The sequence below is a fragment of the Stenotrophomonas terrae genome (assembly GCF_001431465.1).
Taxonomy (GTDB): domain Bacteria; phylum Pseudomonadota; class Gammaproteobacteria; order Xanthomonadales; family Xanthomonadaceae; genus Stenotrophomonas; species Stenotrophomonas terrae.
The window spans coordinates 1-54634 of record NZ_LDJJ01000005.1 but is presented as its reverse complement, the minus strand read 5'-3'; the positions used below and the strand labels follow the sequence as shown (position 1 = coordinate 54634).

Here is a 54634-nt window from a genome sequence, read left to right as displayed (position 1 = left end):
CATGAAAGGCGCAAGGAGGCCGCTTCATGAGCTACAGCAGCAAACCGCCGTTACCCACCGTTACTCTGGGCCGCGCCCGCAGGCTTCGTCGTAATCTGACCGACGCCGAGCGCAAGCTCTGGAACCGGTTGAGGAACGGCCAGCTGTGTGGGTTGAAGTTTCGCAGACAGCATCCGGTTCCGCCGTATATCGTGGATTTTTACTGTGAGGCCAGGCGGTTGGTGGTGGAGCTCGATGGCTCACAGCACAATGAAGACGTCGATCGCGTACGCACTCGCTTTCTCGAGCAGCAAGGTTTGACCGTATTGCGCTTCTGGGACAACGATGTGCTGCTGCAGGTGGATGCGGTGCTGGAAGCCATTTTGATGATGGCTGAAAGCCTAACCCTCACCCCAACCCCTCTCCCGGGGGGAGAGGGGCTTTAAGCGGCAATGCTTCAGCTCTTACCCTCCCCCCAACCCCTTTCCCGGGGGGAGAGGGGCTTTAAGCGGCAATGTTCCAGCTCTTACCCTCACCCCAACCCCTCTCCCGCAGGGAGAGGGGCTTCAACGTAACAACACAGGCAGGTTCGTGATGGTCAGCAACGCTTATCAATCCGGCTTCGGCAATGAATTCGCCACCGAGGCTGTGCCCGGCACCTTGCCGGTGGGTCGCAATTCGCCGCAGCAGGTGGCGCACGGGCTGTATGCCGAACAGCTGACCGGCACTGCGTTCACCGCGCCGCGTGGCAGCAACCGCCGCAGCTGGCTGTACCGCATCCGCCCGGCGGCGATGCACGGTGAGTTCACCCCGTTCGAGCAGCCGCATCTGCACAGCGATTTCAGCCACGCTGCGGCCTCGCCCAACCAGCTGCGCTGGGATCCGCTGCCGCTGCCGGCCACGCCCACCGATTTCATCGATGGCCTGTACACGATGGGCGGCAACGGCTCGGCCGAAGCCCATGCCGGTGCCGGCATCCACCTGTATGCCGCCAATGCCGACATGCGCGGGCGCTATTTCTACAACGCCGACGGCGAGCTGCTGATCGTGCCGCAGCTGGGCCGGTTGCGTCTGCGTACCGAGATGGGCCTGATCGAGATCGAGCCGCAGCAGATCGCGGTGATTCCGCGCGGCGTGCGCTTCGCGGTTGAACTACCCGACGGGCAGGCGCGCGGCTATGTGTGCGAGAACTTCGGCGCGCTGTTGAAGCTGCCCGACCTCGGCCCGATCGGCAGCAACGGCCTGGCCAATCCGCGTGACTTTGAAACGCCGGTTGCTGCCTACGAAAACCTCGATGGTCAGTTCGAGCTGGTCGCCAAGTTCCAGGGCCGGCTGTGGCGCGCGGACATCGGCCACTCGCCGCTGGACGTGGTGGGCTGGCACGGCAACTACGCGCCGTACCGCTACGACCTGCGCAACTTCAACACCATCGGCTCGATCAGCTACGACCACCCGGATCCGTCGATCTTCCTGGTGCTGCATTCGGCCAGCGACACGCCGGGCACCAGCAACCTGGATTTCGTGATCTTCCCGCCGCGTTGGCTGGTGGCGCAGAACACCTTCCGGCCGCCGTGGTTCCACCGCAACATCGCCAGCGAGTTCATGGGCCTGATCCACGGCGCCTACGACGCCAAGGCCGAGGGCTTCGTGCCGGGTGGCGCGTCGATACACAACTGCATGACCGGCCATGGCCCGGATGCGGCTACCTTCGACAAGGCCTCGCAGGCCGACCTGTCCAAGCCCGACGTGATCAAGGACACCATGGCCTTCATGTTCGAAACCCGTGGCGTGATCCGCCCGACCGAACAGGCGATGCAGGCCGCGCACCGCCAGCGTGGCTACCAGGCCTGCTGGAGCGGGCTGCGTAACAACTTCACTCCGCCCAAGGGCTGAGTCAGGCCGGCAGCGGTGCTGCTTCCAGCACCGCTGTCAGATGCGCCTCGGGCAGCACTTCCTGCAGTCGCCCGCGCACGCGCTCGGTGTAGCCCGCCGAGGTCATCGCCGGCAGGTGGCTGAGCGCCAGCTTCAGTGCATTGACCGTATCGCCTTCCTCGCGCGCCGCCTGCAACAGCTTGTGCAGCTGGGCGGCAGTGGGGTTGCGCTGCAATGCCAGGATATCCAGCACATAGATGCGCGCGGCGACCATCGAGCGCCGCCGTTCCACACTGGCCGGTGGCGTTGCCGGAGTGGAAGCGGGTGCAGCGGTCACCGCAGCCGGCGCGGGGGGCACGGCCAGCGGGGCAGGGGCTGCATCGGCCTGCAGGTAGCCCTCGCGGCGCAGCTGCGCGATCAGCTCGGGGACATCATTGCCGAGCATGCCGCTCAGTTCGGCCAGGCTGCGTTTGCCATCGCACAGGATCAGCGCCCGCCGTTGCCGCAGGTCCAGCGCGGCACGGTGCGTCTGCAGCACGGTGTGGCCAAGTTCGGTCTTGTGCGGATGCATGGGCGGTGGGCACGGGCGACGTAGGCGCCCAGCCTGTCGCCATCAGGTGAAACCACGATGACAACGGTCTTCGCGCGCGGTGGCCATGCTTGCCGCTAGACTCGGCCCCGGACCTGCCTGGAGCCACAGCATGAAGCGCACAAGCCTGCCGATCTCACTGTTCGCCGCTGTGTTGCTGGTGGCCTGCCAGCGCACGCCGCCCGCCGAGCCGCCAGCTGCCGAACCTGCGGCCACGCCCGCAGCAGCGCCGGCACCATCACCGGCCAGCACCGCGCCGGTGGCAGGCAGCGATGCCGATTGGCAGGGTTATGGCGCCGCCCAGCTCGGCATCGATGCCGAACAGCTACGTGCGGTCTGGGGCAGCGAGTTGCAGGGTGAGGCGGGTGCCGACGGCGCCTGTTACTACCTGTCGCCGGCTGCGCACAGCGAGGGCGGTCCGTTCTTCATGCTGGAAGGCGGTCGCTTCGTCCGTTATGACGTGCGCGGTGGTGATACCGCGGCGCCGGGTGGCGGCAGGATCGGCATGGATCTGGCGCAACTGCAGGCGCTTTACCCGCAGGCCGAGCCGGTGCAGCCGCACAAGTACGTCGCCGACGGCAAGGTCCTGCGAGTACCGGCCACCGACGGCAGCCAGGGTGCACTGGTGTTCGAGTTGGGCGCCGACGGCAAGGCCACGGTATGGCGGGTAGGCCTGCCGCCGCAGGTGGATTACGTGGAAGGCTGCGGCTGATACCCTGCTGCGGCAACGGGCGGTAGCGCGGGCATCGCCCCACCACTGCCGTCATCAACGCCGGGAGTCAGCTGCAATGTTCGAAGCTTTCATATGGTTTGTGCTGGGGCTGGTGCTGCTGGCCTTGGGCGGCGACTCCATCGTCAAGGCCGCCTCCGGCCTGGCCCAGCGTTTCGGCGCCTCGCCGTTCGTTGCCGGCTTGTTGCTGGTGGCCTTCGGCACCTCGCTGCCGGAGCTGGTGGTCAATATCCGCGCCTTCGCGGTGGGCGCGCAGGAACTGGCGCTGGGCAATGCGGTTGGCAGCAACATCGTCAATGTTGGCCTGACCCTGGGCCTGGCGGCACTGGCCTACCCGCTGGTCGTGCGCACCCGCCTGCTCTCGCCCCTGCTGGTGCTGCTGGCGGTGGCAACGCTGGCGCTGATCGTGTTTGGCCTGGACGGTGCGATCAACCGCATCGAAGGCAGCGTGCTGCTGCTGGGTTTTGTCGGCGTGCTGGCCTTCCTGCTCAAGCGCGCACGGCACGAGCCAGTGGCGTTGCAGGAAAGCATCATCAATTACGCCACCACCCGCACCGGCCTGGGCTTGAACCTGATCCGCCTGGCCATCGCCGCGGTGGTGTTGTACTACGGCGCCCGCTTCGTGGTGCAGGCTGCACCGGTGATCGGTGCTGGCTGGGGCATGTCGCCGCTGCTGGCCGGCCTGCTGCCGGTGGCCATTGGCACGGCCCTGCCGGAAGTGGCCGCCGCCATTGCCGCCGCACGACGCGGTCAGGGCGACATGGTGGTGGGCCACGTGATCGGTTCCAGCCTGTTCAATGTGCTGGTGGTGATTGGTGGCATGGCGGCACTGCGGCCGATGCCGTTGCCGGCCTCGTTCGTGCGCCTGGAGTTGCCAGCGGCGATCGTATTCGTGCTGATGCTGTACCCGATGCTGCGAGGCGACCTGAAGGTCAGCCGTGGCGAGGGCGCGGTGTTGTTCGTCGCCTTCCTTGCGTGGGTGGGGCTGGAGCTGGCGCTGTTCGCCGTGTAGGAGCGGCGTCAGCCGCGAAGCCACTGCAACAGCGGCGGCAGCGTGTCATGCAATTGCATCCCGGTCGGCGCTTTGGTTTGCGCTGACTTCGCGGCTTACGCCGCTCCTACGGGCTTTTCTGCTCGTCTTTCGGCGGCTCGGGGCGGCTTTCCATCATCAGCGACAGTGCCGCCTTGGCCATCAGGTGGGCGCTGATCGGGGCGGTGATGAACAGGAATACGGTGATCAGCAGCTCGCGCGGCTGCGGGTCCTGGCCGAGGAAGATGTGATACGCCACCGAACACACCAGCACGCAGCCCACGCCCAGCGTGCTGGCCTTGGTGGGGGCGTGCAGGCGCTTGAAGAAATCGGAGAAACGCACCAGCCCGAGAGCGCCGACCAGGATGAAGAAGCAGCCAAAGACCAGCAGCGCCGACAATGCAATCTGCAGAAACGTGATCATTCGACGATATCCCTGCGCAGCACGAACTTGCTCAGCACCACCGTGCTGCAGAAACCCAGCATGGCGATGATCAGGGCCGCCTCGAAATAGATGGCCGAGTCCAGGTACATGCCGAACAACATCAGCTCGGCGATGGCGGTGACCGACAAGGTGTCCAGCGCCAGGATGCGGTCCGGCACGGTCGGGCCGCGCAGCAGCCGCCACAGCGACAGCAGCATGGCGATGCCGACCAGGTGCATGCAGACCACCAGGGTGGTTTCGAATATCTGGTAACCGTTCACGGGAAGATCTCCATCAGCGGCGCTTCGTAGCGGCTTTTGATCTCGTTGATCAGGGCATTGGCATCTTCCAGGTGCAGCACATGCACCAGCAGATGGCGGCGGTCCTCGGACAGCGCCGCCGATACCGTGCCCGGGGTCAGGGTGATGAAACTGGTCAGTGCGGCGATACCGTGGATGTTGGCGATATCCAGCGGCACCCAGATGAAGCCCGGCTTGAGCTTGCGCTCGGGCCCCAGCACCTGGGCGGCCACGCGCAGGTTGGACACCAGGATGTCCCACAGCACCACCGCGATCAGCTTGGGCACTGGCCGCAGCGTGCCGAGGCGGGCGAACTCGCGGTCCAGGCGGGCGGCGAACAAGGGAATGACCACACCCAGCAACAGGCCCAGCACCAGCTGGCCGAGGTCGAAGCTGGACGACATCACCATCCAGAACGCGACCACGGTGATCGACAGGGCTGGCGAGGGGAATACCCGGCGCAGCAAGGGGCGACGTTCGCTCATGGCTGCCTCACCTGCGGCGCGGTGCCGCGTACATCGTGCAGGTATTGATCCGGTGCCAGCAGCTGCGCGGCGATGGCGTCGGTCTGGCGCATCAGCGGCGCGGCGAACACGCTCATCAGCACCACATAGCCCAGCAGCAGGCAGGTGGCGGTGGTTTCAAAGGGGCGCGCTGGTGCATCCACGGGTTCGGGGTCCGGGATGGCGGCGTCATCATCGCCGGGCACGCGCCAGAACAGGCGGATGCCGGTACGGGCCAGGCCCATGATCACCAGCAGGCTGCTGCCCAGCACCACCGTCCAGACCACGCCGGTATGCGCGGCGGGTACCGCCGACAGCAGCGCTGCCTTGGCCAGGAACCCAGCCAGTGGCGGCAACCCGGCCACGGCCACCGCGCTGACCAGGAACAGCAGGCCCGGCACGGTCCTGCTCGGCAGTACGGCGGCCAGCTCATGCTCGCGGCGGCGGTCGGCCTGCACGCGCCGGCGGCGCATCAGGTCGGCGATCAGGAACAGTGCCGCGGCGGCAAAGGTGCTGTGCGGCAGGTAGTACAGGCCTGCGGAGATGGTGCCGGCATTGCCCAGCGCAAAGGCGATGAACAGCGTCGCCGCCGAGACCACCACCAGGTAGGCCACCAGCACGCTCATGCGGGTGGCTGCCAGCGCACCCAGTGCGCCAACCACCAGGGTGGCGATGCCGGCCCACAACAGCCAGTCGCTGCCATAGCCGCTCATCGCGCCGGCGTCGGCGTCGAACCACAGCGAGGTCACCCGCAGCACCGAGTACAGCCCGACCTTGGTCATGATCACGAACAGCGCGGCCACCGCCGCCGGTGCACGTGCATAGGATTCGGGCAGCCACAGGTACATCGGCAGCAGCGCCGCCTTGGAGCAGAACACCAGCAGCAACAAACCCAATGCGGCCTTGGCCAGCTTCAGGTGCGAGGGCGGCAGCTCGATGATGCGCTGACTGATCTCGGCCATGTTCAACGAGCCCAGGGTGGCGTAGAGCATGCCCAGCGCGATCAGGAACAGGGTCGAGGCGGTGACGTTGAACACCACGTAATGCAGGCCGATGCGCATGCGCAGGCCGCGCCCGCCAGACAGCAGCAGGCCGTAGGAAGCGATCAGCATCACCTCGAAGAACACAAACAGGTTGAAGATGTCGCCGGTCAGGAAGGCACCATTGAGGCCGACCAGCTGGAACTGGAACAGCGCATGGAAGTGCGGTGCGCGCCGGTCCCAACCGGTGCAGGCGTACAGCAGGCAGGGGATGGCCAGCAGCAGGGTGGTGGCCAGCATCCAGCCGGCCAGGCCGTCGGCCACCAGGGCGATGCCCAGCCGCGCCGGCCAGTCACCCAGCAGGTAGGCCGAGATCTGGCCCTGGCTGGTCTGCGCGACCAGCAATGCCACTGCTACCGCCAGCGCCGCCATGCTGGCCCAGGCCACGCTGCGCTGCACCTTGGGGCCGTAGCGGCGGTGCTCGATGAAAAGGGACAACGCGGCGCCGAGCAGTGGGATCAGGATCGGCAGGATCACCAGATGGTTCATGCGCCGGCTCCCGGCTTGGCCGCATCGTCAGCCGGCAATTCGGGCTCGTGGGCGTCGACATGATCGCTGTTGTTGTCGCTGCGGCTGCGCATGGCCAGCACGATGCTCACCGCGGTCATCGCAAAGGCGATCACGATAGCGGTCAGCACCAGTGCCTGCGGCAGTGGGTCGGTGTAATGGGCCAGGCTGGTGGCCACGCCATCCTTGAGCACCGGCGCCTTGCCGATCACCGGCCGGCCTGCGCTGAAGATCAGCAGGTTGGTGGCGTAGGACAGGAAGGTCATGCCCAGGATCACGTCGAAGCTGCGCGCGCGCAGCAACAGGTAGATGCCGATGCCAGCCAGTACGCCGATGGCGCTTGCCAGTGCCAGTTCCATCAGTGCATCTCCCCGGTGCGTGCCGAACGGCGGTGGATATCGATTTCGCCATTGCGGGCATTGCGGGTGCGCGAGGGCTTGATGGTGCCCATCATCGACAGGATCAGCATCACCCCGCCGAACACCACCAGGTACACGCCGGTATCAAAACCAATGGCGCTGGCCAGCGGCACGGTACCGATCAAGGGCAGCTCCAGGTCCAGGTGGCCACTGGTCAGGAACGGTACGCCGAACAGCATCGAGGCCACGCCACTGAGCAGGGCGATCAACAGGCCCAGGCCGATGCAGCGGATGTAATCGAAGCCGAAGCGCGACTCCACCGACACCGTGCCCTGGATCACGTACTGGATCAGCAGCGGCACCGCCAGCACCAGGCCGGCGATGAAACCGCCACCCGGCGCGTTGTGGCCGCGCAGGAACAGGAAGATCGACACCGTCAGGGTCAGCGGGAACATGATCTGGGCCAGATCGGCCGGCACCGGCAGCTTGATCGGCGGGCCCGGCATGATCTGTTCCGGCGCCATCCGCGTGCGTCGCAGCATGGCGTGCACCACCAGCGCGGCGATGCCGAACACGGTGATTTCGCCGAAGGTATCGAAGCCGCGGAAGTCGACCAGGATCACGTTGACCACGTTGTGGCCATAGGCCTCGGGCAGGGAGCGCAGCAGCATCTCACCGGACATGGTGTTGGGCGGCAGGGTCATCAACGAGTAGGCCAACGCGGCGATGCCAACGCCGGCAACGATGGCGAGCAGCGCATCGCGGCGCTTGCGCCAGCGCGAGTGCTCCGGCGGTGACTGCGTCGGCAGGTAGTTCATGCCCAGCAGCATCAGTGCCAGCGTCACCATCTCCACCATCAACTGGGTCAGGGCCAGATCCGGGGCCGACAGGAACACGAAGGTCAGCGCCACCATCAGGCCGGTTCCGCCCATCACAATCACCGCCAGCAGGCGCTGCTGGTACAGGAACAGGCCGGCAAACGCGCAGGCCAGCATCACCAGCCACAGCGTCCAGCCCAGCAGCGGCAACGATTGCGGCGCCGGCCACACCGGCATGACCGGGTTGGCGATGTACGGCGCGGCGGCGACGATCACCGCCACCAGCACCAGGGCGAACAACATGCGCTGCAGGCTGCCATTGGCCAGTGCGGTGGTGACGCTGTGGGCGAAGCCGAACAGCAGGTCGAGGGCGCGGTGGAACAGGTGCTTGCCGGTGGGGCGGTTGCGCGCGGCGTACAGGTCGGTGAAACGACGCAGGCCGAAGTACAGCGCAACGCCGCCGACCACGCCCACCGCGCTCATCGCCAACGGCAGGTTGAAGCCATGCCACACCGACAGGCTATACGCCGGCATCGAGGCACCCAGGATGGAAGCGGCCGCGGTCTGCAGCACCGGCGCGATGGTCAGCGCCGGGGCAATGCCCACCGCCAGGCAGATCACCACCAGCACTTCCACCGGCACCTTCATCCAGCGCGGCGGTTCATGCGGCACCACGTCGATGTCGACCGGCCCCTTGCCGAAGAAGGTGTCGTGGACGAAACGCAGGCTGTAGGCCACGCCGAGTACGCCGGCCAGCAGGGCGGCAGCGCTGATTGCCGAGCGCATCCAGTCCGGGCCTTGTGTGGCCAGCGCTTCGGCGAACAGCATTTCCTTGGACAGGAAGCCGTTGAGCAGCGGGATGCCGGCCATGGCCAGCGAGGCGACGATGGCCAGCGCGCTGGTGATTGGCATCAGCTTGCGCAGGCCGCCGAGCTTGCGCATGTCGCGGGTGCCGGTCTCGTGGTCGATGATGCCGGCGGCCATGAACAGCGAGGCCTTGAAGGTGGCGTGGTTGAGGATGTGGAACACGCCGGCGACCACCGCCATCGGCGTGGACAGGCCGAACAGCAGGGTGATCAGGCCCAGGTGCGAGATCGTCGAATAGGCCAGCAGGCCTTTGAGATCGTGCTGGAAGATGGCATTCCAGGCGCCGACCAGCAGGGTGATCGCACCGATGCCGCTGACCACGTAGAAGAACAGTTCGGTGCCGGCCAGGGCCGGGTGCAGGCGCGCCAGCAGGAACACGCCGGCCTTCACCATGGTCGCCGAGTGCAGGTAGGCCGACACCGGGGTAGGCGCGGCCATTGCCTGCGGCAGCCAGAAATGGAATGGGAACTGCGCGCTCTTGGTGAAGATACCGGCCAGTACCAGCAGCAATGCCCAGGGGTACAAGGCGCTGGCGCGGATCAGGTCACCGGAGGCCAGCACCACGTCCAGGTCGAAACTGCCGACAATGCGGCCGATCAGCAGCACGCCGGCCAGCAGCGCCAGGCCGCCGCCACCGGTGACAATCAAGGCCATGCGCGCGCCCTCGCGGGCGTCCTTGCGGTGCGACCAGAAGCCGATCAGCAGGAACGAGCTGATGCTGGTCAGTTCCCAGAACACCATCAGCAGCAGCAGGTTGCCGGCCAGCACCATGCCCAGCATCGCGCCCATGAACAGCAGCAGATAGCTATAGAAGCGACGCGCGCTGTCCTTAGCCGACAGGTAGTAGTGCGCGTACAGCACCACCAGCGCACCGATGCCCAGCACCAGACCGGTGAACATCCACGCCAAACCATCCAGGCGCAGGCTGAAGTCCAGGCCGATCTGCGACAGCCATTGCCAGCTGTTGCGGATCACCTCGCCATCGACCACCGCCGGCGTCACGCTGCCGAGCAGGGCCAGGCCCAGCACCGGTGCGGCTGCCGCCATGCATGCGACTGCCCCGCGGGACAGGCGGCCTATCAGGGCGATGGCCGCTGCCAACAGAAAGGGCAGCGCAAGCAGCAGCAACAGGACTGGCGTCATGTAGGGCGCGGTTCAGAAAGGGGTTTTGCAGTCTAACAGGCGATTTTTTCGATCAGCGACTTTTTATGAATGATCCGTTCGGGTTAGATCGCCCAAGCCAGTACTGCCAGTGGCTGTGGCCGGGTAACGCAAAAGTGCCGCGTCATGGCGAGCTGCCAAAGCCCACTCCGATCCGCCGGAGCGGGCTGACAGCGTGTAGGAGCGGCGTAAGCCGCGAAGCAGGCGATGCCGGAACCCCCGCTCTGTTTGTGGGAGCGGCGTAAACCGCGAAGCAGGCAATACCGGAACCACCGAGGTAGAGCCGAGCCACGTTCGGCTGAAGCTTTACCGGTAACGCCTCTTGTCGAGCATGGCTCGGCACTACAGGGCCGCGCCGCTCCCGCAGAATGACGGCTCAGCCCCGCTGGCGGCGGAATCAGGTGGGCTTGGCCATCTTCCCCTCAATGGAGAACGACATTCCCGTGGCAGGTACAACAGAAGTATCTTCCGCGCTCAGTAGCGCCATCCAAACTGCCGGAACAGCTTGGCCAGTACCCAGATCGGGCCGATCAGCAGATAGGTCAGGTCGGTGAGGAAGCTGGGGCGGCGGCCTTCGATCTTGTGGCCGATGAATTGCGCTATCCATGCCACCACGAATACGCCGATGGCGATGTACAGCAGCATCTGGATCCCAAGCCGGTCTTCCAGCAGCCGGCAGATGCAGCCGAACACGAAGAAGATGATCAGCATGCCGATGCCCAGCGGGCGCGACAGCCGGTTGTAATAGGCCCAGGTGCCGAACATGGCGAATGCGGCCCAGATGCCATGCTGGAACCACGGCACCAGTGGTGGAATGCACCACAGCAGGGCAATCACCGACCACAGGATCGCGGGTACCGCGAACACGTGGATGGCCTGGTTGGTGTGGTTGACGTGATCGCCGGAGTAGCTGGCGAAGTAACGATCCACCGGTCGCGCAATACTCATTCCACGTCCCTCCCGGGTTGAGCGGCAGAGCATAGCGCGGCTTCCCTACGGATGCGCACGGTGGCCGTGCGCATCCGTGACCGGCGCTGCAGGAATCAGTCGACGCTGATGCCTGCCAGCTTGTCCAGTGCCTCGGCGTACTTGGCGCGGGTACGCTCGATCACCTCGGCCGGCAGCGCCGGGCCCGGGGCGGTCTTGTCCCAGTCCAGCGTCTCCAGGTAGTCGCGCACGAACTGCTTGTCGTAGCTGGGCGGGCTGATGCCTACCTGGTATTCGTCGGCCGGCCAGTAACGCGAGGAGTCCGGGGTCAGCATCTCGTCCATGATGTACAGACGGCCGTCGGCGTCGGTGCCGAACTCGAACTTGGTGTCGGCCAGCAGGATGCCGCGCTCGGCCGCGTATTCGGCGGCGAACTTGTAGATGCGCAGGGTTGCATCGCGCACCTTTTCGGCCATGTCCGCGCCTACCGCCTTGACCATCGCATCGAAATCGATGTTCTCGTCGTGGTCGCCCACCGCCGCCTTGGTGGACGGGGTGAAGATGGCTTCGGGCAGCTTTTCAGCCTGCTGCAGGCCGTCGGGCAGGGCGATGCCGCTGATCTTGCCGGTGCGCTGGTAGTCCTTCCAGCCGCTGCCGATGACATAGCCGCGGGCAATGGCTTCCACCGGTACCGGCTTGAGCTTCTTGGTCACCACCGCGCGCTTGGCATACAGCGCCGGGTCCACGCCTTCGGGCAGCACGCTGGCCACGTCGATGCCGGTCAGGTGGTTGGGCATCAGGTGCGCGGTCTTGGCGAACCAGAAGTTGGACACCTGGCACAGCATCTCGCCCTTGCCCGGGATCGGGTCGGGCAGTACCACGTCGAACGCCGACAGGCGATCGGTGGCGACCATCAACAGGTATTCGCCCGGGGGAGTACCGGCTGGCAGACGTTCGCGCGGGATATCAAACACATCACGCACCTTGCCGCGATGGCGCAAGGGCAGGCCGGGAAGATCGGATTGCAACAGCGTGGTCGGCACGGGCACTCCTGGGACTTGGCAATGAATGCCGCCGGCTTGGAGGACCCGGGTCTGGAGGACCCGCAGGGCCCGCGGCTGGTCGGCGGGCGGCCTAGTGTACGGCCGGATCGGGCCGCTGTGGCATAAAATGCACGTCTTGATTGTCCTCAGGCCATTCACCCACCCATGCGCTGGTACGGAAAACTGTTCGGTTTCATCGCCGGGGCCCTGCTTTTCAGGCCCAACCCCTTGTTTGGCGGGATTATTGGTCTGCTGCTCGGGCACGCCTTCGACAGCGACTGGTTCCAGCTGGGCAAGGACCTGCCGTACCGTGAACTGGGGGTCACCCGTGAGGCCACCGACGCCGAGATCGATCTGGCCTACCGCCGCCTGATGTCCCAGTACCACCCCGACAAAGTGGCCGGTGCCGCGCCTGAACTGCGCGCCCAGGCCGAGAAGAAGGCCCGGCAGATCAACGCCGCCTACGACCGCATCAAATCCCTGCGCAAGCGCTGAAAGGCTCCGTCATGTCCAACTGCATCATTGCCCCGTCCATTCTTTCGGCCAATTTCGCCAAGCTCGGCGAGGAGGTCGACAACGTCCTGGCGGCCGGTGCCGACTGGGTCCACTTCGACGTGATGGACAACCACTACGTGCCCAACCTGACCATCGGTCCGATGGTCTGCCAGGCCCTGCGCAAGCACGGCGTGACCGCACCGATCGACGTGCACCTGATGGTCGAGCCGGTGGACCGCATCGTGCCGGACTTCGCCGAGGCCGGTGCCAGCATCATCAGCTTCCATCCGGAAGCCAGCCGCCACGTTCACCGCACCATCCAGCTGATCAAGTCGCACGGCTGCAAGGCCGGCCTGGTGCTGAACCCGGCAACCCCGGTCGAGGTGCTGGACTGGGTGCTGGAAGACCTGGACCTGGTACTGCTGATGTCGGTGAACCCGGGCTTCGGTGGCCAGGCCTTCATCCCGTCGACGCTGGACAAGCTGCGCGCAGTACGGGCGATGATCGACAAGCTCGGTAAGCCGGTGATGCTGGAAGTCGATGGCGGCGTCAAGGCCGACAACATCGGCGAGATCGCTGCCGCCGGTGCCGACGCCTTCGTGGCCGGTTCGGCCATCTTCAACGCGCCTGACTACGCTGCGATGATTGCCAAAATGCGCGGCAATGTTGCTGCGGCGCGGGGCTGAGTGATGGCCGCGGCTGAAGTGCAGATTCGTCCGGCAGTTGCCGATGACGCAGGCCTGATCCTGTACTTCATCCGCGAACTGGCCATCTACGAGAAGGCCGAATCCTCGGTGCAGACCGATGAGGCCGGTATCCGCGCCAGCCTGTTCGGCGCCGATGCCAAGGCGCAGGCGCTGATCTGCGAACGCGATGGCCAGGCCATCGGCTATGCGGTGTTTTTCTACAACTATTCGACCTGGCTGGGCCGCAACGGCATCTACCTGGAAGACCTGTACGTCAGCCCCGAAGCGCGCGGCAGCGGCGCGGGCAAGGCCTTGCTGCAGCACATTGCACGCTTGGCGGTGGCGCAGGGTTGTGGGCGTTTTGAGTGGTCGGTGCTGGACTGGAATACCTCGGCCATCGAGTTCTACAAGGCCGCTGGCGCCGTCGCCCAGGACGAATGGACCGTGTATCGCCTGCAAGGCGATGCATTGGAGAAATTCGCCAAAGGCGAATGAGGTAGTGCCGAGCCATGCTCGGCAGAGGCGTTTGGCACAGCAATCCAGCGCCGGCTTTTTTTTGTAGGAGCGGCGTGAGCCGCGAAGCACGTACCAAATCAGCCAGCCAAGAGCTCACCCCTCCCCAGCCCTCCCCTTTGCTGCGCAAAAGGGAGGGAGCAGGTAGTGCCGAGCCATGCTCGGCAGGGGCTTCACCTGTGATCTTTGAAAATTCCCGGTAATGCTCCAGCCGAGCATGGCTCGGCACTACAGGTAAAACAAAAAAAAGCCGCAACGTTGCCGTTGCGGCCGGGGAATGATGTGGGAGGCTGATCCTGCCTCCATCCGTCGTCCTTGCTATGGCCTTTCATTCTCCAGATGCGCTGTGACAACGAGGTGACATTCACCTGCGTGCAGCGGACCACTTGCTAGGCTGCGCGCCTTTGCTGGAGACCCGCATGCGAGCAGCGCCCTGGTTCCTGATACTCAACGGTAAATCCGCTGGCGACGATGCCGTGCGTGAAGCGGTGACGCAGCTGCGAGGGCAGGGACAGGAGTTGCGGGTACGGGTGACCTGGGAGGGCGGGGATGCGGAATGTTATGTGCGCGAGGCAGTAGCCGCGCAGGCGCCGTTGCTGATTGCCGGTGGCGGCGACGGCACCCTGAGCGAAGTGGCCGAGGCCATGGCGCATACCGGCCAGGACGCCGCGCAACTGCCCGCGCTTGCGCTGTTGCCACTGGGCACCGCCAACGACTTCGCCAGCGCCGCCGGTATTCCACTCGAGCCACTGGCGGCCTTGCAGCTGCCAGGCTGGGCGCCGGCGCGGCTGATCGATCTGCTGCGCGTTGAAGGCGACGGCAAGGTGCACTGGTGCGCCAATCTGGCCAGCGGCGGCTTCGGTACCGAGGTGACGGTGGAGACCCACGACGGTCTGAAGAAAATGCTCGGTGGCCTGGCTTATGTCCTCACCGGTGTGGCCAAACTGGGCAAGATCGAGCCGATTCAGGCGCATATCCATGGCGAGGGTTTCGACTGGCAGGGTGGCTTCATCGCGTTGGGCATCGGCAATGGCCGCCAGGCCGGCGGTGGCCAGCAGCTGTGCCCGGATGCGCTGCTCGATGACGGCCAACTGGACCTCACCGTGGTGCCGGAGCTGTCCGGCGAAGTCATGTCGACCCTGGGCACCTTGTTCAGCGAAGGCAAGCACGCCGCGCTGGAGCAGGTGGCTGAACGGGCGCGGCTGGGGGAGGTATGGATCGAGGCCGAGCAGCCGATGACGCTGAATCTGGACGGCGAGCCGATGCAGGCCCGGCGCTTCCATATCCAGTGCGTGGCGGGCCGGGTGCGCCTGCATCTGCCGGCCGACAGCCCGCTGCTGGGCGGCTGAATCGTTGCTGCTGCAAGCATCTGATCATGTTGCGGATGCACACCGGGCGCCGATCTTGCGGTAAAGTTGGGCGGTGCCCATTCTGACGACCAAGCGTTCCCTTTCTTCCGCTCGCCGCTGGTGGCGATGGTGGCCCGTTGCCGTCGTCCGTACCGCCACCGTCGATTCCCGGAAGGAAAGCCGTCTTGATCACGCAAGAGCAGTTCCAGCAGCTGGCCGCTGAAGGCCACACCGCACACCCGCATAATTTCGTACCCGTCGTCCGCGAAGTGCTGTCCGACCTGGACACGCCGCTTTCGGTCTATCTGAAGCTCGCCGACGGTCCGTATACCTATCTGTTTGAATCGGTCGAAGGCGGCGAACGCTTCGGGCGCTATTCCATCATCGGCATGCCGGCGCGCCGCATCTACAGCTTCCGCGGGCATACGCTGGAAGTCAGCGAGCTGGGCGAAGTGGTCGAGCGTCGTGAAGTGGCTGACCCGCTGGCCGAAGTGGAAGTGCTGCGCAAGCAGTATTCGGTGCCGCAGCTCGATGGCCTGCCGGGCTTTACCGGCGGCCTGGTCGGCTGGTTTGGCTTTGAGTGCATCCAGTACATCGAACCGCACCTGGGCGCGGGCGAAAAGCCCGATGAACTGGGTACGCCCGACATCCTGCTGATGCTGTCCGAAGAGCTGGCAGTGTTCGACAACCTCAAGGGCCGTCTCTACCTGATCGTGCACGCCGACCCGGCGCAGCCGCAGGCCTGGGCGCGGGCCAACCGCCGCCTCGACGAGCTGGCCCATCGCCTGCGCCAGGGCGGTGCCGGTTACCCGCAGTCGCAGGTATCTGACGCCATCGACGAGCAGGATTTCCAGTCGTCCTTCACCCGCGAGGAATACCACGCGGTGGTGCGCAAGGCGCAGGAATACGTGCGCGCCGGCGACATCTTCCAGGTGGTGCCGAGCCAGCGCCTGCGCGTGCCGTTCCGCGCGCGGCCGATCGACGTCTACCGCGCGCTGCGTGCGTTGAACCCGTCGCCGTACATGTATTTCATCGATGTCGGCGGCACCCAGGTGGTCGGCTCCTCGCCGGAAATCCTGGCGCGCCTGCGCGATGGCATCGTCACCGTGCGTCCCATCGCCGGCACCCGCCCGCGCGGCGCCACGCCGGAGCTGGACAAGGCACTGGAAGTTGAATTGCTGGCCGATCCCAAGGAACGTGCCGAGCACGTGATGCTGATCGACCTGGGCCGCAACGATGTCGGCCGCGTTGCCGAGCCGGGTTCGGTCAAGGTCGGCGAGCAGTTCGTGATCGAACGCTACAGCCACGTCATGCACATCGTTAGCGAAGTCACCGGCACCTTGAAGGCCGGCCTGAGCTATAGCGACGTGATGCGCGCGACCTTCCCGGCCGGCACCGTCAGCGGTGCGCCGAAGATCCGCGCGCTGGAAATCATCCGCGAGCTGGAGCCGGTCAAGCGCAACGTCTATTCCGGCGCGGTCGGTTACATCGGCTGGAACGGCGATGCCGACACCGCCATCGCGATTCGCACTGCGGTGATCCAGGACGGTTACCTATACGTGCAGGCCGGCGGCGGCGTGGTCTACGACTCCGACCCCGATGCCGAATGGCAGGAAACCATGAACAAGGGCCGCGCGTTGTTCCGTGCGGTGGCGCAGGCGGCGAAGGGGCTGTGAGGTGAAAGCCATGATTGCCAACGGCCTGCGTTCCATCCTGGTTGTAGGAGCGATGGGATTGGCGGCTGTTGCATCAGCACAGGAAGCCGAAGACAACGAAGTGGAGCCACCTGCGGTGATTCATGCGGAGGGCGCGGTCATCCATTTCGATGGACTTATATCGCCTGCTTCCGTTGACAGGGTGCGCGTATTGCTTGACGCAGACGACTCACTGATGGAGTTCGCAATTCGATCCGGTGGCGGCGATGTCGAGGCAGGAATGGCGTTGGGTGGAATGATCCACGACCGCGGGATGGATGTGCGTGTGGTCGGCGACATCTGCATGTCCTCCTGCGCGAATTATGTATTCCCTGCGGGCAACCGGAAGACCGTGGAAAGAGGTGCGTTGGTGCTCTGGCATGGATCTCTGCTGCAGAAGAATCTTCTGAAGGACTTCAACTACTCGGGCATTGAGCGGCAACTTGGTCGGCCGCCGAACTGGCTGGAGCGATGGTCCATACAGAGGACTGCAAAGAAGTGGTTTCGACGCGCGCTATCGGAACAGGCTGCGTTCTATACAAAGCTCGGGGTTGATCCCCGGATCACGATTCTTGGCCAGGATCAGGGTTGTGCATGCAACTGGACGGTTTCGGTTGCAGACATGGCGAGGTTTGGAATTGGCTCGGTGACTGCGGATGCCGATTATGCGATGCCCGGATACGCGCGCTGGGACGGGGAATGGCAGCTGATTGCAGGCGTCGGCGTAGAGCTGGCGGGCACACGACAATGAAGAGAGAACAACCATGCTGCTGATGATCGACAACTACGACAGCTTCACCTTCAACCTCGTGCAATACCTGCAGATGCTGGGTGCCGAGGTCAAGGTGGTGCGCAATGACGCGATGAGCGTCGCTGAAATCGCCGCGCTGCAGCCTTCGCACATCGTGGTGTCGCCCGGCCCGAAAACGCCGAACGAAGCCGGTGTGTCGCTGGAGGTGATCCGCCAGCTGGGCCCGACGATTCCGCTGTTCGGCGTGTGCCTGGGCCACCAGGGCATCGGCCAGGTCTATGGCGGTGATGTGATCCGCGCCAGCAACATCATGCACGGCAAGACCTCGCCTATCCGCCATGAAGGCAAGGGTGTGTTTGCCGGTCTGCCGGACCGCTACGAGGCCACCCGTTACCACTCGCTGGTGGTGGACAAGAACACCTTGCCATCGGTGCTGGAAATTACTGCCTGGACTGAGAATCCGGATGGCTCGATGGAAGAAATCATGGGTCTGCGCCACCGTGAGTATCCAGTCGAAGGTGTGCAGTTCCACCCCGAATCCATCCTCACCCAGCACGGCCACGCGCTGATGAAAAACTTCCTGGATCGCACATGTTGATCGAGCCGAGCCAGCTGCTGCTGTTCATGCTGGCCGGCTGGTTGTTGAACCTGACGCCGGGCCCGGATGTGCTGTACATCATCAGCCGCGCGCTGCGCGGTGGCCGCCGCGCCGGTTTTGCCGCCATTGCCGGTATCAGCGCCGGTTGCCTGGTGCATGTGGCGTTGGCCTCGTTGGGGCTGGGCGTGTTGCTGGCGACCTCGGCCACGCTGTTCACGGTGATCAAGTGGATTGGCGCGGCCTATCTGTTGTGGGTAGGTGTGCGCCTGCTGCGTGCTACCGGTGACTCGACCCTGCAGGCCGATATCGCCGCCAGCAGCGGCAGCGCCGGCTCGTTCTGGCAGGTGTTTGCCGGTGGCTTCCTGACCAATGTGCTGAACCCGAAGGTGGTGCTGTTCTTCCTCGCCTTCCTGCCCCAGTTCATCGCGCCGTCGGTGCAGAACAAGCCGTTGGCGTTCGCGCTGCTGGGCTTGGTATTCATGGTCAACGCGCTGCCGATCAACGCGGCCTACGTGCTGGCTGCCGATCGCGTGCGCAGCAGCCGTTGGGCCGCGCGTGGCCTGCAGTGGCTGGACAAGCTGGCTGGCGTTCTTTTCATCGGCTTTGGCCTGCGCCTGGCCCTTACCGCGAGGCCTGTGGCATGAGCCTGGAGAATCTCCGTCTGTTCGTGGTCATGCTCGGTGGTCGCCACCCGCGTGCCAATACCGAAGTGCACGACGTGGTGTTCGCAATTGGCCCCACGATCGAACAGACCTATCCGCAGCTGCGCGAGCAATGGTTCGGCGAGGCTGCCGGCCTGCATCTGGATTCGTGGATGGCGGTGGATGGCGTCGAGGACTGGCAGGTGCGCCTGTCGCAGGTCGCACCCGCTGCCGATGCTCAGACGCTGTTCTTCGTCAATCTCGGCGGCTATGTCGAAGGCGAGTTCGGCGAGGCGCACAGCTATCTGCTGGTGGTTGCTGCCGACGCAGCCGAGGCCAAGCGCAAGGCGCTGGCGCAGGCGCAGGCGCAAGCGCAGTGGATCAAGCCGCACCGCGATGCGCTGCTGGAAGTGGACAGCTGCCTGCCGGTCGGGCCGATCGGTGGCCTGCATGTGCAGCTGCGCGCTGGCGCACACGCCGGCATCCACAGCCAAAGCGATTACATCGTTATTTCCTGATTTTTGGAGTTGTCATGACCATCACTGCGCAGGAAGCCCTGCAACGCACCATCGAGCACCGCGAGATCTTCTTCGACGAGATGGTCGATCTGATGCGGCAGATCATGCGCGGCGAAATCTCGCCGACCATGACCTCGGCCATCCTCACCGGCCTGCGGGTCAAGAAGGAAACCGTGGGCGAGATTGCCGGCGCGGCAACGGTGATGCGCGAATTCGCGCTGCCGGTGCAGGTGGCCGACAAGACCCATCTGGTCGATATCGTCGGCACCGGTGGCGACGGCTCGCATACCTTCAACATCTCCACCTGCTCGATGTTCGTGGTGGCCGCTGCCGGCGCCAAAGTGGCCAAGCATGGCAACCGCAGTGTCTCCTCCAAGTCCGGCAGCGCCGATGCGGTGGAAGCCCTGGGTGCGGTGATCGAGCTGCAGCCCGCACAGGTAGCCCGCGCCATCGAGCAGACCGGCATCGGTTTCATGTTCGCGCCGATGCACCACCCGGCGATGAAGGTGGTTGCGCCGGTACGCCGTGAAATGGGCGTGCGCACCATCTTCAATATCCTCGGCCCGCTGACCAATCCGGTGGGCGCCACCAACATCCTGATGGGCGTATTCCACCCGGATCTGGTCGGTATCCAGGCGCGCGTGCTGCGCGAGCTGGGTGCCGAGCGTGCGCTGGTGGTGTGGGGCCGCGACAACATGGATGAGATTTCGCTGGGCGCCGGCACCCTGGTCGGCGAGCTGCGCGATGGCAAGGTACGTGAGTACGAAATCCATCCCGAGGATTTCGGCATCGCCATGTCGGCCAGCCGCAACCTCAAGGTCGAGAATCCAGAGGAATCCATCGCCATGCTGCGCGCGGTGCTGGACAACCAGCCGGGCCCGGCCAACGATATCGTCGCCCTTAATGCCGGCGCCGCGCTGTATGTGGCCGGCGTGGCCGACAGCATCGCCGATGGCTTGGCCCGCGCCCGCGCGGTCATTGCCGATGGCAGTGCGCGTGCGCGCATGCAGCAATACGTCCAGGCCAGCCGCGTGCTGGCCGGCAATCCCTGATAATCCCGATACCCCGCGTCCGCAGCGCCCGTCTTCCAGGAAGCAGATCCATGAGCGACATCCTCAACACCATCCTCGCCCGCAAAGTGCAGGAGGTCGCCGAGCGCCGCAGTCGCGTGTCGCTGGCCGAGTTGCAGGCGCGCGTGGCCGACGCCTCACCGGTGCGCGGCTTCGCCAACGCGCTGAACGCGGCCATTGCCAATGGCGACCCGGCGGTGATCGCCGAGGTCAAGAAGGCCAGCCCGTCCAAGGGTGTGATCCGCCCGGATTTCCACCCGGCCGATATCGCGGTGAGCTACGAACTGGGCGGCGCCAGCTGCCTGTCGGTGCTGACCGATGTCGACTTCTTCCAGGGCGCCGACCTGTACCTGCGGCAGGCACGCGAGGCCTGCACGCTGCCGGTGCTGCGCAAGGATTTCGTGATTGATCCCTACCAGGTGGTGGAGGCGCGCGTACTCGGCGCCGACTGCATCCTGCTGATCGTCTCGGCACTGGACGACCGGCAGTTGGCCGAGCTGTCCGATCTGGCCATGCAGCTGGGCATGGACGTGCTGGTGGAAGTGCACGACATCGACGAACTGGAACGCGCCATCCAGGTGCCGGTGCCGCTGGTCGGCATCAACAACCGCAATCTGCGTACCTTCGAGGTGTCGCTGGACAACACCTTGTCGATGAAGGACGCGGTGCCGCGTGACCGCCTGCTGGTCACCGAGAGCGGCATCATGGGCCCGGCCGACGTCAAGCTGATGCGCGATGCGGGCGTCAACGCCTTCCTGGTCGGTGAGACCTTCATGCGCGTTGAAGAGCCAGGTGAGGGCCTGCGTCAGCTATTCTTCCCCGCATGACTGAGCCCTATCCGACCCCCCGCGACGACGCGCAGCTGGTCGTCTTCGACTTCGATCACACGTTGTATGACGGTGATTCCGGCAGCCACCTGTTCGCCTGGCTGATCAAGCGTAATCCGCTGCGGCTGCTGGCGGCCATCCTTGCCACGCCTTTGCTGGGGCCGCTGGTGGCGCTGTTGCCGACCCGCCGTTTCGGTATTTCCGGCTATGTCTGGATCGCCACCTTCGGCCTGCATCAGGCGCGCGACTTCAACAAGGTGATCGACCAGTACGTGCTCAAGCACGAGCCGCAGATCCGCCAGCACCTGCTGCCGCATGCGCTGCAGGTATTTGCCGCGCACCGCCGTGCCGGTGACCGGGTGATCGTGGCCACCGGCGCACCGCCGGAGCTGGCCCGCGCCATTCTCGCCTTCGTGGCCGAGCAGGGCGTGCCGGTGATCGGCAGCGAGGTTGGCCCACGGCTCGGCGCGATGGGCGCCACCCGCCACTGCCACAACGAAGAGAAGATGCGCATGCTGCGCGAGCGTGGCTATGGCGACATCGCGATAGCCTACTCCGACAGCACCGCCGACCTGCCGCTGCTGCAGGCCGCCAAGGCGCCGGTGGTGGTGAACCCCAAGCATTCGCGGGTGGCGTACTTCGGCAAGGTATTGCCGGCCGGCACGCCGATCCTCAACTGGGGCTGCCCAGGCCGCGGCGGCAAGCCGCTGCCGAACTGATCTGAAGCGGAGCCAGGCCCCCTTCTTCCGGGTGCTCTGCGGGGCGCGGTGTCTGGTGGGCTGATGGGAGCTTTTGCGGCTCTAAGGCAAGGTCAAAAGCTGCCCTCACCCCAACCCCTCTCCCGTAAACGGGAGAGGGGCTATCAGATTGCAGGCATGTGGGAATCTCCCTTCTCCCGCTAGCGGGAGAAGGTGCCCGGAGGGCGGATGAGGGGAGCTTTTAAGGCCTTAAAAACAAAGTCAAAAGCTGCCCTCACCCCAACCCCTCTCCCGTAGACGGGAGAGGGGCTCCGGAAGTCCCCGGCTTGCTAGGCGGCCAGCGCCCTTGCCTCACCCTCCGCGCAGCTTCGCCACTGCCATGCCGATCTGGAACAGGCTGATCGACAGCACCAGCACGCCGACGGCGATCAGCACCCAGCGCTCCTTGACCCGCTTCACCAGCAGCGCCGCCACCGGCGCGGCCATCATCCCGCCGACCAACAGGCCGGCGACGATGGACAGGTGCTGCAGGCCCATCGACAGCAGGAAGGTGGCCGAGATCGACAGGGTCACGATGAACTCGGCGGCGTTGACCGAGCCGATGGTGGTGCGTGCCTGGCCGCCACGGGCCAGCAGGGTGGAGGTGGCCACCGGCCCCCAGCCACCACCGCCGGTGGCGTCCAGCAGGCCGGCGAAGAAGCCCAGTACCGGCACCCGCTTCACTTCCTGCTTGGCCATGAACTTGCCCGCCGCGCGCGCCAGGATGAAGATCGCCAGCACCAGCAGGTAGAGGTAGATGAAGGGCCGCACCACGTCGCCGGGCAGCTGGGTCAGCACATAGGCGCCGATTGCTCCGCCAACGGCGCCAGGTATCGCCAGCCGGAAGAACAGCCGCTTGTCGACGTTGCCGGCGACCAAGTGCGAGACCCCGGACGCGCCCGTGGTGAACACCTCGGCGGTATGAATGCTGGCGCTGACCGCCGCTGGCGGCAGCCCCATGCTCAGCAATACCGAGGACGAAATCAGCCCGAACGCCATGCCCAGCGCGCCGTCCACCAGCTGTGCGCCCAGGCCGATCAGGATGAACCAGTAAAATTCGCTGCCAAATTCCATCCCCCAAGCCTGCGGTCCGGGGCAGGGCAGGTCAAGGAAAGCTACATCGGTAAGTAATGGTTTGAGTTGATTCCTTACGCCAATCAGCGCCAAACAGCAGCTAAGTTGCCGCTATATCGCCAGCCGTCGCCGTATTCGCGATGAGGGCCGGCGGCAGCGGCAAGGGCACAGAAAATCAACGAATTCGCAGGGCCTGTTGAGATTTCGGCAGAAGACAGAGTTCACAGTTTGAGGGCACAGTTTTCTGCCGCAAAAGCCGTGTTTCCTCATCCTGCGCGGACGCGCAGAGGGGGGGGGGGGCTGTCAGCGGGGATATGCGTGGAATCACCCCAAGGACTGTTCGCCGACGGGTACGTGGAGACCTCGTCTCCGGTCGCTCGGGCGCTGCGTAGCCCGGGTAAGCGCAGCGCGTCCGGGGAAACCTGGCAGATGTGGCATCGGCGGGCGGCGGCCATCGGGGCTATGCCGCGAATGCTTCGAAGCCCACCTGAGCGCGTTGCCTGCCCGCGCTGCCGGGTTCCAGGTAGCCCGGGTAAGCGCAGCGCACCCGGGAGGCTGGCGCGAGCGGCAGCAGTTGATGGCTGTCATCAGGGCCATGCCGCCAATGCTTCAAAGCCTCCGGCACGCGCGGCTTACCCGCGCCGCCGGATTGTCTGGCGGTGGGCTTTTCCGAGGTAAATCAGCTCAGTAGGCCCCTTTGGGTAAAGGAGCGCGCCGACAGGCGCAGGGTCTGGAAGGCTGATAGGCCTGGCCGGCGCCTCAGCAAAACCGAGGTGCCGGCCTGGTCAGGCGCGTCGCCGCGCGCCCGTGTAGCCGCGTGGCTTGCGGTGCCATGTGGCAGGTCGCAAACCAACGTGGCTTGATACGTGAATACGTATCCGCGCCGGGTCAGCGCGTCCCGTACAGCACGACGGTCTTGCCGCGGGCATGCAGCAGCCCGTCGACCTGCAGCTTCTTCAGCACGCGGCCGGCCATTTCCCGCGAACACCCCACCAGGCGGGCGATTTCCTGGCGCGAGACGCGCAGCTGGGTGCCCTGGGGGTGGCTCATCGACTCCGGCTCCTTGGACAGATCGTGCAAGGTGCGCACGATGCGGTCGGTCACGTCCAGGAAGGCCAAGCGGCTGGCCTTGCGGCTGGTGTGCAGCAGGCGGCGGGAGATCTGCGAGCCAATGGCGTACAGCAGCTTGGGCGCATCCACTGACAGTGGGCCCAGGAACAGCTGGTGCAGCCTCTCGTAGCTGATCTCGGCCAGTTCGCAGGGGGTGCGGGTGCGCAGGATCACTTCGCGCTTGTCCGACTCGATGAACAGGCCCATTTCGCCGACAAACTCCCCGGCGCCGAAGTAGCCCAGTACCAGTTCACGGTCGTCGTCCTCCTCGGCAATGATGCTGACCGAGCCGCTGATCACGTAATACATGGTTCCCGCAGGGTCACCCGGACGGAACACATCGGTCCGCGCCGGGTAGCGGCGACGGTGGCTGTGGGCCAGGAATCGGTCGATGGTAGCGATATCCAGCGCCAGCGGGCTGGAGGCAAGACGCACGTTGGACACGGTGTTGGCGTTACCTTGGCTCATGATGGCGTTCACAGTTTGGATGAACTTGCTTAATGGGCAAGCTTAACGACGCTGAGCATAAGGGGCAAACGGGCATCACGGAGCAAGTATCACAGGGAGGGACTTTGCCCCATACTTCCGCCTTTCCCACCATCTACAGGATCGACCGCCGTGGTCAAGCCGTTGCCTCGCCTGAGGTTGCAAGGATTCAACAACCTCACCAAGGCCTTGAGCTTCAACATTTATGACGTCTGTTATGCGCGTACCGAAGAGGAGCGCCAGCGTTATATCGAGTACATCGACGAGGAATACAACGCCGATCGACTCACGCAGATCCTCACCGATGTGGCTGAAATCATCGGTGCGAACATCCTGAACATTGCGCGTCAGGATTACGACCCACAGGGTGCCTCGGTCACAATTCTCATTTCCGAGGAACCGGTGATCGACAAGAAGCAGGCCGGCAAGGAGTTGATCTCCGACGCCGTGGTTGCGCACATGGACAAGTCGCACATCACCGTGCACACCTATCCGGAAACGCACCCGCAGGAAGGTATTGCAACCTTCCGTGCCGATATCGACGTGGCTACCTGTGGCGTGATTTCGCCGTTGAAGGCGCTGAACTACCTGATCGAGAGTCTGGAATCAGACATCGTGATCATGGATTACCGCGTGCGTGGCTTCACCCGTGACGTAAAGGGCAAGAAGCACTACATCGATCACAAGATCAACTCGATCCAGAACTTCCTGGCCAAGAACATCAAGTCGCGTTACGAGATGTTCGACGTCAATGTCTATCAGGAAAATATCTTCCACACGAAGATGCACCTGCAGGACTTTGACCTGGACAAGTACCTGTTCGAAGAGAAGGCCAAGAACCTGTCCTTCAAGGAACGCATGAAGATCGAGGCGCTGTTGCGCCGCGAGATCGAAGAGCTGTTCCACGGCCGCAACCTGGCCGAGTAAGCACCGTCTGCGCAGGCCGGCATGCCGGTCTGCGCAAAAACTGGCGGGACGGCCCGCCCTGCATCTGATGCAGACGTTTGCCGACGGCGGCCCGGTGTGCATTCACCGGGCCGCCGTCTTTTTTTTGTAAAGGAAGTTGGCGATGCCCTGGATCTACCTGCTGCTTGCGGGCCTGTTCGAGATTGGTTTTGCGCTGGGCCTGAAGTTCAGCGAAGGCTTTACCCGGCTCTGGCCGAGTGTGTTCACCGTGGTGTTTGCCGGCATCAGCCTATGGTTGCTGACCCAGGCGCTGCGCACGATACCGGTAGGTACCGGCTATGCGATCTGGACCGGGATTGGCGCCGTGGGTGTGGCGATCGCCGGGGTGATCCTGTTCGGTGACAGCGCCAGCTGGCCACGCCTGCTGTGCATCGGCCTGATCGTGACCGGTGTGATCGGCCTGAAAATGGTCAGCTGACCGTAGTGCCGAGCCATGCTCGGCAGGGGGCTCTATGCGTAGTGCCGAGCCATGCTCGGCAGAGGCTTTCCCGGTAAGGCCCCAGCCGAGCATGGCTCGGCACTACAGGTGCGGCTTTCCTGGTAAGGCCTCAGCCGAGCATGGCTCGGCTCTACAGGTGGTGCCTTAAATCCGGTAGGCCACGGCCTTCATTGCCTTGGAGGCCAGTGCCATCACTGATGGGATCGGGAAGGGCAGCTTGCGCGCGCCGGCATGTTCGGCGTGTTCGGCGTGGCGTGCCTCATCGATCTTCATCACCTTGAGGATCTCGCGGCTGCGTTGATCGGCCGGTGGCAGGGTTTCCAGGTGCTCGTCCAGGTGCGCTTCCACCTGGCGCTCGGTCTCCACCACGAAGCCCAGGTTCCAGCCATCGCCGCGCAGGCCGGCCAGGGTGCCGATGGTGTAGCTGCCGGCATACCAGAGCGGGTTGAACAGGCTCGGGCGGCTGTCCAGTTCGCGCAGGCGGTCGGCGCACCAGCTCAGGTGGTCGGTCTCTTCCTGCGCGGCTTCCAGCAGGTGCGCGCGCGTGGCGGGGTCGCGGGCGACCGCAGCCTGGCCGAAATACAGCCCCTGCGCGCAGACCTCGCCGACGTGGTTGATGCGCATCAGGCCGGCGGCGTGACGGACCTCGGCCGGCTCCAGCACCACTTCGGGGGTGTCGCCGGCGGGGTTGGGGCGGGCGGCCGGCGGATTGCCGAACACCGTGTCCAGGGCGCGCTGGGCTTCGGTCAGCAGGTGGTCCAGTGGCGTATGTACGCGGGCGGTGATCATGGCGGGCAGTGCAGTGGGGTATGTGGCGATTCTCGCCGCTGGCCCTGAACCTGCCAAGCCGCGGACCCGCGGCTGTTCAGGGCGTGGCCGTTCAGGGCGTGACTTGCGCCGGCGGCGTGCGGCCAGTACAATCCCGCCTCTTCTGTTTCACCTTCACAACGCGTGGCAAAGTTCCGGTGGTTCATCTCGCCGTAATCAGCCCGACCTACCTGAGTTCTTTATGAGCACTTTCACTGCAAAGAACGAGACCGTCCAGCGCGACTGGTACCTCGTTGACGCCGCCGGCAAGACGCTGGGCCGTCTCTCCACCGAGCTGGCTCGCCGCCTGCGTGGCAAGCACAAGCCGGTTTACACCCCGCACGTTGACACCGGTGATTACCTGGTCGTCATCAATGCCGACAAGATTACTGTTACCGGCAAGAAGCTGAAGGACAAGAAGTACCATCGCTTCACCGGCTACATCGGTAACCTGAAGACCGAATCCCTGGAGCAGGCGCTGGAGCGTCACCCGGAGCGCGTGATCGAGATCGCCGTCAAGGGCATGCTGCCGAAGGGCCCGCTGGGTCGTCAGATGTACCGCAAGCTCAAGGTCTATGCAGGCACTGAGCATCCGCACGCAGCACAGCAGCCGCAGGTTCTGGATATCTAATCATGGCTATCACTCAAAACTACGGCACTGGCCGCCGCAAGTCCTCCACCGCTCGCGTGTTCCTGCGCAAGGGCACTGGCAACATCACCGTCAATGGCCGTCCGCTGGACGAGTTCTTTGGCCGTGAGACCGCACGTATGATCGTGCGTCAGCCGCTGGAACTGACCCAGAACACCGAAAGCTTTGACATTCTTGTCACTGCTGCTGGTGGTGGCACCACCGGCCAGGCCGGTGCGATCCGTCTGGGCATCGCCCGTGCACTGGTCGAGTACGACGAAACCCTGAAGTCCGAGCTGCGCAAGGCTGGCTTCATGACCCGTGACGCTCGTGAAGTCGAGCGTAAGAAGGTCGGCCTGCACAAGGCACGTCGCGCCACCCAGTTCTCCAAGCGTTAATCGCTTTGGGGTGGGGTTCTTCGGAATCCCACTGGGAAAGCAAAAGCCCGGCTTCGGCCGGGCTTTTGTCGTTTTGGAGTTGGCGGAGCAGTTGGCGGGGCGGGGTGGCTTGCTGTCGCTCAACTCCCTGCTGCCGGATCGCGCACAAAAAAAAGACCTGATCTCTCGATCAGGTCTTTTGTATATGGCAGCCCCGGAAGGATTCGAACCTCCGAATGTCTGAGTCAGAGTCAGATGCCTTACCGCTTGGCGACGGGGCTATGGTGCGTGGCGATTATCGCACATCTGGCCGCTGGGTTGGCCTGTGTGGGTGTGGCGGATGAAACAGAAAGGGCCTGATCTTTCGATCAGGCCCTTTTGTGTCTGGCAGCCCCGGAAGGATTCGAACCTCCGAATGTCTGAGTCAGAGTCAGATGCCTTACCGCTTGGCGACGGGGCTGTAGTGCAGGTCAAACCTGCGTCCCTTGGTGGCTATGGGTGGACTCGAACCACCGACCCCAGCATTATGAGTGCTGTGCTCTAACCGGCTGAGCTACATAGCCTTGGGAGCCGGTAATTCTGGTGGCGGCGTAACATTTTGTCAACAGGTTTTTCTGTGCTTGTGGCATGACAGCAGCCATGGCAGAGTCGTCGGCAGTAGAAATTTTAGGAGTCCGCATCGTGATCGATCCGGACGGCTATCGACCGAACGTCGGCATTGTGCTGATGCGGGAAGACGGGCAGGTGTTCTGGGCACGACGTGTGCGCCGGGATGGCTGGCAGTTCCCGCAGGGTGGCATGAATACCGACGAAACCCCGGTCGAGGCCATGTATCGCGAATTGCAGGAAGAAACCGGCCTGCTGCCTGAACATGTTGAAGTCCTGGGGGCGACCCCCGGTTGGCTTCGCTACCGGCTGCCTACCCGGGCCATCCGGCACACCGAAAAACAGGTCTGCATCGGCCAGAAGCAGGTCTGGTTCCTGCTGCGCCTGACCGGTGACGAGGCGCATGTGCGTCTGGATGAAACCGATACGCCGGAGTTCGATCACTGGCGCTGGGTGGACTTCTGGTACCCGGTGGAACATGTAGTGATCTTCAAGCGTGGCGTCTATGCCCGCGCGCTGCGCCATCTGGCGCCGTTGGCGCGGGGTATTGCCGGGCAGGGCGTGCAGGCGATGCCAGCGGCCGCACAGGAGGCGTGGATGCCTGGCAGCAGTGCCGGCCATGAGCGCCCCCGCAAGCGTCCACGCCGGCCTGGGGTCTGGCGCGGCAAGAAGATTAATAATGATTAACGTCCGAAATTGACAACCATTCGCATTTGCGATTGAATGCTGACACGGCCGATACGTGCCGGGTTCAGGGGCGTCAAGCCGTGTACGTTTGCATCTGCACTGGAGTTACCGATCACCAGATCCGTGAAGCCGCGCTTGCCGGCTGCGACAGCGTGTCCGAGCTGACCATGCGTACCGGTTGCGGTTCCAATTGCGGGTCCTGCCTGGACATGGCCGCCGGCCTGCTGGAGCAGGCGCGCGCCAGCCGCGAGCTGCCCCTGCCCTTGCTGCGGGCGGCCTGAGCCGGCCCTGCCGCCAGCGCCAACAGCGCTGGCTAATGATCACGATTCGCGTTCCTTCATTGTCTGCCGGCAAACGGTAAAGTGCGCTGGTTCCAATAGTCGGAGTCAGCGCCATGAAAGGCGACGCCAAGGTCATCGAATTTCTCAACAAGGTCCTCTACAACGAGCTGACCGCCATCAACCAGTACTTCCTGCACGCCAAGATGCTGAAGAACTGGGGCTTGAACGAGCTGGCCGAACACGAATACAAGGAATCGATCGACGAGATGAAGCACGCCGATGTGCTTTCCGATCGCATTCTGTTCCTTGAAGGCCTGCCCAACTTCCAGGCGCTGGGCAAGCTGCGCATCGGCGAAAACCCCACTGAAATCCTCAAGTGCGATCTGGCGCTGGAGAGCGAAGCGGCGGCCGTGCTGCGCGACGCCGTGGCCTATGCCGAATCGACCAGCGATTACGTCAGCCGCGAGCTGTTCGTGAAGATCCTCGACTCGGAGGAAGAGCACATCGATTGGCTGGAAACCCAGCTCGATCTGATCGCGCGCATCGGCGAGCCGAACTACCTGCTCACCAAGCTGGAAGACTGATCGCGCAGCAGCGCGATCAGTACGCGGCCGGGGCCTGCCCGCGCTGACTGGCTTGATAGTCGGTCAGCGCCAGCCGTGCACGGCCGAACTCGGCCACGATCAAGGCCACCATCACCGTTGGCCGCTCCAGTGTGCCGGTGCGTGCGCCGTGCTCAAGCCGGCGTGCGGCTTCGGACAGGGCCAATACGCCGACATTGGCGCTGGAGGATTTGAGGCTGTGCGCCAGCTGCCCCAGCCGCAGCAGGTCGGGCATTACCGCCGCTTCCTGCAGGTCTCTCACCAGCTGCGGGGTTTCTTCCAGGAACACGTCGATGATGGCGTTGATTTCCTCACCGGCAATTTCAAACAGTTCGTCCAGCACACTGCGCTCCAGCACCGAGGCGGTGATGCCATCGGTATGTGCGGTGGAGGCGGCAGCCAGTGCATTGGCGGAGAGGTCGGCGGTGGGCATGCTGGTAACCAGATCGGTAGTTGCAGTGGATGCTGGCTTGAAGGCCAGCAGGCAGGACAGGAGTTGTGGGCGTGAGATGGGCTTGGACAGATACTCGTCCATGCCGCTGTCCAGGCAGCGCTGGCGGTCGCCAGCCATCGCATTGGCGGTAATGGCGATGATCGGCAGGCGCGTTTGCGCGCCACTGCTGGCTTCATGTTCACGCCAGCGACCGGTGGCGGCAAAGCCGTCCAGTACCGGCATCTGGCAATCCATCAGCACTGCGTCGTAGCGCTTGCCGTGCATCTTGTCGATGGCGATAGCGCCGTTCTCGGCGGTGTCGACGTCGGCGCCCAATATCTTGAGCAGCTTCTGCGCGACCATCAGGTTGACCGAGTTGTCCTCGACCAGCAGTACCTGCATGCCGGCCAGGTCGGCGACCGCCGTGGCCGGGCGGGCCGCCGCAGGTGCTGCCGCAGCAGCGCTGACTGCAGTCTTGGCCGGGGCCGCAGGCGCAGGCGTGGTGCTGATGGCGGCCGTGGACCGGCTTGTCTGCAGCGGCGCGGCGATCTCACTGTCCTTCCACAGCTGCAAGGCAGGGTCCGGGCTCGGCGTGAGCTGCAGCGGTTCGGCCAGGGCGTTGCGTAGCTGGGTGTCGGGCAGCTGCCGCGGCAGCAGGGTGGCGCCATCGCGCAATGCATCGGCTATCGGCGCATCACCGTACAGCCACAGCACGCGCGGGCGGTTGTCCTCCATGCGCTCGATTGCGCGCTGCAGCGCCGGTGCGCTGTTGCGCAGCGGCTCCAGGTCGCCGATCAGTGCATGGAAGATGCCGGAGACGGTGGGCTGGCGCAGGCGCTCCAGCGCCTCCTGCAGGTTGTTGGCGATCACCGGCTGATAGCCCCAGTTGGGCAGCACCAGCTGCAGCCGCTGGCGCAGCCGTGGCTCGGGGGTGACTACCAGCACCTGGCGGACGTTGCGCAGGTGCTCGGGCTGGTGCAGGTCGCCGATCACTTTCAGCAGCGGAATCTCGAACCAGAAGATCGAGCCGCGCAGCGGTTCGGATTGCACGCCGATACTGCCCTGCATCAGGTCGACGATGCGCTTGCAGATGGCCAGGCCCAGGCCGGTGCCGCCGTACAGGCGGGTGGTGGAGGCGTCAGCCTGGGTGAAGGCATTGAACAGGCGCTGCGCCTGGCTGGCGTCCAGGCCGATGCCGGTGTCGCGGACTTCGAAACGCAGGCGGTGCTGGGCAGCGGTTTCGCCCAGGCGTTTGACGTGGATGCTGATCTCGCCCAGTTCGGTGAACTTGATCGCGTTGACCAGCAGGTTGCCCAGCACCTGGCGTAGCCGCACCGGGTCGCCGCGCACCGACAGGCGTACCGCCGGGTCGATCTGCAGTGACAGCCGCAGGCCTTTGTGCTCGGCGGCGCGCTGCATCAGCCGCAGCATGCCCTCCAGGGTTTCGCGAAGGTTGAAGGTGGTGATTTCCAACTCCAGCCGACTCGCTTCCAGCTTGGAGTAATCAAGGATGTCGTCGACGATGCGGAACAGCTGTCGCGAACTGTCGGTGGCCGTGTCCAGCATGTTGCGCTGTTCCAGGCTCAGCGGACCCTGTGCAACCAGCTCCAGCATCGGCAGGATGCCGTTCAACGGTGTGCGGATTTCGTGGCTCATCGTGGCCAGGAATTCGCCCTTGGCCAGGGTGGCGGCTTCGGCTGCCTGCTTGGCCTGCAGCAGGGCTTGTTCCAGCGTGCTGTGGTCCTGCGCCGCAACCTGCAGGCGCTTGTTTTCCAGTTGCGCTTCCTCGATCCGCAACTGCATTGCGTGGATCTGGCGCAGCTGCCGGTTGGCGCAGATGGCGGCCAGCAACGCCGCGATCGTCGCCACGGCCGCGCAGGCAGTCGCCGCAAACGCAGGTGCCGCCGGCACAAATGCCATCGCGCCCGCAGCTGCGGCGCTGCCGGCTGCAAGCAGCGCCCAGGCGCGCGAAGCCGTCGATGTAGGCGTGCTCACAGCACCGCGTTCTGGAAGTCGAAGTTGAGCTCGCTACCTGCGCGTTGCACCACGTTGCCCTGGATGAAATCGATGCCGCCCATCCACATGGCCGCGGCGGCCTGCGGGTCTTCGATCTGCTGGCCGATGATCTGCAGGTTGGCGCGGTGGGCCAGATCGATCGCGCCGCGCAGTTCGTCGCGCAGCTTCTGATTGGTGTGGCTTTCGGCGTAGCGTGCGGCCATGCGGACGAAGCTCAGCGGCAACTGGGTGAGCAGTGCATTGGCCTCGGCGCTGGGTTCAAACTGGCTCAGGCAGAACTGCACGCCGGCCGGCATCAGCTGCGCGCAGAACTGCTGCAGGCTCACCGCATGCACCAGCGCATCGGATAGACGGACGTCGATGACCAGACCGTTGCCGGCCACCTGGCGTTCCTGCAACGCATTGAGCAGCCATTCGGCATAGGCGCTGCGCGCCAGGCTGCGCATCGACTGGGAAAGGAACAGGCGCATCGGCGGCTGCGCGAACTGGTACAGGTGCAGCAGCCCCAGCGCGTGTTCGACCACCTGCTGGTCAAGGTCGGCGATGCGACCGGCGGCCTCGGCGGCGGGAATCACTTGGCCGGCGGAAAGCAGGGTGCCATTGCTCTGGCGCAGACGCAGCAGCACCTGGTACTGGGCGGTATCGCCACCGGCGACGGCGACGATGGGCTGGTAGGCCAGTTCGATCTGGCCATCCAGCAGGGCCAGATGTTCGTTGTTGACGGCAACGTTGCTGCTTTCATAGGCGGAAACGCCGGCGGTGCTCAGCCGCGCCTGCAGGGCAGTGCGCTCCACCGCTTCCAGCGCGGCATCGGCATCGTTGAGGTCCTGCGACAGGTGGGCATGGCCGACCACGCAGCGCAGCAACACCGATTCGTCCTCGCGTGGCGCAAACGGCTGCGCCGACAGGCCTTCGCGCACCCGCTGTGCAAGCGCCGGCACATCGGCTGCATCCATGCCGCGGCTGAGCAGCAGGAAGCTGTTGTCATTGAGCCGGGCCAACAGATGCGGGCGCAGGTTTTCGGCCAGGCGCTGCCCGGCCTGCACCATCAAGCGCTCGTAGCTGGCGTAGCCATAGCGCTCACGCAGGCCCAGCGCGCTGGCGATCTCGATGAACAGCAGGCCGGCCGATTGCTGCTCGGCGATGGCCGCCTGCAACTGCTGCATCACGTTGTGGCGGGTTGGCAGGCCGGTCTCGGGGTTGTTCAACAGCGGGCCGGGGTCGACCTTGCCCAGCGGCTGCATGCGGTTGCGGCGGATGCGGTTGGCAACGGCGGCGACCAGGTGGCGCGGGCGGATCGGCTTGACCAGCACGTCGTCGGCACCGCAGTCGAGCACCTCGAACTGGCGGTCCGGGTCGGCTTCGCCGGTGAGGAAGACGATCGGCAGCAGCTGCTGGTGCGGCTGCTGGCGGATCATCGCGGTCAAGCGCATGCCGTCCAGCCCGGGCATGTGCAGGTCCATCAGAATCAGGTCGGGGCGGTGTTCGCTGATCGCCTGTTGCACGCCTTCCACGTCCATCTGCACGAAGGCCTGCATACCGGCGCCATGCAGCACGCTCTGCGCGAACAGCGCCTGTGAGCGGTTGTCCTCGACGATCAGCACCCGGTATGGGGTGTCATCGCCGACATCACTGGCCAGCGCCGCCGCGCCGCTGTCCTGGCCGGTCTTGAGCTGTGCCTGCACCGCTTCTGTGGGCGGCGCATTGCGCACGCTCCAGCGCTGCGAGTAATCGGCAGGAGGAGTTTCCGCGCGTAGCGGGCGGGCAGATGCGGTGAGTGTGTCGGTGCTGGCCATCAGGTGATTATGGTTCAGGGGGCGGGCGGCAGCGAGTGGTCGCCGGGCGTTGAGGTTGCCGATGCTGGCGTGTCAGCGCTGGCGAACATGCGCTTGAGTCCGCGCCACAGCGTGCGCCATACCAGCCAGACAACCAGGGCGCCGATGACGCTGGCGCTGATCACGAAGATCAATGCCAGCCAGGGATGGGCAAAGGCCAATGCCAGGGCTCCGATCACCACACTGTCTTCGGCAAACGAGGCCACCCAGTTGCTGGCCGGTTCCGGTGAGGTATTGAGCAGGGCGCGGGTGCCGGCCTTGAGGCCATGGCTGGTCAGTGCGATGCCGGCGCCGGCAGCCAATACCCCGGTGCTGAGTTCGCCATTGGGCGAGAGCGTGGCAGCGGCGAGAAAGGCGCCGGCCGGGACCCGGGCCAGGGTCTGCAACAGGTCCCAGATCGAATCCACGCCGGGGATCTTGTCGGCAAAGAACTCGGCCACGGCCAGCGCACCGGAGGTGCCCAGCACCCACCAGGACTCGGTGGCCTGCAGTGCCGGGGGCAGGTCCACCCAGCCCATCAGCCCGGCCATGCCGACACCGAACACGGTCAGGTAGACACGGATGCCGGCCAGCCAGGCCAGCAAGATGCCGATGACGAATACATGGGCTTCGGTCATGGGGAGAGTCGGCCGGAGTACTGTGAGCAGGATCGCAACTATCGAGCATGGCTGCGGTGATTGCCAGCCATCTACCCGCAAGCGCGTGTACAGGACTGTCGTTTACACTGGCCCGTCGTTTCAGACGGAGCGCACGTGCCGCCCTGCGGGGCCACCGGAGCCTGCCATGACCCACCGACCTTCTTCACGTTTCCAGATCACCCCGCGCGGCACGGCAAGCGTGCGCCCGGGCTGGGTGCCCATTGCCGTACTGGCCGCGGCCTGGCTGTTGTCGCTGCTGCTGGTTGGCTGGCTGGCGGCGCGTTACGCCTCGCCCGATGCCGGCGGCCTGCGCGAGAAACTGCGCCAGAGCGAGGCCCTGGTCGACCAGCAACGCAGCCAGCTCGATGAGCTGCGCCAACGCCAGGCCACGCTGGAGGCCTCGGACAAGATCAGCCGCGCCGCCAACAACGAAGTGCAGGCCTCGCTGGCCGAGCGCGACGAAGAGATCGCCGGCCTGCGTGCGGACGTGGCCTTCTATGAACGGCTGGTCGGCTCCACCAGCCAGCGCAAGGGCCTGAACGCTCATTCGGTGGAGTTTTCCCCGGAAGCGGCGGGCACCTGGCATTACAGCGTGGTGCTGACCCAGAACCTGAATCGCGGCGCGATCAGCCAGGGCCAGCTGCGGTTCTCGGTTGAGGGGGTGAAGGACGGAAAGCTGACAACAGTCAGCTGGGACGACCTACATCAGCGCAAAGGCGCGCCGGGGCAGGATTATTCCTTCCGTTATTTTCAACAACTGGACGGTAGCGTGATGCTGCCCCGGGATTTCACGCCGCAACGTGTGCGAGTCTCCCTCTCCGGACCCGGGGGGAGCTCCAACCAGACATTCGATTGGAAACTCGCCGGCAACGGCAGAGGGGAATAAACATGTTCAAAAGCAAGTCCAAGCATGACGGCGACATGGCCGTAGACGCACTGATTGGCTCGCAGGTGGAAATCCGCGGCGACGTGGTGTTCAGCGGCAGCCTGTACGTGGAAGGCCGGATCATCGGCAAAGTGGTGGCCGAGGAGGGCGCCAAGGCAATGCTGACCCTGGCCGAGCATGGCCGGATCGAGGGCGAAGTGCGCGCCGCCGTGGTGGTGCTCAGTGGCAGCATGGAAGGTGACGTGCACGCCAGTGAACGCATCGAGCTGACCCCCAGTGCCCGTGTTACCGGCAATGTGCATTACACCGTGGTCGAAATGAGCGCCGGTGCCCAGCTCAATGGCCGCCTGCTGCATACCGCCGCGATGGCCGCACTGCCGGCACCGGATGCCAAGACCACCGAGAAGTCCAAGAAAGCTGAAGCCGCTGCAGCTTGAAACAGGGGCTTGCCGCCCCCATCCTGAGCACCATGAGCACCCTAGTTTCCCTGCCCGGCGTTCAGCCGGCGCCTGATTACCAGTCCCTGGACCGCCCGCTGAATTTCACCCCGGCGGCTGCGGCCAAGGTGCGTGAGCTGATCCAGGACGAGGGCAATGACGCGCTCGCCCTGCGTGTATACATCCAGGGCGGCGGCTGTTCCGGCTTCCAGTACGGTTTTGAGTTTGATGAAAACCGTGCCGAGGACGATCTGGCGGTGATCACCGAAGGCGTCACCCTGCTGGTCGACCCGCTGAGCCTGCAGTACCTGATGGGCGCCGAGGTGGATTACAGCGAAAGCCTGACCGGGGCCCAGTTCGTGATCCGCAACCCCAACGCCCGCACCACCTGCGGCTGCGGCAGCAGCTTCTCGATGTAAGTCGTACCGGCCGCTTGCGGCCGGGCACGCTTGGGATGGCGACCCGCTTGCGGCCAGCCACGCTTGCGATGGCGGCGCTTTGTCGTCAGGCTCTGGCGGATGCTGAATTCTGAATCCCGTTTTGCAGGGCACGCCTTTGTTGGCGCGCCGCTGGACCGTGCCGATGGCGTGCGCGGTGACGCCGATGCGCTGGCGGCCTTGTGGCCCAATGCTCAGGTGCTTGTACTCGATGCCGATGGCACCGCGTTCGCCGATGATCAAGGGCGGCCGGCGCTGTTCAGTGGTGGCGAGCTGGGCGGTGGCCCGGGCGTGGCGATCTTTCTTGGGCTGCGTGAGGGCCGGGCCTGGTTCGTCGCCGAGGCGGCAACGTTGACCGTGCAGGCACCGCAGCGCATGGACCTGCGCCAGGCAGCGGTGAACTGGCCGGCCGAGGTGGTCGACGTGTTCTGCTATGCGCGCGGCATGTCGTATTGGCATTCGCGCAACCGGTTTTGCGGGGTCTGTGGTTCGGCGGTGCGTTTCGGCCGTTCCGGTTTCATTGGCCATTGCGACCAGTGCCGCACCGAGCATTACCCGCGTGTCGACCCCGCGGTCATCGTCGCTGTTGAAAACAGTGGCCGGCTGCTGCTGGGACGGCAGAGCAACTGGATAGCACGCCGCTATTCGGTGCTGGCCGGTTTTGTCGAACCCGGTGAAACCTTCGAACAGACCGTGGCCCGTGAGGTATTCGAGGAGGCACGGGTGCGGGTGATCCAGGCGCATTACCAGGGCACCCAGCCGTGGCCGTTCCCCGGCGCGTTGATGGTCGGTTTCCGTGCCAGCGCGCACGACGACGTGCCGACCGTGGACGGCGAACTTGAGGACGCGCGCTGGTTCAGCGTCGAGGAGGTGGGGGCAGCCCTGCAGCGCGACAGCGACGACGACGGGCAGGGCATCCTGCTGCCGCAACGGCTGTCGATTGCACGCACCTTGATCGAGCATTGGTACCAGAGCCAGCGCCCATGAGGGCGGGCTGGCAGTTGCAGGGGCGGCCGGACAAGGCCCGCCAGGGCCTACAATCGCAGGCCGGAGGAGCCGTATGTTCACGACCTTGGTAGCGGTAATTGCAGCGTTGGTACTTGGCCATTTGGCGCCCTCGCTGCTGGCCAGCCTGCGCGACTGGCGCTGGTTCGGGCGCTACCTGGGCTGGCTGCGCGCGCAGCTCGGCGAGTCGGCTGGCCGCTATGCGGTACTGCTGGCGATCGCACCCTGCGTAGTGCTGATGGGCCTGCTGCAATGGGCGCTGGACGGGCGCTTGTTCGGCCTGCCGTCACTGTTGTTCGGCATCATCGTGCTGGCCTTGTGCTGGGGCCCGCGTGACCTCGACCGCGATGTTGAAGCGGTGATCGATGCCGAGGACGCTGCGGCTGCCGCGTTGGCGGTGTCCAAACTGCAGTCGGCCGGCGGCAGCCTGCGTGAGGATGCGCCCGGCCTGGTCGAGGCGACCGTGCTCAATGCATTGCGGCGCTGGTTTGCGCCGCTGTTCTGGTTCCTGCTGCTGGGCCCGCTGGGTGTGCTGCTGTACCGGTTGTTGGCGCAGTCCTCGCAGGGCGCGCAATCGGCGCTGTTGTCCAGTGAGGAGCGGCGGGCGGGTGATTGGCTGCTGGCGGTGCTGGAGTGGCCGGTGGCGCAGCTGATGACGCTGTCGATGGCGTTGGTGGGCAATTTCGATACGGTGTTTTCGGCCTGGCGCCGCGCCGCGGGCAACCGCTGGGCGCTGCAGCTTGGCTTTCTGGCCGAGGCCGCGCGTGCCAGCGTCGGTGCCGAACTGGTCGAAGAAGCAGAAGAGGCGCGCTTGGCCGGGCAGGTACCGGTGGACGAGCGCTATCCGGAACTGCGCGACGCGATGAGCCTGGTCTGGCGTACGCTGCTGCTGTGGATGGCGCTGCTGGCGTTGCTGGTGATCGCCGGCTGGGTAGGCTGAGCCGAGCGCCGATAAGTAGCGGCCGTAGCCCGGGTAAGCGCAGCGCACCCGGGAAGCAGGAGTCTGGTTGGATTTGAGGCTGTTGGCTGTTGGCCGGTGCCCCCGGGTGCGCTGCGCTTACCCGGGCTACGCGAACTGTAGCGGATGCACTGCGCTTGGCCGGGCTATACCAATCCGGCGGTTTTCAGCCCGGCGCGAGCAGGTTGAACGGGTACCAGGGCAGGTTGCGCAGCAGCCAATAGGAAACGATCAGCACCAGCCACGGGATCGGCCGTGCGAACAGCCGTACCAGCCAGCCCAGCTTTGCCGGCCACAGCCCGGCGCCATGCAAGGCCATCACCAGCATCGGCACGATCGATACGATCAGCAGCGGATTCATCGCCATTGCCTGGGGCAGGTCCAGGTGCACCAGCGCATGCAGGCAACGGGTGCTGCCGCAGCCCGGGCACCACAGGCCGGTCAAGGCATAGAAGGGGCAGGGGGGGAGCGGGTTGCCCGGAACATTCGGGTCGATGCGGCTCAGTACCGCTACCGCGCCCACGCTGATACCGGCAATCGCGGCCAGGGGCATGTAACGCAGCAGGTGTTGCGGGAACTGCATGTCAGGACAGCAACGGGCCGGCCGGAGCCGGCCGACCCGTCGGTTTCATCAGTAGCTCGAAGCGCCGCTCATCGCGCCGCCGACGCCGAGCACCATCACCAGCACGATGTACACGATGCTGACGACGATACCTGCACCAGCCGCATAGATGGCCCACTTCTTGGCCTTGTCGGCGGCGTCACGGGCGCCGGCGATATCGCCAGCAGCCAGCAGGCCGTTGACCTTGGCGGCGTTGATGATGGAGACGATGCCCAGCGGCAGGCAGCAGAACAGGGTGGACAGGATCGCCCAGACGAGGTTGTTGGATACGGCGGGACTGCTTGTATTCACGTAAAACTCCTTGTTGAAAAATCAGCGCGACTTGCAGGCATTCGCCGCAGTCAGCGACGAGATGATCATTGTGGCAACCCAGCATAGAGGCCACGTGATGAAACCGATGAAGACAAAGCACAGCAGAAAGTTGACGAACGACAGCGCCCAGTAGCCGAACATGATGATCAGGCCGGTGGCGACATTGCCCGCGTACAGATGACCAATACCGAAAACCTGGAAAAACCCCGGCAACACTTCCAGCAGCGCGGCTATCCCGCCGGATTTTTGCGGGTGATAGTAGTGATGTACCTGCTGCGGCGCGGTTGGCGGCGCGGGCGGTACCGCTGGCAGTGATGGCGTGGTGCTGTCCATATATCCCCTTGCTCCTGAGCTGTGCTGCGTTCCCCGGCAGACACATTGGGCGTTAGCCTAGCCACTTGTCCTATTTCTGGAAAGTGGTCTTTCCTACTCAGGCCTCGTCCCCGCGCAGCTTGCGCACCAGGATTTCCAGCTGGGCGGCATCGGTGCTGGCCCCGTCCACCGGCGGCCCGGCGACTACCTCGATATGGGCGCGGAAGCGCCGCGGCACCCGCATGCGCCCCAGCCGGGTGTCGCGCCGGCTCCACATGCTGGACCACATGCCCTTCAGCGCCATTGGCACCACCGGCACCGGCCGCCGCGCCAGGATCTTCTCCACCCCGGACTTGAAGGCGGCGATCTGCCCGTCCTTGGTCAAGGCACCCTCGGGGAAAATGCACACCAGCTCGCCTGCGGCCAGCGCCGCATCCACCTCATCGAAGGCCCGCTGCATCAGCGCGGCGTCTTCCTTGGGGCTGGCAATGGGGATGGTCTTGGCGGTCTTGAAGATCCAGCGCATCACCGGGATGTTGAAGATCTTGTAATACATGACGAAGCGGGCCGGGCGCGGGATCACCGCCGACAGGATCAGTGCGTCCATGTAGCTGACGTGGTTGCAGACGATCAGCGCGGCACCTTCGTCGGGCACATTGGCCTCCACGCCCTTGACCCGCAGCCGGTACAGCGAGCGCACCATCACCCAGCTGAGGAAGCGCATCAGGAACTCGGGCACGATGCTGAAGATGTAGACCGCGACCACGATATTGGCGATGGCCAGTGCCAGGAACAGTTGCGGGATGCTCCACTTGAGCAGGCTCTGGGTGAGCAGGCCGAGCACCGCCGCCAATACGATGAAGCCCGAGTTCTGGATGTTGAGCGCGGCGAACACGCGCGACATCTCCGACTTCGGCGTACGGCTCTGGATCAGTGCAAACAGCGGCACCACGAAGAAGCCGGTGAACAGGCCGATGCCGAGCAGGTCGATGATGATGCGCCAGCTGCCGGCTTGCTGGACGAAACCAGCAACATCCAGCCCAGCGACTGTAACTGCGCCGGTACGCGCGAAATACAGATCCAGCAGGAACGCGCTCATGCCGAACGCGCCCAACGGCACCAGACCGATCTCGACGATGCGCCCGGACAGCTTTTCGCATAGCAGCGAGCCTACCCCGGTGCCGAGCGAGAACAACGCCAGCGCGAAGATGTACAGGACCTCGTCACCGCCCAGATTGACCACCGCATAGGTGGGTAGCTGCGAGGTGAGCACGGTGCCGAAAAACCAGAACCACGACACGCCCAGGATCGCGTTGCGCACGGCCTTCTGCTTCTTGGCCAGGCGCAGCACCACCAGCGATTCGCTGATCGGGTTCCAGTTGATCTTCAGCTCCGGCGCACCGGCATCCACGCGCGGAATCATGCGGGCGGTGAAGTTGCCGATCAGGGCCAGCGAGATGATGGCGACAGCGGCCACGATCGGGCCGTAGGCACCGGCCAGGGCGAAGATCATGCCGCCGGCGATCATGCCGGTGAGGATGGAAATGGAAGTGCCCATTTCCACCAGACCATTGCCGCCGGTCAGTTCCTCAGGCTTGAGGATGGACGGCAGCACCGAGTATTTGACCGGGCCGAACAAGGTGGACTGCAGGCCGGTGCAGAACAGTGCGATCAGCAGGACCGGCATGTTCTGGGTGAGGAAGCCCACGGCGGCCAGCGACATCACCACGATCTCCATGGTGGTGGTGATCACGATGAGCTTCTGCTTCTCCAGTTTCTCGGCGATCTGCCCGGCCAGGGCGGAGAACAGGAAGTAGGGCAGGATGAACAGGGCCGGCGCCAGGTTGGTGTACAGCGTGCGTTCTTCGCTGCTGACGCCCAGGTAGAACAGCAGCCCGATGATTGCCTGGCGGTAGATGTTGTCGTTGAACGCGCCCAGCGCCTGGACGATGAAGAAGGGCAGGAAGCGGCGCTGCCTGAGCAGGGCAAACTGATTGTGGCCGGACATCGTGTCTCCTCGGTGCTGCGCGGCACATTAGCAGAACCGCATGTCGCTATTGATCAAGCCGCGGCTGTATTGCAGATGCCCCTCAGGCCTGGTTTGCGGGCAGCAGCCCCAACAAGGCGCGTGCTGCCGGGGTGGGATCAGCCCGCCAAACCGCACAGGTGCGGAAACGGAAGTCCTCGAGCAGCGGCCGCACCACCGTGCGCTGCATCCGTGCGGCCATGCTGTCGGGAACCACCGCCACGGCCAGGCCGGCAGCGACCAGCTGCTGCTGCAGTTCGCTGTGGGTAACCTCGTATTGCAGCTGCGCCTGGATGCCGCGCTCGCGCAGGGCGTCATCGAGCATGCGCCGCACACCGGCACCGGGCACCAATGCCGCCAACGGCAGGCCCTGCAAGGCCTTTAGCGGGATCGTGCGCTGTTGGCTGAGCGGGTGCTCGATGGGCATCACCAGCGACAGGCCTTCCTCGTGCAGCAGCCGGTGCTGGGGCGGCAGGCTGATCTGCGGGCCGACGCCGACCAGCGCCACATCGAGCCGGCCGTCCTCCAGCTCGGCCAGCAGCACGTCGCTCATGCCGACCTTCAGATGGACCTCCACGGCCGGATGGGCCGCGCGGAAGGCGGCCAGCAGGGCAGGCACGTCGACCACGTTGAGCGAGGTGATCTGGCCGATGTTGATGCGCCCGCGCACTGTGCCCAGGGTCAGTGCCATCTCTTCCTGCAGGCGCGCGGCGGCCTGCAGGGTAAGCCTGGCGTTGTGCAGGAATACCTCGCCGGCGGCGGTGGGCCGTACCCGCCGGTGGCTGCGCTCGAACAGGCGCGAGCCAAAGGCTTCTTCGAGCCGGGCGATCTGGTGGCTGAGTGCCGACTGCACGGTGTGGCAGCGCGCCGCGGCGGCCGTGAAGCCGCCTTCCTCGGCAACGGCGACGGCAAATTCGAGCTGGCGCAATGTGAACATGTCATCACTGAAACAGATGGATGGGATGAAAACAATACATTTGTGTCATTGATGGCAGCGGCCCAGACTGAGCGCCGTACCCCTCCAGGCCTGCCCATGAATACCCCTGTGTCCTCTTCCCTCCATCGCCCCTTGAGCCAGGCGCTGGTCCTGCTGTTGGCGGCGGCCACCGGCGTGATCGTGGCCGGCAACTATTACGCCCAGCCGCTGCTGCAGATCTTGGCCGATGCGTTCCAGATCGGTGCCGAGCAGGCCGGCTGGGTGGTGACGGTGGCGCAGTTGTCCTATGCCGCCGGCCTGCTGCTGATCGTTCCGCTGGGCGACCGGCTGGAACGCCGCCGCCTGATCGTTGGCCTGTTCGTGCTGGCGGCGGTGGGTTTGGCGATCTGTGCCAGCGCCACCCACTTCACGCAGCTGCTGGTGGGCACGGCGCTGTCCGGCCTGTGTGCGGTTGCGGCGCAGGTGATCCTGGCGCATGCGGCGGGTCTGGCCGCGCCAGAGCATCGCGGCCGGGTGGTCGGCACCGTCATGGCCGGCCTGCTGCTGGGCATCCTGCTGGCGCGCACGGCCTCCGGCCTGCTGGCCGGGCTGGGTTCCTGGCACACCATCTATTGGGTGGCCTGCGTGGCGCTGCTGGTATTGGCGGTGGTGCTGGCGCGCCTGTTGCCAGCGCATCAGCCCAGTGCCCGCATGTCGTACCCGCGGCTGATCGGCTCGGTGCTGGTGTTGCTGCGTGAGGAGCCGGTGCTGCGCCAGCGTTCGCTGCTGGGTGCGTTGTCGTTCGCAGGCTTCAGCGTGTTCTGGACGCCGTTGGCGTTTTTGTTGTCGGGCCCGGGCTACGGTTACTCGATTGCCACGATTGGCTTGTTTGGTCTGATCGGCGCGGCCGGCGCCTTGGCCGCCAGCAGCGGCGGCAAGCTGACTGATCGCGGCCATGGCCGCGCGGTGGCGATAGGTGGCCTGCTGATGATGCTGCTGTCGTGGGTACTGCTGGCCTTCGCACCGGTGTCGCTGGCTGTGCTGATCGTGGGCGTGGTGTTGCTGGACATCGCGGTGCAGGCGGTACACATCAACAACCAGAGCGTGATCTATCAGCTCGATGAAAGTGCGCGCAGCCGCATCACCTCGGCCTATATGACCTGCTATTTCATTGGCGGCGCCAGCGGCTCGGTCGCCAGCACGATGGCCTGGACGCGCTACGGCTGGAACGGTGTCTGCATGCTGGGGGGCGTATTGGCGCTGATCAGCCTGCTGGTGTATTTCCTGCCGGTCCGCAAGCAGGCGGGCAAGCCTGTGGGAGCGGCGTGAGCCGCGAAGCTCGCAACCCATCAGTTGAAGCTGATCCTGTGTTTGTAGGAGCGGCGTAAGCCGCGAAGCTGGCGACAGTGCGCGGTCGATACGTATGCAATCTGAGGCTGCGTGAGCCAAGCGGCTTCGCCGCCTCCCCTCTCCTGCCTTCGGCATCCTCTCCCGCAAGGGGAGAGGAGAAGAGCACTAGCCGAAGCCAAAGCCAAAGCCAAAAGCCCAATCCACCCAGCAACAGCTCAACGCGCTGTTGCTGCGGCTCCAACCGAAGCCGGCAAGGTCGCCTCTTCCGCAGCAGCCCGCAGCTTTGGCAGCAAGCGCAGCATCAATGTCAGCTGGGTGCGCACCAGGCGCGACTTGTCATCAATCTCATCGGGCATCTGCTCCAGCGCATCGGCCAGGGCGATCTCATCTTCCTGCGGCTGCGCAGCCTGGCGCTTGCTCAAGGCATCGGCCAATGCCGCCAAGGACTTCTGCAGCTGGCCCTGGCCGCTGGCGACCAGGGCATCTTCATTGACCGCATCGGCCTGTGCGCGGTGTGCGCCCAAGGCTGACAGATAGCCCAGCAAGGTGTTCGACAAGCCTAGGAAACGAAAGCCCGCATCCAGATTGCCGCGCGCATAGCCGGGCTCACGCAGCATGTTCGACAAGGCCACCGACAGCGCCACGTCGGCGTTGTGCATGTCACGACGGGCGATGCGGTAGGGCAGGTCGTCACGCATGCCGCTGCGGTATTGCCCGAGCACGGCATCAAGATAGGCGGTGCTGGTGGCAATCACCTGCGCCATCACCCTGTGCAGGCGCCGGCCTTCCCAGTCCGGCAGGATCAGCAGCGAAGCGGTGGCGGCGATGGCGCAGCCGATCAATGTATCCAGGAAGCGCGGCCAGATCAGCACGAAACCATTGCCAATCAGGTTGAAGCACAGCAAGGCCATCACCGTGATCGCGGCAGTGGCTAACAGGTAGCGGTCGGTGCGGGTAATGAAGAACAGCAGCGCCGCCACCAACGCCAGCAGCAATTGCAGGCCGGTGCCGGGGAATAGCTGCATCAGCGCCCAGGTCACGCCCAGGCCCAGCAGGGTGCCGGCGATACGCTGCACCAGCCGCAGGCGGGTTGCACCGAAGTTGGGCCGGCAGACGAAGACGATGGTCAGCAGGATCCAGTAGCCGTTTTCCGGGTGAACCAGCTTCAGCAGTACATAGCCGGCAATCAGCGCCAGCGCGATGCGTACGCCGTGCCGGAACAGCAGCGAGCCAGGCGTCAACGCCTGGCGCAGGCGTGTGCCCATCTCGCGCAGGGTGTGCGGTGAGGAATCGCGCAGGCGGGTGTCGATGCCTTCCATCGGTGTATCGGCCAGCGCGGCTTCGGACAGCTGCCGCTCGATGTTGGTCAGGTTGGCGGCCAGCAGCTGCAGTGAGCCCAGCAGGCGCGTCCACTGCGGATTGCGCTGTTCGCGCAGGTACTGCAGCGAGGACTGCAGGTCCTGGCCGGCGATGCGGGTGCGCTCGCCATAGTCGAAGGGTTGGCGCAGCCGGATGGCCTGGCCCAGGCTCTGGCAGGCCTTGCCCTGCAGGGACAGCAGGCGCCGGCAGCGGTACAGCACGTCGCTGTGGAAGAAGGCGTCGGCCAAGGCCTCGTAGGGGTAGTGCGAGGAGCTGGCGCGCTCGTGGAAATCCTGCGCCATGTAATACAGACGGAAGTACAGGCCGGATTGCACGCCGGGCCGGCCGGAGCGGCCGAAGCGGCTGAGGATGGCGGTCTTGGCGATGTTCAGGGCCTGCACCACGCGCACGTTCTGCTCGGCCAGGGCCAACCGCCGCGCTTCCAGATCACCTTGCCGCACCGGCTCGAACAGATCGGCCTTGAGCTGCAGGTAGTGGCCGAGTTCGAAGAACAGCCGCGCCAGCCGCTCGCGCACCGGGCGGTTGGCGAACATCGCCGTCCACAGGATCGACAACAGTCCGTACCAGGCCGCGCCGACCAGCAGCGGCACCACTTCGCGCAGGGCCTGCTGCTGGCTGACGTTGTGGTGCTGGTCCAGCGCGATCATCGCGTAGATCGCCAGCGTCACCGTGGCCTGGCCGATGGAGGCGTAGCGTTCGCCCAATGCGCCGAGCAGGGTCAGGCCGAACGCGGCCAGGGCCAGGCTGGCGATGAACGGCAGTGGGTGCGGGAACAGCACGATGACCGCGGCCGCGGCGGCGGCAAAACACAGCAGCGACAGCAGCACCGATTTGGTGCGCCCCCACCAGTTGTCATCGGTCTCGGCGATGGCGCTGGCGATGATGCCCAGGAACAGGCCGGGGATGGCTTCGATATGACCGTCGTACCAGCCATAGGCAATGGCGGCAGTGAGCGCGATGAACACGCGCAGCCCGTAGCTGGCTTTTTCGTGGGCCCAGAGTTGGCCCAGGTGACGGTCGAGGCGGCGCATGCCGGAATCGGGTGCTCGCGGAGGCAGTGGGCTATCAGCTTGCGGTGCCGTCGCCATGCAGGCAAGCGCGACACGTCCGGAAGCCAGCGCTCATGTCGCGGGCGCGTTGGCGGCCCGCATGAAATCGAGGAAGACGCGCAGCTTTGGGGCCAGTTGTTCGCGCGAGGGGTAGTACAGGTGGAAGCCGGCAAACGGTGGCTGCCAATCATCGAGCAGGCTGTGCAGGCGGCCGGCCGCGAGGTCGGCACGGGCGATGGCCTCGAACACCTGCAGCAGGCCGACACCTTCGCGCGCGGCCTGCAGTGCCAGGGTGCTGTCGTTGAGCAGCAGCGGCCCACTGACATCCAGGGTGAAGTCGCGGCCGTCGCGGCTGAACTCCCAGGGCATGACCCGGCCATTGCTGTTGCGGTGGCGGATGCAGGCATGGCCGATCAGCGCTTCAGGTGTCTGCGGGGTGCCGTGCTGTTGCAGATAGCTTGGCGCCGCCACCACGGTCCAGCGCAGCGGCGGCCCCAGCGGCAGCGCGATCATGCCATCGGCCAGCGACTCTCCCAGGCGGATGCCGGCATCAAAGCCTTCGCCGACCACATCGACCATGGCCGCCTGCATCGACAGTTCCACTTCCACCTGCGGGTAGGCGGCATGGAAGGCGGGCAGGTGCGGCAGCAGCAGGTATTCGATGGCAAAGCGCGGCGCGGTGATGCGCAGTTGGCCGGTGGCCACGTCGCGGTTGGCTTCCACCGCGTACAGGGCCTCGCCGATGCGGGCCAGGGCCGGCGCGGTGTCCTGCAGCAGGCGCTGGCCGGCTTCGGTCAGGCCCACCCGGCGCGTGGTCCGTTGCAGCAGGCGGGTGCCCAGGCGGCGCTCCAGGTTGCGGATGGTCTGCGACAACGCCGATGGCGACACCGCCAGTTCGATGGCGGCATGGCGGAAGCTGGCATGCCGTGCCACGCAGGCAAATGCGGCCAGGGCCGGCAGCAGGGATGGTTCTACTGTGAAGTCAGGCTTCATTGTCAGTGCGGAGTATCCGCCTTTATCAGCATAGTGGCGAGCGCCTACAGTGGCTCTCCCCGTTCCTGAGCTGGAGTTGCCAATGAAAACCCGAGTGCTTGGCCGTGTTGGCCCGGTTGTTTCCGCGTTGGGCCTGGGCTGCATGGGCATGAGCGCGTTCTACGGTGGCCGTGGCGATGACGCCGCCTCGATTGCGGTGATCCACCGCGCGCTGGAGCGTGGCGTGACGCTGTTGGATACCGCCGACATGTACGGCCCGCATACCAACGAGGTGCTGGTGGGCAAGGCGATTGCCGATCGTCGCGGGCAGGTATTCCTGGCGACCAAGTTCGGCGTGCGGCTGGATGCCAGCGATGCGCAGGCGCGTGGCGTCGATGGCCGCCCGGAGTATGTGCAGGCGGCCTGCGAGGCCAGCCTGCAGCGGCTGGGCGTGGATCATATTGATCTGTACTACCAGCACCGCGTTGATCCGCAGGTGCCGATCGAGGACACCGTCGGGGCGATGGCGCGGCTGGTCGAGCAGGGCAAGGTGCGTTATCTGGGCCTGTCCGAGGCCGCGCCGCAGACCATCCGTCGCGCACATGCCGTGCACCCGATCACCGCGCTGCAGACCGAGTATTCGCTGTGGTCACGCGAGCCTGAGCAGAACGATGTACTGGCGACGGTGCGTGAGTTGGGCATCGGCTTCGTGCCGTATTCGCCGTTGGGACGTGGTTTTTTGACCGGTGCGATCCGCAGCCCGGCAGACTTCGAAGACGGTGATTACCGCCGCCATTCGCCGCGCTTTCAGGGTGAGAATTTCGCCCGCAATCTGGCGCTGGTGGAGCAGGTCAATGCGATTGCCGCCGACAAGGGCGTCAGCCCGGGTCAGCTGGCGCTGGCATGGGTGTTGGCACAGGGCGATGACCTGGTACCGATCCCGGGTACCAAGCGTTTGGCCTACCTGGAGGAAAATCTGGGCGCGCTGGATGTGGTGCTGAGTGCGCAGGATCTGGCGCGGATTGACGCGGTGTTCCCGGTAGATGCGGCGGCAGGCCTGCGTTACCCGGCGGCGAGCATTGGCAGCGTGCATCGCTAAATCCGGGCGATGCTCGGCGGGGACCTGCAAATGTAGAGCCGAGCCATGCTCGGCTGAGGCTTTACCGGTAGAGCCTCTGCCGAGCATGGCTCGGCACTACGCTGGAACATTACCAGTAGAGCTTCTGTCGAGCATGGCTCGGCACTACGCTCCCTCCCTTGCACGAAGTGCAGGGGAGGGTTGGGGAGGGGTAGCTTCTGCGGCATTACCGGTAGAGCCCCTGCCGAGCATGGCTCGGCACTAGAGCTTACTGCTGCTCACGCGCGATCGCGCGCCAGCCGATGTCGTTGCGGTGGAACTCGTTGGCCCAGTGGATCCTGGCCACGCCTGCATAGGCGTGCTTCTGGGCATCGCCCACGCTGTCGCCCAATGCCGCAACGCACAGCACGCGGCCGCCGGCGCTGACCACGTTGCCGTCGGCGTCCAGCGCGGTGCCGGCATGGAATACCTTGGCACTGGCGGGCACCTCGCCCAACCCGCTGATCACATCACCGGTGATCGGCGTTTCCGGGTAGGGCTTGGCAGCCAGCACAACACCCAACGACGGGCGCGGATCCCATTGCGCGTCCACACCGGCCAGCGCGCCATCAATGGCAGCTTCGACCAGATCCACCAGATCCGACTGCAGGCGCAGCATCACCGGTTGGGTTTCAGGGTCGCCGAAACGCACGTTGAATTCGATCACCTTCGGTGCGCCATCGGCATCGATCATCAGGCCTGCATACAGGAAGCCGGTGAACGGCACGCCGTCGGCAATCATGCCGGCCACGGTCGGCTCCACTACCTCGCGCATCACCCGTGCATGGACTTCCGGGGTTACCACCGGTGCCGGCGAGTAGGCGCCCATGCCGCCAGTATTCGGGCCGGTGTCACCATCGCCCACGCGCTTGTGGTCCTGGCTGGTGGCCATCGGCAGTGCGATGCGGCCATCGACCATCGAAATGAAACTGGCTTCCTCGCCCTCGAGGAATTCCTCGATCACCACGCGCGCGCCGGCATCGCCAAAGGCGTTGCCGCTGAGCATGTCGTGCACGGCTGCCTCGGCTTCTTCCATTGTCATCGCCACGATCACGCCCTTGCCGGCCGCAAGGCCGTCGGCCTTGATGACGATCGGCGCACCCTTCTCATGTAGGTAGGCCAGTGCGGCATCAACCTCGGTGTGCACGGCGTAGTACGCGGTGGGAATGCCGTGGCGGGCCAGGAAATCCTTGGCGAAGGCCTTGCTGCCTTCCAGCTGCGCAGCGGCAGCGGTCGGCCCGAAGATGCGCAGGCCGGCGTCGCGGAAGCGATCGACCACGCCGAGCACCAGTGGCACTTCCGGGCCAACCACGGTCAGGCCCACGGCCTCGTCCTGTGCCAGCTTCAGCAGGCCATCGATATCGTTGACCTTGACCGCGGCGTTGCGGCATTTGCCTTCAGTGGCGCTGCCAGCATTGCCGGGGGCAACGATCACTTCGCTTACGCGCGGCGATTGCGCCAACTTCCAGGCCAGCGCGTGTTCGCGGCCACCAGAGCCGATGACGAGGATTTTCATGAGGTCAGTTCCTGTGGGGCATCAATGGGTAGTGCAATCGGAGGCTTTCAGCGTGGCTTCGAAGAACAGCGCGCCATTGGCATCCACGAAGCGGCGCTGCACGCCGCCACCGGCGGCATAGACCGGCCGCAAGGCTGGATCCGTGCACAGTTCGGCGATGGCCTGGTTCTCATCGCGGCGCAATGCCGCGAACACATCGGGCTTTGCCTTGGCCATCTCCACGGTGGCATCGGGGAAGCGCACCACCAGTACGATGTCAGCACCTTGGCGGTGCGCCGAATCGGTGATCAGGCCATCGCGGTAAGGCTTGGGAAGCTGCTTGCCGAGGGCGGTCAACGCGGTCTGCTGGGCATCGCCAGGCGAGTCCTTCCCACAACCGGCAAGCAGAACGGCGCAAAGACCGGCGGTTACTGCGAGGATCATCTTGCGCATCAGTTGCACCCCTCAATCTGCATGGTCGAAGGAATCGGATAGCGCAGCTGCGCCGTGTCGTAGTCGATGCTGTGGCTCTTGTTGACCGCGCCAGCGCAGCCGCGGCCCTTCTCCTGCACGCGCAGCGGCCAGTACGCCAGCTGCGGTTGGCTGTCATCGGGAACGGCGTCGAAGTTCAGGTCCAGACGGCCGTGCGAACAGTTGCCGGACGCATTGCAGTCAATGGCGTTGTGATCATCCAGATGGCTGCGCAGCCAGCCCGCGCTCGACAGGGTCTTGTCGCCGTCGAACAGATACCAGGCGCGGTTGCGCATCAAGGCGCCGACCACCACCAGCTCATCGTCGACCTGGAAGGCCCAGGCGTTGGCGCCCATCTGCAACGCGGTGACGCTGCCCGGCTTGCCGCCGGTGCCGCTGCCCTGGCCGAGCAGTTCGGCAGCAACGCTGACGCCGTCATCGGCGGCGCGCTGCAGGACGATGAAATCGGTGCTGCCCAGTTCAATCGGACTGGCGTTGTCGTAGGCAGTGCAGACCGCCAGCATGCGATAGCTGCCGTTCTGTACGGTGATGCTCTGGTCGGCGCAGATATCGCGATGGACCGGACGTGCCTGACCCAGATCGGCATCACTCAGTTGCTGCGTCCATTGCCCCTGCAGCTGCACGCTGCTGCCATAGCGTTCCTGCAGTACGGCCATCACCCCGGCCTCGTAGCTGAGTTTCGGCTTTGCTGCTGGAGCATCGTCCTGTGCGGGCGTGCCCTGCTGGCACGAAGCCAGCAGGGCGACGGCGAGCAGGGAAATCAAACGCGGGAAAACCCTGGTCGCCATGTGCCAGCTCTCGGTGATGGAATCAGTGACGGAAGTGGCGCACGCCGGTGAACACCATGGCGATGCCATGTTCGTCGGCGGCGGCGATCACTTCGTTGTCGCGCATCGAACCACCCGGCTGGATCACCGCGGTGATGCCGGCTTCGGCGGCCGCATCCAGGCCATCACGGAACGGGAAGAAAGCGTCCGATGCCATCACCGAACCGGGCACCACCAGGCCGGCATCGGCGGCCTTGATGCCAGCGATGCGTGCCGAGTAGACGCGGCTCATCTGGCCGGCGCCAACGCCAATGGTGCGCTCGTCCTTGGCGTAGACAATCGCGTTGGACTTGACGTACTTGGCCACGCGCCAGGCGAACAGCAGGTCGCGGGTTTCAGCCGCCGTCGGCGCGCGCTGGGTGATGGTCTTCAGTTCGTCAGCGCTCATGCCGCGGTTGTCGGCGCTCTGGATCAGCAGGCCCGAACCAATGCGCTTGGTGTCGTAGTTGTTGCGGGCATCGCCAGCCGGGATACGCAGTACGCGCACGTTGGCCTTCTTGGTGGCGTATTCCAGCGCGGCCGGTTCGTAGTCCGGGGCGATCAGCACTTCGACAAACTGGCGGTCGAGGATGGCCTTGGCGGTGGCCGCGTCCAGCGTGCGGTTGAAGGCGAGGATGCCGCCGAAGGCGCTGGTCGGATCGGTGTTGTAAGCCATTTCGTAGGCGGCGCCGACATCGGCAGCCACGGCTACACCGCAGGGATTGGCGTGCTTGACGATGACGCAGGCCGGCACATCGAACTGGCGCACGCATTCCCATGCGGCATCGGCATCGGCCAGGTTGTTGTAGCTCAGTTCCTTGCCCTGCAGCTGCACGAAGGTGGCCAGGGTGCCCGGCACCGGGTACAGGTCACGGTAGAACACGCCGCTCTGGTGCGGGTTTTCGCCGTAGCGCAGGTCCATGACCTTGATGAAAGAGGAATTCATCTGCGCCGGGTATTCATTGCGCACCGGTACCGCAGCGCTGGTGTCGGTGACGGCCGACAGATAATTGCTGATTGCCGCGTCGTACTGGGCGACGCGGTTGAACGCGGCCACCGACAGTTCAAAGCGCTTGGCCGCCGACAGCTGACCGTCGTTGTTGGCCAGCTCGGCCAGCAGCGCATCGTATTGATCCGGGCTGGTGGCCACGGCGACGCGGGCGAAATTCTTGGCCGCGCTGCGCAGCATCGCCGGGCCGCCGATGTCGATGTTTTCCACGGCATCGGCCAGGCTGCAATCGGCCTGGGCGGTGACCGACTCGAACGGATACAGGTTCAGTACCAGCAGGTCGATCGGGGCGATGCCGTGTTCGGCCATCACCGCGTCATCGGTGCCAGCACGGCCGAGCAGGCCGCCGTGGACCATCGGGTGCAGGGTCTTGACCCGGCCGTCCATCATCTCCGGGAAGCCGGTGACATCGGACACGTCCTTGACCGGCAGGCCGGCCTCGCGGATCGCCTTGGCGGTGCCGCCGGTGGACAGCAGCTCGACGTTGCGGGCAGCCAGGGCACGGGCCAGATCGATCAGGCCGGTCTTGTCGGAAACGGACAGCAGAGCCCGGCGTACGGGCAGCAGATCAGAAGACATGGGGAGGCAGGGGGAAGCGGAAGCGGGCCCGTATTGTAGCCGCGCGGTCACATCCGTGGCCGGACAGAACTGCTCCTGTAATGCCGAGCCATGCTCGGCAAGGGCTTTACAGGCAATGCAAGGGGCTTTGCCCGCAATGCACGACGGCAGGAATCACCGGTAATGCTTCTGCCGAGCATGGCTCGGCACTACCAAGGCCAGGAATGCGGGGGCTTAGGCCAGCCCGTATTCCTTCAGCTTCTTGCGCAGGGTGGCGCGGTGGATGCCCAGCAGCGCGGCGGCGCGGCTCTGGTTGCCCTCGCAGTGATTCAGCACTTCCACGAACAAGGGGATTTCCATCTCGCGCAGCACGATCTCGTACACGTCGTCCGCGTCACAGCCATCCAGGTCGCGCAGGTAGCGCCGAACGGACTGGGCAACGTGTTCGCGAAGCGGCGGCTTCGGAGCGCCACGACTGGTGTCAGGACGGGTGGGGGCAGCGTTCAAGGAAATTCCCGGATTCAGCAAAGTCGGGCTCAGTTGGCCCGGCGTGGGGGAGGGAGTCTAGCGCGTGGGCCGCCGGCCTGCCACGCCATTGGCCCGTGGTTACTGAAATTCAAAGCTGAAGGCGACGGTGGCGGCGGCCGGTTCGCGCAGCCGGAATGACACCTGCGCGCTTTGTCCGGGCTCCAGCCGCGCCTGTGGGTCGGCGCCTGCGCCCAGGTATTCGGCCGCCTGCAGGGTGCGCCGGCCGATCACCCGGCCATCGGCATCGGACAGCGACAGCCGCAGCGCCGGCCAAGCCTGCGCCCAACGTGCGTCATTGCGGAAGCTGGCTTGCACCTGCAGTGCGCCGGCCTGCCCGGGCACCGGGCGGATATCGCGGCTGAGCATGCTGAACGCGCTGGGCTCATGCCACGGCGGCAATGTGCAGCGCAGCACCGTGCACAGCGCGCTGACCAGCGGCCGGGTGCCGGCATCGGCGGCCAGTCTGGCGCGGTCGGAGAGGATGATCTGCAGGCCTAGCAGCAGCGCCAGGGCCAGCACCACGCCCCATTGCCAACGCGGCGTATCGGTGGGGACTGCGGCTGGCCTGGTGCTGGCGCGGGCAAAGCTGGGCGCGGCCACGGCCGGCGCTGCCTCTTCTACGGACGACGCAGCGTCCTCCATGAGCTCGGCGCTGCTGACGGTGTCAGCAGAACTGACAGGTTCACGTGGCACTGCTACCGGTGCTTCCCCGCTGGCCGCAGTCACGTCGGGCGAATCGACCGGTGCAGGCAGATCCAGTGCGAGTGTTGCCTGTGCGTCTGCGGCCACCATCGTGTCCGCTGCGCTTTCCGGCGCAGCAGGCGGGGCGGGTGTGGCCGGACCTTGCAGGAAGGGTCTCTTATCCACATTTGACGCTGCCGCCGATATGCCGTTTTTAAGCTCCGGTGGTCCGCTGACCACTAAGAGTAAAACACACACAACTACTACAACTCAA

General features: G+C 65.1%; 58 protein-coding genes and 3 tRNA genes. 30 read left to right on the top strand and 31 right to left on the bottom strand.

What is annotated here, in order from left to right:
• Positions 1-26 precede the first annotated feature (26 nt).
• Together ABB27_RS01480 and hmgA are read left to right on the top strand one after the other, a co-directional pair.
• Positions 27-425: an endonuclease domain-containing protein gene (locus ABB27_RS01480; protein ID WP_057626455.1), complete on the top strand. Its 399-nt coding sequence runs from the start codon at positions 27-29 to the stop codon at positions 423-425.
• A 148-nt stretch (positions 426-573) separates the two neighbouring features.
• The gene (hmgA, locus tag ABB27_RS01475) at positions 574-1872 is read left to right on the top strand and encodes a homogentisate 1,2-dioxygenase (RefSeq protein WP_057626454.1); all 1299 of its coding nucleotides are present in this window, start codon (positions 574-576) and stop codon (positions 1870-1872) included.
• Position 1873: 1 nt separating this feature from the next.
• On the opposite strand, the gene ABB27_RS01470 is transcribed toward hmgA, so the two are convergent.
• Entirely contained in the window at positions 1874-2422 is a 549-nt protein-coding gene (locus ABB27_RS01470) for a hypothetical protein (protein WP_057626453.1), read from the bottom strand.
• Positions 2423-2552: 130 nt separating this feature from the next.
• On the opposite strand from ABB27_RS01470, the gene ABB27_RS01465 reads away from it, so the two are divergent.
• Complete coding sequence (locus ABB27_RS01465; protein ID WP_152984378.1) at positions 2553-3152, top strand: lectin; 600 nt, start codon at positions 2553-2555, stop codon at positions 3150-3152.
• A 76-nt stretch (positions 3153-3228) separates the two neighbouring features.
• A complete protein-coding gene (locus ABB27_RS01460; RefSeq protein ID WP_057626452.1) occupies positions 3229-4182 on the top strand; it encodes a calcium/sodium antiporter in 954 nt (317 codons plus the stop codon).
• Positions 4183-4288: 106 nt separating this feature from the next.
• On the opposite strand, the gene ABB27_RS01455 is transcribed toward ABB27_RS01460, so the two are convergent.
• The 8 genes from ABB27_RS01455 to ABB27_RS01420 form a co-directional block, all read right to left on the bottom strand.
• Positions 4289-4624, bottom strand: a complete 336-nt coding sequence (locus ABB27_RS01455; RefSeq protein ID WP_057626451.1) for a Na+/H+ antiporter subunit G — start codon at positions 4622-4624, stop codon at positions 4289-4291.
• Positions 4621-4863 (bottom strand): K+/H+ antiporter subunit F, encoded by a 243-nt coding sequence (locus tag ABB27_RS01450; protein WP_244479102.1) that lies wholly within the window; start codon positions 4861-4863, stop codon positions 4621-4623. Before ABB27_RS01450 ends, ABB27_RS01455 begins: the two co-directional genes overlap by 4 nt.
• A gap of 38 nt (positions 4864-4901) precedes the next feature.
• Positions 4902-5408, bottom strand: a complete 507-nt coding sequence (locus ABB27_RS01445) for a Na+/H+ antiporter subunit E (RefSeq protein ID WP_057626449.1) — start codon at positions 5406-5408, stop codon at positions 4902-4904.
• Positions 5405-6955 carry a monovalent cation/H+ antiporter subunit D gene (locus ABB27_RS01440; protein ID WP_057626448.1) on the bottom strand — a complete coding sequence of 517 codons (1551 nt, stop codon included), beginning with the start codon at positions 6953-6955 and terminating at the stop codon, positions 5405-5407. Before ABB27_RS01440 ends, ABB27_RS01445 begins: the two co-directional genes overlap by 4 nt.
• Positions 6952-7332 carry a Na+/H+ antiporter subunit C gene (locus tag ABB27_RS01435; RefSeq protein WP_057626447.1) on the bottom strand — a complete coding sequence of 127 codons (381 nt, stop codon included), beginning with the start codon at positions 7330-7332 and terminating at the stop codon, positions 6952-6954. The genes ABB27_RS01440 and ABB27_RS01435 overlap by 4 nt, the downstream gene beginning before the upstream one ends.
• The gene (locus ABB27_RS01430; RefSeq protein WP_057626446.1) at positions 7332-10160 is read right to left on the bottom strand and encodes a monovalent cation/H+ antiporter subunit A; all 2829 of its coding nucleotides are present in this window, start codon (positions 10158-10160) and stop codon (positions 7332-7334) included. The genes ABB27_RS01435 and ABB27_RS01430 overlap by 1 nt, the downstream gene beginning before the upstream one ends.
• 492 nt (positions 10161-10652) lie before the next feature.
• On the bottom strand, positions 10653-11126 hold the full coding sequence (locus tag ABB27_RS01425; protein WP_057626445.1) for an Mpo1 family 2-hydroxy fatty acid dioxygenase: 474 nt from the start codon (positions 11124-11126) through the stop codon (positions 10653-10655).
• Positions 11127-11221: 95 nt separating this feature from the next.
• Complete coding sequence (locus ABB27_RS01420) at positions 11222-12148, bottom strand: phosphoribosylaminoimidazolesuccinocarboxamide synthase (protein WP_057626444.1); 927 nt, start codon at positions 12146-12148, stop codon at positions 11222-11224.
• A 165-nt stretch (positions 12149-12313) separates the two neighbouring features.
• On the opposite strand from ABB27_RS01420, the gene ABB27_RS01415 reads away from it, so the two are divergent.
• The 12 genes from ABB27_RS01415 (at position 12314) to ABB27_RS01360 (ending at position 22009) form a co-directional block, all read left to right on the top strand.
• Positions 12314-12643 (top strand): J domain-containing protein, encoded by a 330-nt coding sequence (locus tag ABB27_RS01415; protein ID WP_057626443.1) that lies wholly within the window; start codon positions 12314-12316, stop codon positions 12641-12643.
• 11 nt (positions 12644-12654) lie between these two features.
• Entirely contained in the window at positions 12655-13329 is a 675-nt protein-coding gene (rpe, locus tag ABB27_RS01410; RefSeq protein ID WP_057626442.1) for a ribulose-phosphate 3-epimerase, read from the top strand.
• Between the two features lie 3 nt (positions 13330-13332).
• Positions 13333-13824, top strand: a complete 492-nt coding sequence (locus ABB27_RS01405; RefSeq protein ID WP_057626441.1) for a GNAT family N-acetyltransferase — start codon at positions 13333-13335, stop codon at positions 13822-13824.
• A 437-nt stretch (positions 13825-14261) separates the two neighbouring features.
• Entirely contained in the window at positions 14262-15191 is a 930-nt protein-coding gene (yegS, locus tag ABB27_RS01400; protein WP_057626513.1) for a lipid kinase YegS, read from the top strand.
• Positions 15192-15376: 185 nt separating this feature from the next.
• Complete coding sequence (gene trpE / locus ABB27_RS01395) at positions 15377-16867, top strand: anthranilate synthase component I (RefSeq protein WP_057626440.1); 1491 nt, start codon at positions 15377-15379, stop codon at positions 16865-16867.
• A 10-nt stretch (positions 16868-16877) separates the two neighbouring features.
• Positions 16878-17636: a hypothetical protein gene (locus ABB27_RS01390; protein WP_152984376.1), complete on the top strand. Its 759-nt coding sequence runs from the start codon at positions 16878-16880 to the stop codon at positions 17634-17636.
• 13 nt (positions 17637-17649) lie between these two features.
• Positions 17650-18234, top strand: a complete 585-nt coding sequence (locus ABB27_RS01385) for an anthranilate synthase component II (RefSeq protein ID WP_057626438.1) — start codon at positions 17650-17652, stop codon at positions 18232-18234.
• Complete coding sequence (locus tag ABB27_RS01380; RefSeq protein ID WP_057626437.1) at positions 18228-18878, top strand: LysE family translocator; 651 nt, start codon at positions 18228-18230, stop codon at positions 18876-18878. The genes ABB27_RS01385 and ABB27_RS01380 overlap by 7 nt, the downstream gene beginning before the upstream one ends.
• A complete protein-coding gene (locus tag ABB27_RS01375; protein WP_057626436.1) occupies positions 18875-19393 on the top strand; it encodes a DUF1543 domain-containing protein in 519 nt (172 codons plus the stop codon). The genes ABB27_RS01380 and ABB27_RS01375 overlap by 4 nt, the downstream gene beginning before the upstream one ends.
• Positions 19394-19407: 14 nt before the next feature.
• Entirely contained in the window at positions 19408-20445 is a 1038-nt protein-coding gene (trpD, locus tag ABB27_RS01370; RefSeq protein ID WP_057626435.1) for an anthranilate phosphoribosyltransferase, read from the top strand.
• Positions 20446-20495: 50 nt separating this feature from the next.
• Entirely contained in the window at positions 20496-21290 is a 795-nt protein-coding gene (gene trpC / locus ABB27_RS01365; RefSeq protein WP_057626434.1) for an indole-3-glycerol phosphate synthase TrpC, read from the top strand.
• The gene (locus ABB27_RS01360; RefSeq protein WP_057626433.1) at positions 21287-22009 is read left to right on the top strand and encodes a haloacid dehalogenase-like hydrolase; all 723 of its coding nucleotides are present in this window, start codon (positions 21287-21289) and stop codon (positions 22007-22009) included. Before trpC ends, ABB27_RS01360 begins: the two co-directional genes overlap by 4 nt.
• A gap of 330 nt (positions 22010-22339) precedes the next feature.
• On the opposite strand, the gene ABB27_RS01355 is transcribed toward ABB27_RS01360, so the two are convergent.
• Together ABB27_RS01355 and crp are read right to left on the bottom strand one after the other, a co-directional pair.
• Positions 22340-23101 (bottom strand): sulfite exporter TauE/SafE family protein, encoded by a 762-nt coding sequence (locus ABB27_RS01355; protein ID WP_057626432.1) that lies wholly within the window; start codon positions 23099-23101, stop codon positions 22340-22342.
• A gap of 888 nt (positions 23102-23989) precedes the next feature.
• Positions 23990-24679, bottom strand: coding sequence for a cAMP-activated global transcriptional regulator CRP (crp, locus tag ABB27_RS01350; protein WP_057626431.1), 690 nt, complete (start codon positions 24677-24679; stop codon positions 23990-23992).
• A 150-nt stretch (positions 24680-24829) separates the two neighbouring features.
• Between crp and speD the strand changes: the two genes are divergently transcribed.
• Positions 24830-25624 carry an adenosylmethionine decarboxylase gene (gene speD, locus ABB27_RS01345; protein ID WP_057626430.1) on the top strand — a complete coding sequence of 265 codons (795 nt, stop codon included), beginning with the start codon at positions 24830-24832 and terminating at the stop codon, positions 25622-25624.
• Positions 25625-25766: 142 nt separating this feature from the next.
• Positions 25767-26081 (top strand): DMT family transporter, encoded by a 315-nt coding sequence (locus tag ABB27_RS01340; protein WP_057626429.1) that lies wholly within the window; start codon positions 25767-25769, stop codon positions 26079-26081.
• A gap of 165 nt (positions 26082-26246) precedes the next feature.
• Here ABB27_RS01340 and coq7 read toward each other — a convergent pair whose 3' ends face one another.
• Positions 26247-26891, bottom strand: coding sequence for a 2-polyprenyl-3-methyl-6-methoxy-1,4-benzoquinone monooxygenase (gene coq7, locus ABB27_RS01335; RefSeq protein WP_057626428.1), 645 nt, complete (start codon positions 26889-26891; stop codon positions 26247-26249).
• 220 nt (positions 26892-27111) lie between these two features.
• On the opposite strand from coq7, the gene rplM reads away from it, so the two are divergent.
• Positions 27112-27540: a 50S ribosomal protein L13 gene (rplM, locus tag ABB27_RS01330; RefSeq protein ID WP_057626427.1), complete on the top strand. Its 429-nt coding sequence runs from the start codon at positions 27112-27114 to the stop codon at positions 27538-27540.
• Positions 27541-27542: 2 nt separating this feature from the next.
• Complete coding sequence (gene rpsI, locus ABB27_RS01325) at positions 27543-27935, top strand: 30S ribosomal protein S9 (RefSeq protein WP_057626426.1); 393 nt, start codon at positions 27543-27545, stop codon at positions 27933-27935.
• Between the two features lie 185 nt (positions 27936-28120).
• Here the strand turns inward: rpsI and ABB27_RS01320 are convergent.
• From ABB27_RS01320 to ABB27_RS01310, 3 genes are all read right to left on the bottom strand, one after another.
• Positions 28121-28195: transfer RNA gene (locus ABB27_RS01320), tRNA-Gln, on the bottom strand.
• 104 nt (positions 28196-28299) lie between these two features.
• Positions 28300-28374 (bottom strand) — tRNA-Gln (locus tag ABB27_RS01315).
• 26 nt (positions 28375-28400) lie between these two features.
• Positions 28401-28477 (bottom strand) — tRNA-Met (locus ABB27_RS01310).
• Between the two features lie 118 nt (positions 28478-28595).
• Here ABB27_RS01310 and ABB27_RS01305 point away from each other — a divergent pair.
• The 3 genes from ABB27_RS01305 to bfr all read left to right on the top strand — a co-directional run bounded on the left by ABB27_RS01305 (position 28596) and on the right by bfr (position 30072).
• Complete coding sequence (locus ABB27_RS01305) at positions 28596-29207, top strand: RNA pyrophosphohydrolase (RefSeq protein WP_057626425.1); 612 nt, start codon at positions 28596-28598, stop codon at positions 29205-29207.
• 80 nt (positions 29208-29287) lie between these two features.
• On the top strand, positions 29288-29488 hold the full coding sequence (locus ABB27_RS01300) for a (2Fe-2S)-binding protein (protein ID WP_057626424.1): 201 nt from the start codon (positions 29288-29290) through the stop codon (positions 29486-29488).
• A 113-nt stretch (positions 29489-29601) separates the two neighbouring features.
• On the top strand, positions 29602-30072 hold the full coding sequence (gene bfr / locus ABB27_RS01295; protein ID WP_057626423.1) for a bacterioferritin: 471 nt from the start codon (positions 29602-29604) through the stop codon (positions 30070-30072).
• 16 nt (positions 30073-30088) lie between these two features.
• Here bfr and ABB27_RS01290 read toward each other — a convergent pair whose 3' ends face one another.
• The 3 genes from ABB27_RS01290 to ABB27_RS01280 form a co-directional block, all read right to left on the bottom strand.
• A complete protein-coding gene (locus ABB27_RS01290; protein WP_083491085.1) occupies positions 30089-32443 on the bottom strand; it encodes a hybrid sensor histidine kinase/response regulator in 2355 nt (784 codons plus the stop codon).
• Positions 32444-32514: 71 nt separating this feature from the next.
• Positions 32515-34335, bottom strand: coding sequence for an EAL domain-containing protein (locus ABB27_RS01285; RefSeq protein ID WP_057626421.1), 1821 nt, complete (start codon positions 34333-34335; stop codon positions 32515-32517).
• Positions 34336-34349: 14 nt separating this feature from the next.
• The gene (locus ABB27_RS01280) at positions 34350-34991 is read right to left on the bottom strand and encodes a DUF4126 domain-containing protein (RefSeq protein ID WP_057626420.1); all 642 of its coding nucleotides are present in this window, start codon (positions 34989-34991) and stop codon (positions 34350-34352) included.
• 166 nt (positions 34992-35157) lie between these two features.
• Between ABB27_RS01280 and ABB27_RS01275 the strand changes: the two genes are divergently transcribed.
• The 5 genes from ABB27_RS01275 (at position 35158) to ampE (ending at position 38717) form a co-directional block, all read left to right on the top strand.
• Entirely contained in the window at positions 35158-35898 is a 741-nt protein-coding gene (locus ABB27_RS01275; protein ID WP_057626419.1) for a DUF6776 family protein, read from the top strand.
• A gap of 2 nt (positions 35899-35900) precedes the next feature.
• On the top strand, positions 35901-36335 hold the full coding sequence (locus ABB27_RS01270) for a bactofilin family protein (RefSeq protein ID WP_057626418.1): 435 nt from the start codon (positions 35901-35903) through the stop codon (positions 36333-36335).
• Between the two features lie 32 nt (positions 36336-36367).
• Positions 36368-36754 (top strand): iron-sulfur cluster insertion protein ErpA, encoded by a 387-nt coding sequence (gene erpA / locus ABB27_RS01265; RefSeq protein WP_057626417.1) that lies wholly within the window; start codon positions 36368-36370, stop codon positions 36752-36754.
• 99 nt (positions 36755-36853) lie between these two features.
• Positions 36854-37759, top strand: a complete 906-nt coding sequence (nudC, locus tag ABB27_RS01260; protein WP_057626416.1) for an NAD(+) diphosphatase — start codon at positions 36854-36856, stop codon at positions 37757-37759.
• A 73-nt stretch (positions 37760-37832) separates the two neighbouring features.
• Positions 37833-38717, top strand: coding sequence for a regulatory signaling modulator protein AmpE (gene ampE, locus ABB27_RS01255; protein WP_057626415.1), 885 nt, complete (start codon positions 37833-37835; stop codon positions 38715-38717).
• Positions 38718-38901: 184 nt separating this feature from the next.
• On the opposite strand, the gene ABB27_RS01250 is transcribed toward ampE, so the two are convergent.
• From ABB27_RS01250 to ABB27_RS01230, 5 genes are all read right to left on the bottom strand, one after another.
• Positions 38902-39318, bottom strand: coding sequence for a DUF2752 domain-containing protein (locus ABB27_RS01250; RefSeq protein WP_057626414.1), 417 nt, complete (start codon positions 39316-39318; stop codon positions 38902-38904).
• A 48-nt stretch (positions 39319-39366) separates the two neighbouring features.
• Positions 39367-39648 (bottom strand): CD225/dispanin family protein, encoded by a 282-nt coding sequence (locus ABB27_RS01245; protein WP_057626413.1) that lies wholly within the window; start codon positions 39646-39648, stop codon positions 39367-39369.
• A 21-nt stretch (positions 39649-39669) separates the two neighbouring features.
• Positions 39670-40002, bottom strand: coding sequence for a hypothetical protein (locus ABB27_RS01240; protein WP_057626412.1), 333 nt, complete (start codon positions 40000-40002; stop codon positions 39670-39672).
• Positions 40003-40099: 97 nt separating this feature from the next.
• Positions 40100-41989, bottom strand: coding sequence for an MFS transporter (locus ABB27_RS01235; RefSeq protein ID WP_057626411.1), 1890 nt, complete (start codon positions 41987-41989; stop codon positions 40100-40102).
• 82 nt (positions 41990-42071) lie between these two features.
• Positions 42072-42944, bottom strand: coding sequence for a LysR family transcriptional regulator (locus tag ABB27_RS01230; protein WP_057626410.1), 873 nt, complete (start codon positions 42942-42944; stop codon positions 42072-42074).
• Between the two features lie 108 nt (positions 42945-43052).
• Here ABB27_RS01230 and ABB27_RS01225 point away from each other — a divergent pair, with 108 nt between their 5' ends.
• Complete coding sequence (locus tag ABB27_RS01225) at positions 43053-44252, top strand: MFS transporter (protein WP_425477459.1); 1200 nt, start codon at positions 43053-43055, stop codon at positions 44250-44252.
• Between the two features lie 236 nt (positions 44253-44488).
• Here ABB27_RS01225 and yccS read toward each other — a convergent pair whose 3' ends face one another.
• Together yccS and ABB27_RS01215 are read right to left on the bottom strand one after the other, a co-directional pair.
• On the bottom strand, positions 44489-46684 hold the full coding sequence (gene yccS, locus ABB27_RS01220; protein ID WP_057626408.1) for a YccS family putative transporter: 2196 nt from the start codon (positions 46682-46684) through the stop codon (positions 44489-44491).
• 90 nt (positions 46685-46774) lie between these two features.
• A complete protein-coding gene (locus tag ABB27_RS01215; RefSeq protein ID WP_057626407.1) occupies positions 46775-47695 on the bottom strand; it encodes a LysR family transcriptional regulator in 921 nt (306 codons plus the stop codon).
• 82 nt (positions 47696-47777) lie between these two features.
• Between ABB27_RS01215 and ABB27_RS01210 the strand changes: the two genes are divergently transcribed.
• Positions 47778-48773 (top strand): aldo/keto reductase, encoded by a 996-nt coding sequence (locus ABB27_RS01210; RefSeq protein WP_057626406.1) that lies wholly within the window; start codon positions 47778-47780, stop codon positions 48771-48773.
• 247 nt (positions 48774-49020) lie between these two features.
• Here the strand turns inward: ABB27_RS01210 and purD are convergent, their stop codons facing one another.
• The 6 genes from purD to ABB27_RS01180 all read right to left on the bottom strand — a co-directional run bounded on the left by purD (position 49021) and on the right by ABB27_RS01180 (position 54546).
• Positions 49021-50307, bottom strand: coding sequence for a phosphoribosylamine--glycine ligase (purD, locus tag ABB27_RS01205; RefSeq protein ID WP_057626405.1), 1287 nt, complete (start codon positions 50305-50307; stop codon positions 49021-49023).
• A 21-nt stretch (positions 50308-50328) separates the two neighbouring features.
• On the bottom strand, positions 50329-50739 hold the full coding sequence (locus tag ABB27_RS01200; RefSeq protein WP_057626404.1) for a hypothetical protein: 411 nt from the start codon (positions 50737-50739) through the stop codon (positions 50329-50331).
• Complete coding sequence (locus ABB27_RS01195; RefSeq protein ID WP_057626403.1) at positions 50739-51566, bottom strand: hypothetical protein; 828 nt, start codon at positions 51564-51566, stop codon at positions 50739-50741. Before ABB27_RS01195 ends, ABB27_RS01200 begins: the two co-directional genes overlap by 1 nt.
• Before the next feature lie 22 nt (positions 51567-51588).
• Positions 51589-53172, bottom strand: coding sequence for a bifunctional phosphoribosylaminoimidazolecarboxamide formyltransferase/IMP cyclohydrolase (purH, locus tag ABB27_RS01190; protein WP_057626402.1), 1584 nt, complete (start codon positions 53170-53172; stop codon positions 51589-51591).
• Positions 53173-53385: 213 nt separating this feature from the next.
• Positions 53386-53658, bottom strand: coding sequence for a DNA-binding transcriptional regulator Fis (gene fis, locus ABB27_RS01185; protein ID WP_057626401.1), 273 nt, complete (start codon positions 53656-53658; stop codon positions 53386-53388).
• 99 nt (positions 53659-53757) lie between these two features.
• Positions 53758-54546: a DUF3426 domain-containing protein gene (locus ABB27_RS01180; protein WP_244479099.1), complete on the bottom strand. Its 789-nt coding sequence runs from the start codon at positions 54544-54546 to the stop codon at positions 53758-53760.
• Positions 54547-54634: the final 88 nt, after the last annotated feature.

Bases quoted from the DNA above. Each gene is read 5' to 3' on its own strand.
- ABB27_RS01480 (WP_057626455.1), top strand. From the start codon at position 27: ATGAGCTACAGCAGCAAACCGCCGTTACCCACCGTTACTCTGGGCCGC.
- hmgA (WP_057626454.1), top strand. From the start codon at position 574: ATGGTCAGCAACGCTTATCAATCCGGCTTCGGCAATGAATTCGCCACC.
- ABB27_RS01470 (WP_057626453.1), bottom strand. From the start codon at position 2,422: ATGCATCCGCACAAGACCGAACTTGGCCACACCGTGCTGCAGACGCAC.
- ABB27_RS01465 (WP_152984378.1), top strand. From the start codon at position 2,553: ATGAAGCGCACAAGCCTGCCGATCTCACTGTTCGCCGCTGTGTTGCTG.
- ABB27_RS01460 (WP_057626452.1), top strand. From the start codon at position 3,229: ATGTTCGAAGCTTTCATATGGTTTGTGCTGGGGCTGGTGCTGCTGGCC.
- ABB27_RS01455 (WP_057626451.1), bottom strand. From the start codon at position 4,624: ATGATCACGTTTCTGCAGATTGCATTGTCGGCGCTGCTGGTCTTTGGC.
- ABB27_RS01450 (WP_244479102.1), bottom strand. From the start codon at position 4,863: ATGCACCTGGTCGGCATCGCCATGCTGCTGTCGCTGTGGCGGCTGCTG.
- ABB27_RS01445 (WP_057626449.1), bottom strand. From the start codon at position 5,408: ATGAGCGAACGTCGCCCCTTGCTGCGCCGGGTATTCCCCTCGCCAGCC.
- ABB27_RS01440 (WP_057626448.1), bottom strand. From the start codon at position 6,955: ATGAACCATCTGGTGATCCTGCCGATCCTGATCCCACTGCTCGGCGCC.
- ABB27_RS01435 (WP_057626447.1), bottom strand. From the start codon at position 7,332: ATGGAACTGGCACTGGCAAGCGCCATCGGCGTACTGGCTGGCATCGGC.
- ABB27_RS01430 (WP_057626446.1), bottom strand. From the start codon at position 10,160: ATGACGCCAGTCCTGTTGCTGCTGCTTGCGCTGCCCTTTCTGTTGGCA.
- ABB27_RS01425 (WP_057626445.1), bottom strand. From the start codon at position 11,126: ATGAGTATTGCGCGACCGGTGGATCGTTACTTCGCCAGCTACTCCGGC.
- ABB27_RS01415 (WP_057626443.1), top strand. From the start codon at position 12,314: ATGCGCTGGTACGGAAAACTGTTCGGTTTCATCGCCGGGGCCCTGCTT.
- rpe (WP_057626442.1), top strand. From the start codon at position 12,655: ATGTCCAACTGCATCATTGCCCCGTCCATTCTTTCGGCCAATTTCGCC.
- ABB27_RS01405 (WP_057626441.1), top strand. From the start codon at position 13,333: ATGGCCGCGGCTGAAGTGCAGATTCGTCCGGCAGTTGCCGATGACGCA.
- yegS (WP_057626513.1), top strand. From the start codon at position 14,262: ATGCGAGCAGCGCCCTGGTTCCTGATACTCAACGGTAAATCCGCTGGC.
- ABB27_RS01390 (WP_152984376.1), top strand. From the start codon at position 16,878: ATGATTGCCAACGGCCTGCGTTCCATCCTGGTTGTAGGAGCGATGGGA.
- ABB27_RS01385 (WP_057626438.1), top strand. From the start codon at position 17,650: ATGCTGCTGATGATCGACAACTACGACAGCTTCACCTTCAACCTCGTG.
- ABB27_RS01380 (WP_057626437.1), top strand. From the start codon at position 18,228: ATGTTGATCGAGCCGAGCCAGCTGCTGCTGTTCATGCTGGCCGGCTGG.
- ABB27_RS01375 (WP_057626436.1), top strand. From the start codon at position 18,875: ATGAGCCTGGAGAATCTCCGTCTGTTCGTGGTCATGCTCGGTGGTCGC.
- trpD (WP_057626435.1), top strand. From the start codon at position 19,408: ATGACCATCACTGCGCAGGAAGCCCTGCAACGCACCATCGAGCACCGC.
- trpC (WP_057626434.1), top strand. From the start codon at position 20,496: ATGAGCGACATCCTCAACACCATCCTCGCCCGCAAAGTGCAGGAGGTC.
- ABB27_RS01360 (WP_057626433.1), top strand. From the start codon at position 21,287: ATGACTGAGCCCTATCCGACCCCCCGCGACGACGCGCAGCTGGTCGTC.
- ABB27_RS01355 (WP_057626432.1), bottom strand. From the start codon at position 23,101: ATGGAATTTGGCAGCGAATTTTACTGGTTCATCCTGATCGGCCTGGGC.
- crp (WP_057626431.1), bottom strand. From the start codon at position 24,679: ATGAGCCAAGGTAACGCCAACACCGTGTCCAACGTGCGTCTTGCCTCC.
- ABB27_RS01340 (WP_057626429.1), top strand. From the start codon at position 25,767: ATGCCCTGGATCTACCTGCTGCTTGCGGGCCTGTTCGAGATTGGTTTT.
- coq7 (WP_057626428.1), bottom strand. From the start codon at position 26,891: ATGATCACCGCCCGCGTACATACGCCACTGGACCACCTGCTGACCGAA.
- rplM (WP_057626427.1), top strand. From the start codon at position 27,112: ATGAGCACTTTCACTGCAAAGAACGAGACCGTCCAGCGCGACTGGTAC.
- rpsI (WP_057626426.1), top strand. From the start codon at position 27,543: ATGGCTATCACTCAAAACTACGGCACTGGCCGCCGCAAGTCCTCCACC.
- bfr (WP_057626423.1), top strand. From the start codon at position 29,602: ATGAAAGGCGACGCCAAGGTCATCGAATTTCTCAACAAGGTCCTCTAC.
- ABB27_RS01290 (WP_083491085.1), bottom strand. From the start codon at position 32,443: ATGGCATTTGTGCCGGCGGCACCTGCGTTTGCGGCGACTGCCTGCGCG.
- ABB27_RS01285 (WP_057626421.1), bottom strand. From the start codon at position 34,335: ATGGCCAGCACCGACACACTCACCGCATCTGCCCGCCCGCTACGCGCG.
- ABB27_RS01280 (WP_057626420.1), bottom strand. From the start codon at position 34,991: ATGACCGAAGCCCATGTATTCGTCATCGGCATCTTGCTGGCCTGGCTG.
- ABB27_RS01275 (WP_057626419.1), top strand. From the start codon at position 35,158: ATGACCCACCGACCTTCTTCACGTTTCCAGATCACCCCGCGCGGCACG.
- ABB27_RS01270 (WP_057626418.1), top strand. From the start codon at position 35,901: ATGTTCAAAAGCAAGTCCAAGCATGACGGCGACATGGCCGTAGACGCA.
- erpA (WP_057626417.1), top strand. From the start codon at position 36,368: ATGAGCACCCTAGTTTCCCTGCCCGGCGTTCAGCCGGCGCCTGATTAC.
- nudC (WP_057626416.1), top strand. From the start codon at position 36,854: ATGCTGAATTCTGAATCCCGTTTTGCAGGGCACGCCTTTGTTGGCGCG.
- ampE (WP_057626415.1), top strand. From the start codon at position 37,833: ATGTTCACGACCTTGGTAGCGGTAATTGCAGCGTTGGTACTTGGCCAT.
- ABB27_RS01250 (WP_057626414.1), bottom strand. From the start codon at position 39,318: ATGCAGTTCCCGCAACACCTGCTGCGTTACATGCCCCTGGCCGCGATT.
- ABB27_RS01240 (WP_057626412.1), bottom strand. From the start codon at position 40,002: ATGGACAGCACCACGCCATCACTGCCAGCGGTACCGCCCGCGCCGCCA.
- ABB27_RS01235 (WP_057626411.1), bottom strand. From the start codon at position 41,989: ATGTCCGGCCACAATCAGTTTGCCCTGCTCAGGCAGCGCCGCTTCCTG.
- ABB27_RS01230 (WP_057626410.1), bottom strand. From the start codon at position 42,944: ATGTTCACATTGCGCCAGCTCGAATTTGCCGTCGCCGTTGCCGAGGAA.
- yccS (WP_057626408.1), bottom strand. From the start codon at position 46,684: ATGCGCCGCCTCGACCGTCACCTGGGCCAACTCTGGGCCCACGAAAAA.
- ABB27_RS01215 (WP_057626407.1), bottom strand. From the start codon at position 47,695: ATGAAGCCTGACTTCACAGTAGAACCATCCCTGCTGCCGGCCCTGGCC.
- ABB27_RS01210 (WP_057626406.1), top strand. From the start codon at position 47,778: ATGAAAACCCGAGTGCTTGGCCGTGTTGGCCCGGTTGTTTCCGCGTTG.
- purD (WP_057626405.1), bottom strand. From the start codon at position 50,307: ATGAAAATCCTCGTCATCGGCTCTGGTGGCCGCGAACACGCGCTGGCC.
- ABB27_RS01200 (WP_057626404.1), bottom strand. From the start codon at position 50,739: ATGCGCAAGATGATCCTCGCAGTAACCGCCGGTCTTTGCGCCGTTCTG.
- ABB27_RS01195 (WP_057626403.1), bottom strand. From the start codon at position 51,566: ATGGCGACCAGGGTTTTCCCGCGTTTGATTTCCCTGCTCGCCGTCGCC.
- purH (WP_057626402.1), bottom strand. From the start codon at position 53,172: ATGTCTTCTGATCTGCTGCCCGTACGCCGGGCTCTGCTGTCCGTTTCC.